This window comes from Colwellia sp. 5_MG-2023 (assembly GCF_030547795.1).
GTDB lineage: Bacteria > Pseudomonadota > Gammaproteobacteria > Enterobacterales > Alteromonadaceae > Colwellia.
Map to the genome: position 1 here is coordinate 1 of NZ_JAUOPW010000001.1, position 57,671 is coordinate 57,671.

The window sequence follows — 57,671 nt, forward strand, 5'->3', positions numbered from 1 at the left end:
AAAAACAAACAATTGAGGAAATATAAAAAAAGACGTAAATACGTCTTTTTGGAGAAATTCTACAGCCTCAACGCCTCGTTAAGAGGCAATAAAATTGTTGGCAAAATTAGCGACGAAGGAGCAAAAGCCAACTGTTTTTTGTCCTTTTAAACGACTTGTTAAGCCTCGCTTACTAAACTCTCTAACTTATTGTACAGGTTAACAAATTCGTCATCATTTCCAGTTGGATTAAAGGTTGATAATAATTCTTCAAAACTTAAAGATTCAAAGTGTTTATTAGCTATCTTTTTGCCGCCTAAAGCAACTCGCATATCATTTTCTTTTGCCTTTGCTTTGACATCACACCAATCGGTAAATGAAATGCCACAACCTGGAGCTAACCTCTCTAAAGCTTGAGGGGGCATATAGTTTTCAATTTCTCTCTTACGCGTAACCGAGAAGTTTTCGCCTTCAATAAAACCATATTCAATCAGTTTTTCTGAATTAGGAGAGGTTTCTTGTTCAGATTCTTTATCAGAATCTAAGTAAATATAAAACGGCTTATTTAAAGTTGTTAAAAGATCTAGGGACACCCAATGCTTGATACTCCCACACCCACCGACAGGGATTGGAACAATGCCTAAATTCTCAAATTGTTCATTCGTAATTCCATTTTCATGATATAACTGAGAAACATGTGCAAACGCTTTGCAATCATCAACACCTTCAACTAAAAGTAAACACTTTGCATTATCAAACATAGAAACAAACTGGTTATCCACAGTAACCCCTAGGTCATCTGCAATCTCCTTATAATTTGTAACGTTTGAATTAAGCATGTAAGTTCCTTGTTCTCTAAATACATGGTGAAGGTCGCTACGTTGTGTTTTAGATACTAATACTGGTGAATGTGTCGTAAGAAAAACTTGGTAGCCAGCCTTTGATATGTCACTTAACTTTTCAAACAAGTTTTCTTGTGCAGACGGATGTAGAAAGGTTTCAGGTTCTTCAAAGGCAAAAATTATATTCTGATGATCCTCATGTTTTTCTTCAGCTAAGTATTCAAAATAAGACATCATTGTTATTCGCCTAAATCCATCACCTCTTGCTGAAAGGGGAACAGCACCTTCTGCACTATCACTTTCGAAACCTGTAGAAATTAGTTTACTCCAGTCAAAATCAATTTTTGCCTTTACCTGCTCACTTTCAGGTACTACAGAGTTTATTTTATCTGTAATTCCAGTTAAAACATTCTGTAGCTGGGTTATTACTGTTTGCTCTAAAATATTTGTATCAACTTGCTCCTGAATAACTTTAAATGCCATGTCTTTAAAATATTTTTGAATGGCGCTATCACTTTCAGATAGTGGAGAGTCCGCAAGAAAATATTCAAATTGAGGAAGGCATTTTTTAATAACCTGTTCAGTTTTCTTAAGCCTATTCTGCCCTGACGTGGGAAGTTTTTCTTGGATATATTCGAATTCAAAGGCTCTATCGCTATAGATAGATTTAAGTCGTTGACGTTTTTCAGCGTTATTGTGATCTTCACCCGAAACAGGGTTTGTCATTAAGCCGGGTTCTGCTTCAAGATCATTATCGCGACAGAGCTTTATAAGCTTTGCTTCTGTCAGTGAGAAGAAATCTAAATCCTTATAAGACTTCCTAGTTACACTATACTCTGGCGTTATTTTCCCAGTTTTTGCTCCATCCCACCTTTTGGTGATATGAAGTAAGCCATCAGAGTTAATCAGTTCCTCTTGTTCAAACGTAGTTTGAACATTTTCATCTATTATTATTTGAGTATCATTTGTCGAAAAAAATAACTCTATTTCTGTGAATTGAACAGTTCGATTATTTAAGTTTTCAGAAATATATTGTTTGTTGTTTAGAAACAGATCTAACGCTTTAAGTATTGTTGACTTACCTGCATCATTTTTACCCACAATTACATTAAAGTCTTTTGCGGGAATTTCAATTCTATCCGAAATACCTTTAAAACCAGATATAGCAACTTTTTCTAATCTAATCATTCTCAATCCTTGAATTATTTACTGAACCCTAAAAGAGGCCTAACGAGTTTGTAGAATAACTCATTTATTATAAATTTCCCCATAAAATAGAGGTACTAAATGCATTACCTATATCGCGTTAACACTCTACAGCCTGATACAAGAGCTAAAAAACTCGTCGTTTTGACTGAGTTAGTTATTCTACAGCCTCAACGCCCAAATAATGGGCAAAAAATAGTTGGTTAAAATAGGCGACGCAGGAGAAAAAACGAACTGTTTTTTGTCCTGATTAATTTGCTTGTTAGCTGCCAGTTACACTTTTCTCTGAAGATACAAAGAACAGCATAAATACACCAAGCATGATAGCGATGTCCGCTACATTAAAGATACCTGTTCTTAACGAGCCTATACCTATATTTAAAAAATCAACGACAGCACCATTGTTTACAACACGATCATAGAAATTGCTTAACCCACCTGAAAAGATTAAAGAAAGTGCAATTAATGATGATAAGTTTTGTTTAGAGTTCTGAATTAAATATGCGAGTAAGCCAAACAAAAAAGCACCAACTAAAACAACGAAAATCCAGAAACGAGCACTATCAGATAAAGTGTTACCCAACCCAAGAAAAGCACCTATATTTTCGGTATAACCAATTCTTAAAATATCATTAAGATAACTCGTCATTTGACCTTTTGGGAGATATTCTGAAGCTAATACTTTAGTGCCTTGGTCACAACCAACGCATGACAATGTAACGACTAAAATAGTTAAAATTCTTTTCCAAACATTCATATTACGACTAAACCCTTTTTGGCTGCTAACGCCTCATTCAGAGGCGAATAATTGTTGGCTAAAATCGCGACGCAGGAGCAAAAGCCAACTGTAATTTGTCCTGCTGAAATGACTTGTTATGTTTCTTTGACGGCGATGGTATTAGGGATTATTTGAGGTAAATCATCAATTTTTGGATTGAAATTATTGTTAAAAATATAATCCAAACCTTTATCTCCTTGACCGAAAGCCCATAAAAATAGCTCTGCACCCAGTGCTGAAGGTTGGCACATAATTCCATCATACTGTGCAGATTTAACAATTTTACTCATGTGATCTTTGCCACCATACTGAAAATCATTGTCAATTAGTCCATCATTCTGTAAGCCAAAAAACGTGTGTCTTAATAGGACTTCTGCTTTATCATATTCTTCTTGGTTGTATCCCATAGCTTGAGCATAAAAAGGAAATGGCAAAAAAATCTCCATTTTGCTTCGATCTTCCATTCCAAATTTATAACCTTTATTTTTGAACAACTCTTTGACTGTTGAATAAATCAAAAAGTGCGTTCTTAACTGGTAAGTTGATAATTCATCAACCATTTTTGCTATTCGAGCACCCCGGTCATCTCTGCCTAATTCAGTTCTTGCTGAGGCAAGCACACCTCCAAAATACTCAACAGCGACATCATTATCATTATATGAGCCGTCATTAATAATAGTCTTTAAAACTTTAGGTGGAACGCTACCAGGCTTATCTCTATCATCACCCAGTTTATCATCTGCTTTTTTAAATATTTTCCCAATATTTTCAAACCGCTTCTCAGTGAAGTCTTTTAATCCTCCACCTAAATAATCAGCAGTTGGCCCTAAAAGTTTTTGAATTCCATCTTTACCAATGTAAGCCGCAATGGCTCCAATACCTACGGTTGTAATTGGCTCTGGCACTGAACTCTCCTTGAAACATAACAGTATATTATCCATAATTCACGATAGTAACGGATTATGAAATAAAAAAATAACAAAACAATAATAATTAAATTATTGCTTGTCAAAGCTTTATAGTAAAACAGGTGGTTTTATTTTAAACATTAAGTTTGTAGAAACTAAGCACTGCGTCATACTCAGCTATTTTGTGCTGAGTATGACGCAGTGCTTAAAAAATTAAATAATAAAAATCAATAAATTAGAAATTTACCTATGTAAAAAGTGAGCATATTCGTGCTCACTTTCTACACAAAAAATTGCGTTTTTTGGGAAAATACATTATAACTGTATGTATACACAGTCCAGCAAAGTGTTTTTTTTATGATTATCAAATCTCCTTTTTTACAGTCTCTTCGAGATGTAATTCGAGTTAAACGCTATAGCTTACAAACAGAAAAAAGTTATTTATATTGGGTTAAATTTTTCATTCTGTTTAATGAAAAACGTCACCCCAAAGAGTTGGGTGTAGTAGAAATAAACCACTTTTTTAACTCATTTAGCGGTTAATCGCAGTGTTAGTACAGCTACACAAAATCAAGCTTTATGCGCGTTAGTTTTCATGTATGAGCACATGTTAGATCAACAATGTGATGGTTTAATTTTGTCATACACTAAACGTCCTAAAAATATTCCAACGGTGCTTTCTCCAAATGAAGTAGCTGCTATTATTGCTAACTTAAAAATGCCCTATCAATTAATCATTTCTATTTTGTAAAATGATAAAGGACATATATAGACGCTTCCTTGATGTCAAGCCGAGCTTAAGTGGAACAGAAGAAAATCTCTTATGCCTTACATGGCTGAACAGTGCTATTTTCAATCTACTGTTTATGATGACAGGCTCTGTGCTTGCTTAAAGCAAACTGTACTGACATATATTCGAGCTATGGTTTGTTATCCATGCTCCAGATGAGTTGCGAACTAGAAATACCTTTAAACATTGAACACTCAAACGCGCTTTATGCACTTATCCTATCGCAGGCTTTGCTCTAGTTGGCTAGTGCCTTTTAATTTCATCTTGTAAACAACAGTCTTGAAAAGTTAAACCTTAAAAATGAGGTACTATCTAGCTGCCTAAACAGTCACACAGGCTCATGGCCTTAGTCCCAGGCAGGCTAGCTAGATAGTAAAACGGGGAATAATTCATGCCACAACCCTAACCACTTGAGGTGTGTAATAGCATTGTTTTTGTAATAATGTCCACATGATACGTGCTAATTTGTGAGCTGTTGCTACAGCGGTACAATTGAACGTTTTTCTTGCTCTTAATTGGGTGATCCATAAGCTTAAAGAATTTAACTCGGACACCCATCTTAATTTATATCAGCGGTGAAAAAACTCAAAGACACTAAGATGGGAAGACACTAAGATGGGTGTCCCAGTAACAACCAATCTCATCAGTCACTCAAATTTGAACAACACTCGCATTTCAACTAATGCTTTATAAGCGAGTGTCCCCGTTAAATTAGTAGGATTTTTAGTGCTGCTTTTGTCACGTATGGTGGTTAGATTAAAAGGTCGGTGATATTCAAGAATGAAAACACTATTCATTTATCACTGCCCCCTTTCTCATGTTAATAACTACGTGAATTAACACCGAATATCAAGCTGTTACAACTCGCTCATTGCCTGTGCTAAATCGGCAATAATATCAGCAGGCTCTTCAATTCCTATTGAAATCCTAATTAACCCATCGGTAACACCAATTAATTCTCGACGTGCCTTTGGTACACCTGAATGAGTCATCGCTGCAGGATGCTGCGCTAAGCTTTCAGTTCCTCCTAAACTAACCGCAAGTTTAACTAATTTTAGTTTATTCAATACGTTAAATGCAGATTTTTCACCACCTTTAATTTCAAAAGAAAACGTTGAGCCCGCGCCCGTACATTGTTTTTTATAGATTTGATATTGTGGATCACCTTCGGTTAATAATCCTGGGTAATCAATTCGTGTTACTTGTTTATGCGTATTTAAATAATCAACCACTTGTTTTGCACCAATGGCTGATGCTTGCATACGAATTTTTAATGTTTCTAAAGAACGTAATATCAACCAAGCTGTATGTGAATCCATGGTTGTGCCGATGCAATTTCTGATTTTTCTGATTTTGGCGATCAAATCTTTATTACCTGAACAACTACCACCAATAAGATCGGAATGACCGCCAACATACTTGGTTAACGAATAGAGACATAAATCAGCACCATGCTTTAACGGTTGTTGCCATAATGGTCCTAGCATAGTGTTATCTACTGCCAATATCGGTCTAACGAGTTGTTTTTCAGATATTTCATCAATAAGATGACGACACTTAATTAAATCAACAAGGTTGTTTGTTGGGTTATCAGGAGTTTCAAGCATAACCACAGAAATGTTCCCCATTTCACTGGCGGTCTTTAATGCTTCTTCCAGCCCTTTAGTGCCTTCACTCGATATAAAACCGACCGCTTTAATATTCATTTGCGTTAACATACCGTTAATCAAGGTATCTGTGCCACCATAAATAGGTTCAGAATAAACAATGACATCGCCAGGTTTAGAAAGTGCTAACAGCGTTGTTGAGATAGCTGACATACCACTACCGGTTACTATACAGTCTTGTGCATTATCCCAGATGGCAATACGATTTTCTGCAATTTCAATGGTTGGATTATTGAATCGTGAATAGACTAAGCCGGCTTTTTCGCCTTCCTCAAGTTGGATACGCCCAGAAGACACATCAAATAGATGCTTACCTTGCTCTGCTGATTCAAAGACAAACGTTGATGTTTGAAAATTAGGACATTTAATTGCACCTTCCGATAGCTTTGGATCATATCCATAGCCCATCATTAACGATTCAGGTTGCAGTTTATGCTCACCTATTGCGGTTTTTTTGTAATTAGTTGGCATGTTTAATTCTCAGTTAACTAAAGTCTATTGTCGGTACTGGTATTTCGGTACTGGTATTATAGAGAGCGTTTATCTCTATTCTATCTATTGATTTATCATTTAAAATATCTACATTAATACTTATAATTATTGGTATTTATGACCTTTAAGAAGGATATGTATATTCATTTATACCCCACCCTTCTATTAATTGAAGTCAATATTAATTTTACTGAGTAAGTTTACATATCACTACTTAAAATCCATCAACAGTAATGTCAATTTCATCGTTCAGCCTGCTTTATAAAGTTTTTTCTATCGGCAGCTGTTGCGCTCTCATTACACTCACCATGTATAGTGTAAATTGACTTGTTAAGTGTACGATTCAGTTCAAAAAATCCTTTTCGGCAGTAACCATTTTCTTCAAGTTTTTCAACTAAACGAGTTCAAGTTCATTGGTCATTTGACTGTCTCGTTTGTTACTTTTATTCGAGCTTTTTGATTTTTGTTTATTAGGTCGCTCGCCGCCTTTATCTCCCCTTTTGCCTTTTCCCTTTTCTTTGACTTGCTTGTGTGATTTACCCTCGTTGCTATCGTCTTGTGGCGTAGTCTTGTATACAAAAATTAATGAAAAAGAAAACATTTTTGTATCATCTACAATATTACTTCTAAACACTTCTGTTATCTTATTGTCATATTTACTACTGCAACCAGATAAAATAAATAAAGTTATTAAAAAAACGACAATCGAATTTTTTAATGAAGTAGCATGTAGAAAGTTAGCGTGAATAAAGGTCATATAATGTAATCATAATAAAAAGAAGAGTAGATAAATATAATACTCCTTATTTAGTAAAGAAACGTAAAGCGGGTTATTTAATTAAACAACTAGCCAATTAACACTAACTAGCATGTCGGCTATATCAATACCTTAATACCTGAACAGTCAAAAAGAGAAAACTTGATTCTAAGGTAAAGTGAGCTTAGTTTAATGTTATCTTATTTTTGTGCATCGAATAACTGACAGAATTCTTCAAAAGGTAACGCTTTATTAAAAAAGTACCCTTGATATTGATAACAGCCGAGTTTTTTCAAACAATTTAATTCTTCTAGGGTTTCAACGCCTTCGGCTAAAACAGCCATATTAAGCGCCTTCCCCAAACTGATAATCATATTAACAATCGCTAGGCTTTCATCACTTTCTTCTATGCTGGACACGAAAGATCGATCTATTTTTAATATACTTGCGGGTATAAGCTTTAAGTAAGTTAAAGACGAATAACCCGTGCCAAAATCATCAATACCGCACGCGATTCCTTTGGCTTTTAAAGATGCAATCAGTTCAATGGAATCAGTAATATTTTCTATTAATAAGCTCTCTGTTAATTCCAAAGCTAAACGATTAGCTGAAATATTGTTTTGCTCAATAGCCGTCATGATTTTACTTTGAAAATTGTTTTCTATTAATTGTTTAGCGCTGACATTAATAGAGATTGCACCAAAACTATGAGGTACCCCACGTTGTTCTAGTTTTTTAATATCACGACATGCTTGTTCAAGCACCCATTGACCAATATATAAAATTAAATCACTTTCTTCAGCGATAGGAATATAGATAGCAGGGGATTCAATACCATGTTCTGGGTGATTCCAACGTAATAATGCTTCTGCCCCAATAATTTCATTATGATGGTTAAATTGGGGCTGGTAATACAATTCAAACTCTTTTGCTATTAATCCTTTTTTCATATCGTCGACATAAGCAAGTCGTTTGTTTATTTTGTCTGACATTGCAGGTTGATATTGCTTGCCTTGCAAATTCTTTTCACGTTTTGCTTCATACATAGCAATATCAGCAAATTTAATTAGGCTACTAGCAGTACTCTTTTGTAATGGAAAAAACACATAGCCAATACTACAATTAAGCTTATATGAATTATCTTTAATAATGAAAGGTTCATCTATCACTTGATTAATTTCTTTAATAAATAAATTAGCTACCTTTTGATAATTTTGATCTAGCCCCTGCAAAATAATGACGAACTCATCCCCACCAAAACGTCCAACATGAACATTTTCATTACTTAAAGAATTAAGTCTATTTGCTAAGGTTAGTAGTATGAGGTCGCCAATACTATGCCCCATAGCATCATTAATAGGCTTAAACTTATTTAAATCAATAAATATAGTACAACCATACTCTGCTTTGATACTGGTCTGCTCAATAGCATTTTTAAGTAGTTTCTTAATATGTTGTCGATTGAATAAGCCAGTTAAGCCATCATGTTGTGATTGAAAAGCAAGTTTTTCTTCAATAAGCTGTCTAGAGTGTATTTCTTTCACCAAAGAATCATGTATTAAGGACGCATAACAACTTGTCGCTAATTTATTTAAAATAGGAGATAACGCCTTTTGAACATCCATAGCAAGAATATAATGCGTTTCAAAAACTAAAAAACCATGTCCAGGTACGATAAAACCATATAATTGATGGCCATTATCGTATTCCATTGCTATCGTCTCTTGCTGCTTATTTAATTGTTTAACAAAGTTTGATAATTTCAAGCAGTCTTGCCATGGTTTACCTGAATTGATTTTTGGGATACTTAATAAATTACGATAATCACTTTCTGCTATTGTTTCTATTTTCCTCGGAACGCCATTTTCATCGCAATAAACATAAAAGTGAGTACTGGTTAAATTTAAACGACTAAAGCACACTTTTAAAAATACTTTTACCATGGCTTTTAAGTCAAGTTTATTGCCAATAGCCATGGCGAGTTCATGTTGCAACGAAATAAGTGATAAGGCTTTATTCATAAATTACCTATTTATTAGCTATTTATTACCAGGTACTAATGACAATTGATCGGTTAAGAAGACTAAGCGCACCACTTTGACCGTTAGCAATTTCGCCAATGGAGAGCACACCAAATAATTCAGAAGATTTATTGTGTTTACTAATGACTTGTAGCTCCTGATTATACCTATCTTCCATATATAACACTCTACTTACACAGTCGAACATCATTGATGCTTGTTGGCTAACATTGATGTTTGAAAAAACTTCAATTGCGGCTTCTTCAGCTGCATTAATTAAGTTATCTTCACTGCCATGAAGTAAATATACCATAGAGTTAATAGCTATTTTACCAACACATTGTAAGTGACCATTAATCGCTAAAACAGGATCGCGAACAATTAAATTATTATTGATATCTTCAATACCTAATGGAAAGTGTTTGGTAATATCGTGAAAGTTACCGCTATCAAACTTGTAATGACTATTAATTTCTATGGCTTGGGCATAAACGTCAAATGCTGCTTGATAATTTAAGCTTAGTACTGTTTGTTCGTGTACCTCCGAGGCTAAAAAAGGCCCTTCCAATATTTGCCAACCATGAGCAATACTTGTCGTTATTTTAGAAGGTAAGGAAACGAGCAATACTGAATTACTATAGATACCGTTATTGGTAATAACACTTGGCCGTTGAACGAAATCTAAATAGCCCGCTCCACCTCCAGCAATAGAAATAGTATGATCGAGACAATCAAAAAGGCAATCAATGAAATCTTCGATATTAGTCATTAAGCCATCATAAAACATTAAGAAATCATCTTGATGATTAAGATTTTCATTTTTTTCTAATACTCTATTGATCTGTTCTTCTAATTCATCTTCATCACTGACTTGATCTAAGTCAGAAAAAAGTGACGTTTGATAAACCTCTTTAAAACCTATAATTAAAGCTCCTTGTTTATACAAAGCAGTTTGGTGAGTAATCATAGGATACATTCCGCCAAAAACGGGTAACGAACAACCTTTTAACAATAACGTCAGTGCTTTTTCGTTGTATTCATTTTGGCTACAAATTAGCAGCATTAAGCTTTTTGCTCCTTTACCCTGAGCTAGCTGTAAACCTTTATTTAAATCATCAAGTGCTACACTTTCAATATACAAAGTGAATAATTCTTTATTCATATACTGGTATCCATCTGCATCTACCCATTTTTTTGTTATCAAAAATGCTTTTATTATATAAAAGTAGCGCTAATGCATAAAATTGTCTAGCTAATAGTAATCTCAAAACCTAGCCCCCCTTTTTTATTTCGCCTTAAAATAACCGACTTCAGAGCGTGTATTTTTTTTATCGAATCTAAAACTAGAAAAGCAATTAGTATATCAATACAATGGTGACTTTATTTAAGTAGAAGTTTTGGAGTATCAGTTGGTTAAGTTAAAAGGGATGAAGTCTACATTTTTATGTTTAATGGCAGTTACAGGCTTATTCTCATTATTAATTCACTTTCAAATACAGTGGCAAAGTCAATTAACGTTAATCAATTATTTGGTTTATCCATTACTGATCGTTACTGCTATCTTTGCAACCCAATTTAATCGCAGTAGAATTGCTATTTTATGCGGCTTATGGCTAGTATTTTTAGTTACTACAAACTCCCCATCTATTAACACCAAACCTTTAATGCTAAATACACAATGGCTACTTTTATATGGCGCTAGTTTATTTATGCTATTGGCTTTAATAAAAGATCGCGCGCTTTTATCTGTTCATATCATCAGTAGGCTTATATTTATTGGTTTATGTGCCGCGATAACTTTTTATTGGCTACAGCTGAGCCAAAGTTTACATAGCTTAATACCACAAACGCCATTATGGACATCAGTTTTACCTTACGTTCCTATTATCATACCACTTGGCTTGTTAGGCCTTTTATTGGTATGGCGTAGTATTAGTAATCACGATTTAACACTCACAGCGCTACTGATTACCTTTATTGTTTGGTGTCTAAATCAGCTAAATATTATTGCTTTACCTTGGACGCTTATTGCCATAGTGATGTCTGCACTATATTTACTTGCCGTTAGCACTGACTCGTACTATTTAGCTTACCGCGATGATTTAACTGGATTACCTACTCGTCGTGCATTAAACCAACTCGCCTTATCACTGGGGCGTAAATACACAGTGGCTATGCTTGATATTGATCATTTTAAAAAATTTAATGATACCTACGGACATGACATTGGTGATGAAGTGCTAAAACTGGTAGCAACAAGAATGGCTGAAATGCGTAGTAGTGGTAAAATTTATCGCTATGGCGGCGAAGAATTTACTGTTGTTTTTCCAAGAAAAACAGCCGAGCAAGCTATTCCTGAGCTAGACAAACTACGTCAAAGTATTGCTAATTACGACATGGTGATTCGTAGCGATAAACGAACAGATAAAAAGAGTAGGAACACCAAAAAGAATAATAACAAAACGGTCAATGTTGCAGTATCAATTGGTGTAGCACAAAGAGAGCCAAAACAAAGTTTTGAGCAAGCATTAAAAAATGCTGATTTAGCACTATATCGTGCTAAAAAGAAAGGGCGAAATAATGTCAGTCAGTAGCATTATAACTTTTCTACTTAAGCTCGTGTAATACTAGCTTTAACATAAAGTTTTCAAACACTGTTATATTTTTCATATACGATGAAGCCTCAATGATATAATCGTGTAAATAAACACTAAATTAAAATGTTAATTGAGATCTTCATGAGTATAAAACAAAAACAGGTATTACTTTTCGATCTTGACGGCACATTGGTTGATAGCGCGCCCGATATTGCTCTGGCAGTTAATAGCACCCTAAAAGATCTAAATAAACCGGCATTTGATGAAAATACTATTCGTCAGTGGGTAGGTAATGGCGCTAAAGCATTAATAGAGCGTGCGTTATCTGGCTCAACCAATATTAATAAAGAACTCGATCGCACAGTAGTTGAAGATACTTTAGCTATTTTCTTAAGGCATTATCAACAATGTATATGTGTCAATTCTGTTTTATATTATGGTGTTAAAGAAGGTTTGCTTACTTTAAAAAAAGCGGGTTTTCGTTTAGGGATAATCACCAATAAACCTGAAAAGTTAATTCAGCCAATACTCTCAGGCTTAGGTATTGGTGATATGTTCGAAATATTGATTGGTGGCGACACCTTACCAGAAAAGAAACCTAACCCTGCACCACTTTTATTAGCCTTAAAGCAGCTTGATGTTACCGCAGACCAGTGCTTAATGATTGGTGATTCTAAAAATGATATTCTAGCCGCAAAAGCAGCTAACATAGACAGTGTTGGTTTTACTTATGGTTATAATTACGGTGAAGATATCGCACAATATAATCCACAATGGTGTTTTAATACTTTCCCTGAATTCACTTCAGCAGCTTTTGATTAAGCAATATAAGCTAAGTGTTAATTGCGTCATACTAATTAAAACTTAGATTCAAATAACAAACTGACTTACGCTAAGCGCCAAATCGCCAAATCGCCAAATCGCCAAATCAATTATAGATTAAAGATTCTTCGCTAACGCCACAGGATAATCTCGCTGCTGTGCTAACGCTATAGCTCGCTCTGTTACTTCAGTTTCAGAGCATTTCAAGCTAACAGGAAAGTAATGTTCTGTTAAATAGTTTATGCCTATTTTTGCTAATTTCTCATCTGCATACATTAATTGCTCAGCAATAAGTCCACAATCAATAAAATTCTTTAAGATCGCATCGGCGGCGTCTAAAGCTGAAGAGGCTTTCACTATTTCAGCACGAGCGTAATGTTGACCATAAAAAGATACATCTGCAGTCCGTAAATTAGCATCTTCGCCTGGAATTTGTTGTGCCCCAAAAAGTGGTTTTGCCGCCACAGTCGCTGAACTAAATTCTGGCAGAAACTGCGCCATATGTTCAATTGAACCTAGCGTTCTGTTTTGAATTAATTGCTCAGGCCACTGTTTATCAATTTTTTCTATAAAGCGTTTGGCTAATTTAGGCTGAGCACTATTAACCGAGCTAGCCACTAAACCTTGATCAAAAAGTGTGATGTCTTGCGTCATGCCATGTAATTGAAAATATCCGTCTGGGTAAGGCGTTAATTGTGCCATACCTTGCGGCGTTCCCCGCTCACCATAAAAGACAATTTCAGGCCATATACCATGACATTGCGGCCAATGTGCAACATAAGCGGCTTTAAATTCAACCATGCGCTTACGTTTGGCACTTACCATGTCATCAATTTCACCGGTTTTGAAACCGCAGGCATTAATGACATAATCATAATTTTTATGCTGAACAATATCACTGCCATGTTGCTTTGTTGATACCTGCCAACCTGGTTTATCTGTTTGTTGAGTGAGCCCAACAACTTGATTATTTGTTTGCAGGTGACACGTAGGTAAACGCTCTATAGCTAAACTAACAATGGCTGCAAAACGAAATGCGGACAAGCCATATTCTTGTACTAACAACACCGGAAACTTAAGCTTGTTTAAATCAACGTTTTGCGCAAATGAAATTAACCAATCACTCGCATCTGCCGCTTTTTCTGGTATTGCTTTTCGCTGTAATACCTCAAGCTCAGCACGAGAATAAAAGCGAAAATAATCCGCTGGTTTACCCAATACTTGATTACGATTGTCTTTATTAACTAATTCTTGATATTTAGCACGCAATTTTTCTAAACGGGGTAATAAGTCTTCTGGCTCACCATTGTCTGTTTTAGGTAACGCAATCACCGTGGGGCGAATATTGACACTGTGAGGGTAAACTTTAACCGTATCAATTGATTGCTGCAATAAAACCAAACACTGCTCATCACTGATTTCACGATATAGGTTGCCACCCGCATGTAAATGACAAATAGGAGGGCCGTTAACCAAACTCGGTCCTTTTTCTATCAAGGTAGTATCTAAACCTAATTCAGCAAAACGTAATGCAATAGTCGATCCTGCAACGCCGCCGCCAATAATGGCAATTTTAATTTTAGAGTTGGATAAAGGTTGCTGAGTAATTAAAGGTTTATGCATATTTTCGGGTAATGTTATATCAAGTGAGTTAATTCAACTTGAACTTGCAGCTTTATCGATAAATTAACTTATCGTTTAATAAGTAACCTGAGTTCGGTTTAATAAATTAAAAACATCTTAAACCGAGTTCAGGATAAGTAATATCAACGTGATAAATAATATTTTACTACCTTTATAGCAAAGTTAAGGTCTTTGCAAAGGATCTACTAAATTAGGCGAGATTATACAGTAATGTTGTTAAGGGTGGTACTTATCACGTTTGTTTAATCACTACCCTACCGCTCTTTAATCCTATGTCTAATAAGTCATATTATTACGACAGATAAAAATAAAGCTCAAGTAGGTAGATCAACTTACCTATAAACAATACAATCTATTAATAAAGAGTCATTAGCTAAAAAGATTAAGCTAATTGGTCTGGCTAACAAGAACGACTAGCGTCATTGTTAAAGACCTAAAATGTAAGCCTCTCTTCATAGTAAATATGCTCAAATAGTATTGTTAATCTCGATTACTTTAATTACCTTAAAATATTTATACCTGCAAAAAATTAGGAAAACAATGAAATACAATAACGTAACTAAAAATTATAAAATCCGAAGTTTGCTTACCTGTCTCTGGCTTTTTGTTTATAGCAGCTGTTCCTTTGCTAATGAACAAGTAACTATTAATGCCAATGAAAAACTAACTGAAATAATTAATGAAAGGTGGGATTATTCTTTAAAGGAGAATCCATTATCAGCGACTCGTTCTGGATTAAGTGAATATAATCATTTACTTCCTCGTGTATCACCAAAAGATAACAATAATCGCCTTGTCGCAGAACAGGAATTTCTTAGCCGATTATCGAGCATAGACATTGAACAACTTACTGAAGAAAATCGAATCAACCATCAGTTATTAAAATGGGTGATTGAAGATGCCATTAGTCGTTATCAGTTAAACTTATCTCGTATCCCATTAAATACTTTTAGTAGCTTTTTTCTATCGGTTCTTAGTATGGGTAATGGCTTAGTAATGAGTAATGCTAAAGACTATCAAGACTATATTGCTCGATTAAATGAAATTCCAAGATATTTCCATGAAAACATCGATAATATGCGCACCGGCATTGAAACCAATTTTACCCTACCAAAAATAGTTATTGAAGGCATCCTTCCTACTGTTAAAGCGCAAATTTATAAAGATCCGACGAAAAGCAGTTTATATAAACCGTTTTTAAAGATGAATAATACGCTTTCAGAAGAAACAAAAACACAACTTAGAGCAAGCGCCAAACAAGCAATCGCAAAATCGGCGATACCGGCGTTTGAAACATTTGCTGAATTTTTTGGTGGTGAATACTTAAAAGCAGCGCCTGAAAACCTTGGCGCAGAACAAATGAATAATGGCAAAGCCTATTATGCTCACCAAATTAAAACCTACACCACATTAACAGACATTACGGCACAAGAAATACATCAAATAGGGCTTAACGAAGTAAAGCGTATTCGTGAAGAAATGGACCAAATCATCAAGGACCTTAACTTCAAAGGCTCTTTTGAAGAGTTTACTCAATTTCTTCGAACTGATCCGCAATTCTATGCTAAATCTGCGAAAGACTTATTAAAAGAAGCTTCTTATGTTGCCAAACGTATTGATTATGTGATGCCTGAGTTCTTTGGGAAACTACCACGTTTACCCTACGGCGTAGTACCGGTACCTAAAGAGATAGCGCCCAATTATACAACTGCTTCATATAATGGTGCAGTAGTTGGTGGTAATCGTGGCGGCGCATACTGGTTAAATACTTATCAACTGGATCAACGCCCTTTATACGAACTTACCGCACTTACATTACATGAAGCGGTACCAGGTCATCATCATCAGTCAGCTATTTCAAGTGAACTAAAAAATGTACCTAAATTTCGTTTAGGGCTTTATTTTAGTGCATATGGTGAAGGTTGGGGATTATATTCAGAAAAGTTAGGTGTTGAAATGGGCGTTTACGACACACCCTATGATCATTTTGGCCGCTTAAGTTACGAAATGTGGCGAGCCTGTCGTTTGGTTATTGATACAGGCATACATTCTCAAGGTTGGAGTAGACAGCAAGGTATCGATTTTCTTGCCAGTAACACTTCGTTATCTGAAGCGAATGTAAGAGCTGAAGTAGATCGCTATATATCGTGGCCTGGACAAGCACTTTCATATAAATTAGGCGAGATTGCTATTTGGAAGCTTAGAAATAAAGCAGAAACAGCACTAGGCGAAAAATTTAACCTTCCTGATTTTCATGATGCTTTACTAGGTAATGGTGCATTACCACTAACCATGGTTGAAGCTGAAATTAACCGATTTATAGCAGCTAGTAAGTGAGTTGATTTCAAATTAAATAAGTTAAATTCTACTACGTTAACGTTGATAAAATTTAATTGGAAAAATTAGGTAGTAAAAATAAAATATCATAAACTGCTCAGCAAACGGTTGTGCAGTTTATGCGTGATAACGATTAAAAAACACACTTATTGATTATCTTAAAATGCCCTGAAAACCTTGTTGTTACATAAAGTTTACTCGTTGCAGAGTCCTTTTTAAATGTAGCATTCAACTTCGATAACTAACGCTTAATATTTCATAAGCTTTACGAATTTCAATAAAATCTTCTGGACAGCCTCCTTTATCTGGGTGGCTCATAGTGACTTTGCTTTTGTAAGCCTGACGAATATCCAGCCAATTTACATCTTTCTCTAGGCCTAATATAGTCAACGCTGCATCAACTTTATCCACAGCACGATACTTTTGCCAAAAGCTTACAAAGAGTGCATCAATATCGTCAGCAGTGATGTTATTCAAATTAGACCAGTCTAAATAATAGTAAGCTAGATCACTATCTCGTGTGGTTAAGCTATGTTCATTTGCTGCGTTTTTAGCAATAAGACAAATTTCTAATGGAAAAATAGTGAGTAAGAAACCTTCCGTTTGAATATCACGTTGAATTTGATATAAGGCGTTCATAACAAAAAAGTTCTTCTGAAAAAGAATAACTTGAGGGTCTTCTTCTTTACCAATAAGGGAAATAAGATCATCTTTACAAAGGTTAACTAAATCAATTAATGAGCATGCACTATGTTGTTTTTTTAAATACTCCAAAATAGGAATAATCAAAGGATTGGTCATTAATTTAGCTTCCTTTAAATGAGTTTCTGAAATGCAAAACCATTGCACTATGTTTGATAGCAATTTGTTAATAAACACGATTGAATAAATGTCAGATTACTTTACACTTTTAATTTTTCCCTTCATCTAAGAAAGTAATTAACTGATAAATAAAAGTTTTAATTTTTGGTATATAACCTGCTTAAATTATGGAGGAACATTAAAAATTACTAAAGGATAATAAAATGAATATAAACTTTTTTAAAGCAACTATTGTTACCTTAGCATTAACTGTAAGTAGTTTTGCAAATTCATCTCTAATTACTCATGAATTTAATGATGGAGACTCTTTAGCTGCTTGGTCTGTAGATCGTACAGCGCCTGATGGATTTGAAATTATAAATAATGAACTTGTTATGTCATTAACAGGGCCAGTTCACCCTACAAATACTTTTTATGATACGCACGGCATGAATCTTGATATTGGTCAATCAAACTATGTATCTATTGATGTTTTCATTGATAAGGATTGGATTAACGCTGAGCGATATGGTGGTGTGTGGGCTGAATCTTTTAACGCAGCTGATGTCACTACAGGTTGGCCTATTGTTGAATTTAGTGGGATAAGCGGAGTACAAGCTTGGGATAATGGTGGTTGGCAAGCATTTACAACTAACTTTATTACTGGCGAATTTAATAACTTTAAACTTCAAGTAACTTCTAATGGTGTAGAATACTCATTAAACGATACTGTTTTTTATACTGATACTGTTGTAGATACCCAATATTTTGGCAAAGTATTTTTGAATGCTAAATATGAAGGAAATGATTTTTCAGTAAGATATGACAACTTAGTTTATGGAACGGTTAACGTTCCAGAGCCTTCAACCTTTGCTATTTTCGCATTAGGTATTTTGGGCTTAGCGTCACGTAAATTTAACAAGCAATAAGCTGATCGGTTATACACGCTTACATTCAAGTAAATGAATAGACTAAAAAGCACCATTTTTTGGTGCTTTTTATTTACTTTAATTTAACGAGTTCATTATGCCTGTATGAATTACGTACTAAAAACAACGCAACAGGACCTTTTTATAAGACTATTATTGTAAAGATGCTAACACTTTTTGATAAAAATACTGCTTATCATTATTACTTGTTTGAGTAAAATGAATAATGAATGCGTTCAATGTTTTAATAAGCTCTTCATCCGTAATATTTTTGTTTTCTTTCATTATTGTTAAGCATCGTGTTAAATAGATTTCAGCTTTGTCACTGTCGCCTGTTAATAAATAGAACCGTGCTAAACCAATTAAAGGACCTCTTAGCTCAGGGTGGTGCTCACCTAAGACCTCAATCTTAAAGTTAAGCCCTTCTTGATATAAGCTTAGTGCTTTATCCAACTGATTACTATCGAGATAAAGATTAGCAAGTTCCTGTGATGCAGTTAACGTGGTTGGGTGCTTTATACCTAATTTGGAGGTTAATTTTTTTACCGTATCTTCAATTAAAGGTCGTGCTTCGTCATAGCTTGCATTCAAGCGTAATAAACGTGAAAATTTCATTTGCGTTTGTAAGGTTTCAATATGGCTTTGACCTAGAATATCTTGTCTTAATTGCAATGTTTTTCTAAATAACCGTTCAGCCTCTGCTACTTTACCTAAACCACGGTAACTATCAGCAAGGTTATGCATTGATCTTAATACCGTAATATGACGTTCTCCAAAGACCACTGATGCATGCTGAATATGTGCTTTAATCATAGGCACTGCTAATTGATATTGCCCCATAGCTTCATATAATGAACCTAAGCTACTGGAACATACTAATGTTAATGGATCATATTCACCTAAAAGAACTCGACTATTTTCAATACACAAGTTGTACATCTTTTTAGCTTCTTCGTAGTCTCCTAGCCAGTAAGCTATCGTGCCCAATTGATTTAATGAACGAATGCTATCTTTATTTTTATTACCAAAAAGGTTTTTTCGTTTTTCATAAACTTGTGTATATATTATTTTTGCTTTCTCTAGCGATCCCGTATCCTGATAAAAACCACCTAAATTACTTAAATAACCAAGGTATATACTACTTTTTTCACCATACAGCTCTTTACTTAGCGTGATAGACTCTTTAATTAATGGTAATTGAATGTTGAATTCAAATTTATTACCATAAAAACGAATGTACTGATTTAAAAAATTTAAATACTCTTTAGTTTGCTTTAATTGAGTGTCGTTATAGAATATTGACGCTGTAGTTAAATGCTTTTCTGCTGCGTCGAGTAACCCTAAATCTATATAAATACCAGCAATGACTGTTTGAATAGTCGCGTCAATTTCAGGGTGTTTTTTTAAAGCATTATCAGCAGTAATATTTTCACTGGCTTTTACCAGAATATCTTTAACTAATACTTCTTTACCCTTTGCTTTTTGGGGTTGGATTTCCTTAAACATATTAGTTAAAAATGTGGCTATTGCATCAGCTTTTTTACTTTGATATAAAGCGACATCACGTTCATAACCAACCTGCCTTGATTGATACCACGTTAAAAGACTAAAACCAATCATGACTAAGACAAACAGAGTAATGAAATTATTTTTTCTGCTTTCGTGCCGCTTAGATTTGGAAATAAACTCGATTTCATTAGCATTTAGATGAATACCAGAGCGTTTACTTAATTCAATATCGTCTAAAATCTTTTGCTTTGAATTGAGTAACGTGTCAGTAGACTTATTACTTTCTAACCAATATAAACAATCATCCGCCAATTGTTCACGCTTATAAATTGCTTCACTATTTTCATTAACCCATTTGCTAATTCTATGCCAATGCTTTAATAAGGCTTCATGAGCAATAGTGATAAATTGTACTTCACTATTTATTTTTTCATTTTTAGCTTTTGAAGGAAAGTAACGCTGCTCCCCTGTTGATGTCTGAAGTATTGTTACGAAAAGATGCGCATCAAGAAAGCTTTGAATAAATTGTTTTTCGGCGGGATCAACAAAAATAGCTATTGGTGCTTTTCGTGCCGTAATACTCTGTTTATTACGGTAGTCTATTTTGACTAAAGCGTGCATTATACTATCCCAGCATTTTTGCGCAGATGGTGATAAAAGATTAAAGGTGATTTCTGCTTGCTGAGCTATCGCCCCTTCCATTCCCCCCATATCATGATAAACGCTAAGCAGTAATTTGTTATCTTTACTACGTTGCTGGTATAGCAAGTCAAGTGTGTACTCTAACAGTGGTAAAGCATCGTGGTTTTTAACCGCTGCGGCCAGTAATATCTCATCCAATTGTTCGCCGCTTATTTCATCTTTTTCAAATGTTAAGCCTGCAGCTATGGCTGGATTACGTATCATCCTTGTAATTTCAATGGGGCTGGCGGCTTGTAAGTCGTATTGACGCCCATTATCTTTTAAATCAGGAAAACCATTAACGTCGATACATTCTGCATAAAAATCATTTCGTAACATGGCAATGCATAATAAATTTTCGCATTGTGCTAACTGCTTTATACAAAGAACCAGGTTTTCTTTCAAACGCGTATCTAAATTATCATCCAGTAAAAATTGTTCAAACTGATCAATAACCAATAATTGGTAATTTTTTACTTTATTTGGACCGTCAATGTTTTCTGTTAATTCGCCAGTGTGTACTAGGCCGTTTTGAACGAGACTTTTTGTATATAATCCTGACGTTAGTTTGCGTGGTGTTTGTTCTACTTCCTTTATAAAGTTCGTCAATTCAATATCAGGCTTTAATAGAGATAATGTACTTAAAGCATTGATAATTGTAGCCGTAGGTGATTCATGAATACTTTGGTTGGGCGTTATAATATGATGTTGTTTTACGCGCAATTGAGCAAAGCCAGTTTCGCTGTTCAAATAAGGTAATACCCCTGCTCGAATCAATGACGATTTACCACTACCACTTTTCCCCAATAATAATAAAAAATGACAACGGCGTTCAATACAATGCTTTAAACTTTGAATAACTTCCGCAATCGCTTTTGTTCTGCCAAAGTAGATAGGCGTATGACTTTCATCAAACGTATTCAAACCCATATATGGTGAACCATGGGTCCATTGTGTAAGACTCTGCCGTGGAGCAAAGTGTGATGTTTCATTTTTAAAAACAACATCACTAATAATTCGATAACCGCGTCGATATATAGTTTCAATATATATCGGCTGCTTAGCATTACAACCTAACTTTTTTCTTAGACCCGCAATACATTTTTGGACAGGAGCATCGCCATAGAAAGTACCTGACCAACAAGCGATTAACAACTGTTCTGCGCTAATAGTTTGACCCGCGTTTTGACATAGATAAATGAGTACATCCATCATTTTAGGCTCAATGGTAAAACTATTATCTTTACTTATGAGTTGATTTGAACCGCTATCTACGGCCCATTCACCTAAGGTAAAAGAGTATTGTTTATCGGTTGCATTTAACTGATCTTTGCTTGCCATTCTAGTACCAGTAACTTAATAAGCCTTATCTATTGATATAAAGCTTATAGTATCAACAACGTCTTTACCATAAACATTACATAAAAAATAAAAACCAAAAACAACACCCTAAACCATTGATAATAAATAAATTTAATTAAAACCATCATGGTAAGGAAATCGTAAGGTTCTCTATATTCGCTTTATTGCAATATGGTAAGGAAGTCGTAAGTACTTTTACATAATAATTAGTAATAATAGTTCAGATGCAGGGGGAAGTATAAATTAACAAAGAACAAATCCATAAAGGAGAAAGGCAATGAAAACTATATTTGGTCTACTATTAATATCTGTTTTTTTATTGGTGGGTACAGTAACTAATGCTAACAACTTTAATATAAAAGTTAACACAAACGTTAATAATAAAAACTTGATTGATGTTTGGAATAATGACTTTTCTCAAAAAGCTTTTTTTAATGAGAAAAATAATACCACCTACTTAACTATTTATAATCAGCAAAATGAACGCGTCGCTGAACACCTTATACCAAGAGCAAAAAAACTGAAGAATATTACTTGGTCTACAAACAACAAATACCTAACCTTTACCGAAAATGATCAAAATTTATGGGTGTATAGCATTGAACACAATGCGAGTAAATTAATTGAAAACAACGTTATTAATACCAAAGAAAATAAATTTAGTGTGCAATGGTCGCCAAATAGTGAATGGATTCAATATTTATCGCATGTAAACTCTCGAAATAAAGCAAAAATCTATTCATTAAAACGCCATCGCTCTTTTATCTTACCTATAAATTCAAGCCAAATATCATCTATAAACTGGCAAGATTATGACAATAAACTCATCATCAATTCCCCGTTTATGGAGCCAGAAAAACCTGAACAGATGATTATTTATGGAATTAAGTTGGTATTACAAGCTGACTCTCAGGTTGCACGCTTACACTAATTTATCAAACCAGTATCTATTTAGATATCATCCATACGATTAGCAGCATGTATAATTTGTTGAGATTTTGCCGATTGGAGTTCAATTAAATTTTCAAGGTGCGTTTTCACTGTTTCACTTGGCATTAGTGCCTTGATAACGTTTAACCACTCGTTTAGCTGAACTCTTATTTGTGTCGTTACATCGAGTACAGTAGTAATGTTAACATCCGAATTTTCTTTAAAACTGATAATGCTTTCTGAGACCTTATGTTCAATATCTTCATCAATCCACGTACTAAGAACACCAATAGCTTCATCACTAATTAACTTTTGAATATCAAGAATATTTTCTGCTTGCTTTTCAATAATGTAATGAAGAAAAATACGTGTTCGTTCATCCTTTGTGTTTTCTAAAAAATGGGTATATAAGCCATTTAATTCTTGGTTTATTTCCACTACGTGCTGATAAATGTCTTTTAATTGATGATATCTCATTATGTTTCCTTAAATTTATAATAAATGGTATCGCTTTTGATAGTCATGGTTGAATTTACAATACCATGTTAACTATTGAAGTAACTATCAATCTCAATATTAAAAAAATATGTCACAACACTTACTTTAAGAGTTAAGCAATTTTTGTAAAATAGGGCTTGTGGTTGTATACAGTGTCGCAACACGTTTTGTAGTATCCATTGACTGCTTAATAGCAAAAGCGGCTAATGCTGATTCATGAAAGCCACTTAAAATTAAATTTCTTTTACCTGGATAATAATTTATATCGCCGACAGCATATATACCCGTAATAGACGTTTGAAACTTTTCCGTATCTACACAAATTTGATGACGGTTCATTTCAAGATTCCAGTCAGCTATGGGACCAATTTTGGGTGATAAACCAAACATAACAAGTAAAGAATCAACATCAACGGTTCTTTTTATACCTGAAGATTGAATTATAAGCTTACTTAGTGAGTCTCCCTCTTTTTTATAATCAACCACTTGTCCACATAAAAATTGCATTTCATAATTTGTGCATAACTGCTCCATTTTATTAATACTCGCTTCTGAGGCTCTAAAATTAGTACTTCGATGAATCATCAAAACACTTTGTGCTATAGGTTGTAATGTCAGTGCCCAATCAAATGCACTATCACCACCACCTAATACCACAACATTTTTATCTTTAAAGGCATTTTTATCTTGTACTCTATAAAAAAGTTGGCGATCTTCAAATGCCTCAATCCCCTTAACTTTTAAACGAACAGGTTCGAACGCACCACTGCCTGCGGCAATAATTACTGCTCTACATTCGATTAAAACATCTCTATCCGTTTTAACAAAAAACAAATCATCTCTTTCTTTATGTATCTCTATGACCTTTTGAGATAACAAATATTCTGGATTAAATGGTGAGGCTTGCTTTTCTAACGCCTCAATTATCGACTGCGCGGAAGCGACAGGAATAGCGGGAATATCATAAATAGGTTTGTCTGGGTAAAGTTGTGAACACTGGCCTCCTATTTCAGGAACGCTATCAACAACAATAGCTTTCAGACCTTGTAAACCTAATTCAAATATTTGAAATATTCCTACAGGGCCGGCACCAATAATAACAACATCTGTCTTTAAGTTTTCCATATTGAGTATTCCTAATATCTACGAATCTTTCAAGTTAAACTAAGCAAGAACAAGGCGGTAAATTTTTCTTTAAGCTATCTCTAAATTATTTAATAAAAGCAGTGTCATTAGTTCCATAAACTATATCATGAAGCCCATTATTGTATAACCCTAGTATCTTCATTGTTTATAGCGAAAAATACTCAGTATTTTGATAAAACGTTTGTAAAACAAAAGTCTTAAGGAAGTGGTTTTTCTTTAAAATATAATAACTTAGTAAAGAGAACTATTGACGTTTCAAAGCATTCGCCCCTAGTTATTTTAATGTTAGGGTTGATAGCTTTAGCTTCACCTAAATTTAAAAACAGTACGTTAATCTGTTTACTCGTTTACATTCATGATTTTACTCATACTATTAGCCTAGAATTTGTAACACCGTCTGCCCTTTTGGTGTAAAAAGCCACACTAATACAGCTAAATTTACAAATACCGTCAGCCAAAAAATTCTTCTAAATTCTTTCTTTTGAGATTTATGCCTTAATACTTGCTGTGCTATAGCGGCGCCTGGCCAACCACCAATCAAGGCAAGCATATGTAAAGAGCTTTCTGGTGTTCGCCAAACCTTGCGCTTTGCTTTTGACTTATCTGATGCATAAACTAAAAAGGTAATAGCACTAGCGCCTATATATAGGAATATAAGCTTCTGAGGAAAGTATTCGAACAGATAAAATATTATAATCGAGGTAATAAAAACAACCGACAAATAAATTGAAAAACGATTCATTTTTTTAGCTGCCTTTATCTTTAATTTTTCACCCGAAAATGTCGCTTGATCTGCACAAATTCGGCCTTGCCTATCTTTTGATAAAGAAAAGGTAATAACATCATTTATTTGAGGTGTTCGATGTCGATTGATTAACGCCTTCTTATGAATAAAAACCTGTTCACCACCATTAGGCGCGATAAAACCAAAAGCCTTGTCTTCATTCCATTTAATTAACTTACCTTTTGAGCGCATGCTCAACTCCTTATTAATCACTACACTATGCGATAATTTACCAGCGTTTGATAATTAATAAAGAGCTTTTCATTTTAAAAAAGGTCTTCGAAAATTGGTTTTTATAAGTTATAGCTTAAAAAGGCGATTAAAGTTGTCGGTTGATAATTTAGCAATAGTTTCAACCGATTGACCACGGATACTTGCTAAGTGTTTAGCGACTTCTACTACATACGCTGGTTGATTCTCTTTACCTCGATGTGGCACAGGGGCAAGGTATGGTGAATCTGTTTCAATCAAAAATCTATCATCAGGCACAAGTTTAGCAACTTCTCTTAGTTCATTCGCATTTTTAAATGTAACAATACCGGAGAATGAAATATAAAAACCTAGTTCAATTGCTTGCTTAGCCATATCCCAAGACTCTGTAAAACAATGTAAAATACCGCCAACCTCTGCTGCATTTTCAGAGCGTAATAAATCTAAGGTATCTTGCTGAGCAGCACGTGTGTGAATAATTAAAGGTTTATTCAGCTCTTTAGCAACAATGATATGTTTTTTAAACGAGTCTAGTTGTACCGCTTTAGTTTCTGGCGCGTAGTGATAGTCTAACCCTGTTTCACCCACCGCAATAACAGCAGGATCGCTGGCTAAGGTGCGTAACTCATCAATATTGACTTCATCTTCTTGATTTAATGGGTGCATACCACACGTAAGCATTACATTATCAAAGCCTTTAGTTTGTTCAGCCATGGCAGGAAAATCTTTCAAAGTAATACTAACACACAAAAGCTTATCTACTTTTACATCTTTTGCTGCCTGTACTACATTCGCTAAACTGTCACCATGAAGCGATAAATTTAAACGGTCTAAATGGCAATGTGAATCTATAAACAATGGAAAACTCCAATAATACTAAATTGATTAGGTTGGTGTAACTTACTAAAAAAAAAGCCCTAAGAATAACTAAAGGGCTTAGTAACAAATTGATAAAATTATGCTATTACATGGTTAATGTTGCTTCTGACGAACTTAACTGTCGTGCAATTGCTTTTTCAATTTGAAAACGTACTTTGTCAGGATCATCCCTAAAACTTACCCCAATTCCTGCAGGTGTTCCGTTTTGTGCTCCTGTTGGTGTTAACCAGCACACTTCACCGGTAATTAATGAAGGCTCTAAAGAGTCAGGTAATAATATATTTAGCTCAACCTCGGCACCTAAATCATAAGGCTCTACAGTACGAACAAACAAACCACCTTCTTTTAAAAAGGGCATATAAGAAATATATAAATCGTGTTCTGATTGAAATTCAATATTAATTGGGATCAAAATCGATATCCTACTCGTTAACTTTCGCTTGCTCAAGCACGTCACTTATCGCCATGATAAGTTTTTCATAAACAAACTGTTTGTTTGCTTGAGTATATGATTTTATTACTTTACACCCATTTATGATGACTTTGTAGAGGTTATTCAAAACTTCAGGGTCTAATGTTAATTTATTCGAAGGCTCGGTCGTAAGAATGAACTGATCACGATATAAATTGACAGTAATTTGCTCTAACCAACGCAAACCATGTTCATTACTTTGTAGCTGTGCAAGTAATTGAGGTTCTACTTGCTGCCCATCAAGAAAATTTACATAACATGTTTTGAACTGTTGAAAAGCATCATTAATAACCGTATTTGTTAACTCAGGTAACTGAGTTAAATTGATAAATGGACTGTTCAGTTCAGTATTAGCGTCAATACTAACTCCTTGCTCTGACATACTTTGCAGTAAAGCTTGCCCCACTTTCGGTCTAATATTAATAACTCTACATCGACTAATAATGGTTGGTAGCAGCATTTCAATGTCATTCGTTAATAAAATAATAACGCTATTATCACTGGGCTCTTCAAGAGTTTTTAACAAGGCATTTGCGGCAGCTTGAGTCATTGTTTGTGCATGTTCAATTAAAACCGTTTTAAATTTCCCCAAATGAGCTGTTTGTTGTAAAAAGCGATTAGCATTACGAACGTCATCTACCCCTAAATTACTTTTTTCTGCAATAAGCGCTAGGTGATCGGGGTATGTTTTGCTTTTTAATAATAAACATGACTTACATTGGCCACAACTAACTAACACCTCGGTTTGATTAACCGTTTGCGGTTGCTTACAGCTTAGTAAGTGCAATAACCACTGCGCAAATTCAAGTTTACCTGATCCGGTAACACCATTAATTAAAATAGCATGAGGCAAAATATTACGACGGAACTGATTGCTAAATATTTGTTGGTGAGAAAGTAGCCATGGTTTCATATTAAAATTGCTTTTCTTGCTGCTGACTAAGCAAAACATCAATGATGTTGATTACATCTGATAATACTTTTTCTTTTGATTGAGCCGCATCAATCACTTCAAATTTTTCTGGTGACTGCTCTGCTTGCTTTAAATAACCATTGCGAGCACGAATTAAAAAGTCAGCCTTTTCATCTTCTAAGCGGTCAAGCCCTTCTCCACGACTCTGCACTCTTTTCAAGCCTTCAGCAGGGTCTAAGTCTAAAATAATATTCATATCAGGGCTAAAACCATTTAATGCTAAATCATTTATTTTGGTAATAGTATCAATATCAATGCCTCTCGCATAATGCTGAAAGCTAAAGGTAGCCGCATCGAATCGATCAGAGATAACAACTTTGCCTGCCGATAACGCCGGTATTATTTTTTCTTGAATATGCTGTGCGCGACCAGCACCAAATAGCATTAATTCGGTCATGAAAGACATTTCAGGTGTTTTAGGATCTAAAATAACGTCTCTAATTTTTTCACCTATCGGTGTTCCTCCCGGCTCTCTGGTAAGTAAAACATCAACACCCTTTGAAATGAGGTATTTTTCAATGCTTTGTATAACGGTAGTTTTACCTGCGCCATTACTACCATCAAAAACAACCATAAAACCTTTTTTCATATAATTTCTCTATGTTTCAACTAAAATATTCAAGGAGTATATTCAAAATGAATAGTTCCTATTGAATACGTATCTTGTTGACTTTAATTGGTTACAGTAACCTTTATTCGCTGTATTTTCTCAAATTCACCGAGTAAATACAAACAACGGGTAGCTATACTAACACTCAACAATTTAATAAATTATGAACTTAGCTACCTAGTGCTCGGTAACATTCCTTTAAGCAGTAAGCCAAAAATATCTGCTCCGGTGATAATGCGTTTACTTTCGCCCCAAATAAGTAAAACATCATAATCTATAACGCCATCAAAGTTTTTATCGGTCGATCTATTAATTTTCATTTGCAGCATTGCTTCATTTAATGGGGTTGTTTCATCGGTGATAACAACAGGACGATGACAATAGTTATAAGGGTCAAAGTTATCTGTTTGATATAATGCAGCCCTTGATAAACCGTCGGCATCTAATATTAATAATGGATAACCTTCTAAATTAGTTAGAATGACCCAACTATGATTTGTTTCGTTAACTTGCATCAGAAAAGGATCATCTGGGCTTTGTTTTATTGGCGGTATCATGGGTAAATCTAACTTAGTTGGTAAAGCGATGATTGACTTAGGATCAATAATTTCACCTTCTTCTGTTACATGTATTTCATCTAAAGCAAAAAAGTTTAATGCACCGATTCCTTCTACTTGATTAAGATCGGCTTCTTCGGCTGTAATATGTTGACGTATGATATTTCTAAGTTCGCTTTCTTCTAAGTAGGTTATACCTTCTTTTCCTAACCAAGCATCAAGAATCAGTGCAGTAGGTTTAGCAACAGGATAAAAAACAAACTGATAAAAACGAATAACTGGCGCTAAAATACTGCCCATTTTTAAAGCATTACGTGAAAAGTATGCTTGTGGAGTAATTTCACCAATAATGGTAATCGCGATAGTTGAAAATAAAAAAGCACTAACGCCGGTTAACACTGAATCTGACAACATAGTTAATAAAACATTAATACCAACATTACCCCATAAAATGGTAGATAAAAGAAAATTGGAATCATCTCTAAGCTTTAAAACTTTTTCAGCAGCTTTGTTACCTTTTTTAACTTCAACTTCTAAATGAAGCCGACTGATAGAGAAAAATGCAAGGTTTAAGCCTGAAAAAACAGCTGAATGTGTGATACAAATTGCGATAGCACACCAAGTAATAATGTCAGTTGACATATCAGATCCCTAAAATTAATTTTAAAGCATGTATTAATGCGAAATATTAACTGAACCTGCTTAGATCACAACTAATCATTTGCTATTTACTGCTTTATATTGCTTATAATGTTGTATATTTACTTCATCATTATGTTATACAGCAATGAATAATACTGACCTATTTATAATAAATGATTTTTACTTGTTTCTTTAATATAAGTTGCGGATACGATGGCGATTCTTTCTCTTGGTATTACCATTTTCATTTAAAATACGATAATGAAGACTATTAAAGATGACTTGGCGTTTTATTTTTTAAATTACGATCTAATGAGTGAGCTATGAAGAACAATAATTGGTGGGGGGAATTTACTTTTGCCCTACAAGAGCAGAAGTGTTGGAGCGTAGGTGAGCGAGCAATTGTCCTTAGGCGTGAAGCCGCTGAATGGAATACCTGGAATATTGAAAGCGAAGAGGAAGATAACGATATTGTCGTGTCTGACGGTGCGTGTGTTAATGTAGACAATTTGACAATCACCGGTCGATTTTTAGAAAAAAACACCTCAGAAAAAATAAAGGTATCTCCTTTATTAGCAGACCGCACCGTTATTGCTCGCCCTTCATCCCCGTTAACACTTCTTGCAGGAGAAAAAATTCAATTATTTATTAGTACGCCTATTTGGTTTTACGCTGAAACATTTCCAAACGGAAAATGTTTGGTAGATTTACCTTTTTGGCGACCATCAGACTCATGGTTTGGCAGCTCTACTATTGATGGACAACTATGCTATGCAAAATATACTTCGGCAAAAACTAAAATTGAAGAGCTAGAGCTCCATCCACATAAAGCGACAACGCCCATTATGGTTATTAATAGCCACAATAAAGAATTAACAATTAATAGAATTAATGTGCCGGTAAATCATTTGAATTTGTACCATGATGATAAAAACCGACTGTGGACATCTCGAATCACCATTGAAATAGCAGACGACTCAGCGGATATTGAATTAATTATTGATAAAAATGTTTCTGCTGAATTCGAACCTCTTACGTTTATCAGTAGTCCACGAATATCTTCAGAGCATGGAAGATTAATCCGCAGAATTAGTAACTTATTTGGGTAAACAGTTTATGGAAGTCATTAGCGAATTTTTTAATATGTTTGAATCATCTCATTGGTACGCCTTAATACAGGCATTAATTTTATTTGTTGTCGGTTACTTTGTTGCTAAAGCATTAAGTAGTGCAGCTGAAAAACTTGCCGCAAAAAAAATGACAACACATGGTCTTTTTTTATTAAAAAGAACCATTTTTTATACTGTATTAATATTGTTCCTATTGTCTGCTTTAAAACATATTGGTATCGATCTAACAATCTTACTTGGCGCAGCAGGAATTTTCACTGTTGCTGTTGGTTTTGCCTCACAAACATCTGCTTCAAATTTGATAAGTGGCTTGTTTTTAATGATAGAAAGACCTTTCTCTATTGGTGACGTTATTAAGGTCGATGGTTATACCGGTGAAGTTATTTCTATTGATTTATTATCAGTAAAATTAAGAACATTTGATAACTTGTTTGTTCGAATACCTAATGAGAGTATGATTAAAAGTGCCGTCACAACCTTGACTAAGTTTCCTATAAGAAGAGCTGACTTAAAATTAGGAATTGCCTATAAAGAAGACATTGAAAGAGTTAGACGTGTTTTATTAAACATTGCTGAAAAAAATGTTATTTGTTTAGAAGAGCCTGCACCTTTATTTATTTTAACTGGTTTTGGAGAATCATCTGTTGATATTCAATTTTCAGTTTGGTCAAAAAGAGAAAACTACCTCACACTTAAAAATGAAATGTATCAAAATATTAAAAAAACGTTTGATGAACAAGGTATTGAAATACCCTTTCCTCACGTTAGCTTATACGCTGGTATGCAAAGCAAACCTTTCGATATTGTTTTAGCACCCCCAAAAAAAGGCGCTGAAGATAGCGTAAACAAAGAATAATCGTTAATTAACCATTTGAATAACGGCTAAAATAAGTATTTAAACCGTTCGATTATTCGCTAACTAGTTTCATAAAGCACTTGATGAACTTGTCATACAAGAAAAGATATAAACATTTTTTGTAATGAAAGTTAGCATGGTGATATTGCATTTACTGTTATGCTATGTGCTTCTTTAATAATTAAAATGTTTATTGAATCGTTAAAATGCAATACATAGTTCAAAGCGCAATACAAAGCGTAGCTCCAAAAGTACGACAAAAAACATTGCAAAAAATTAGCAAGCTTAATCTAGTGAAAAAAACTACGTCTTTGTTTTTTGCACTATGCTTAATTTCGCCCTACGCCTTATCAAATACGCTTTTAGTTGAACTCCCAGATAAACTACCTCGTGAAGTTGTGCAAAATATCCATGCCTATTTAGGCAAATTACCCAAAGAGAGTAATGAGCGAGCTGCATTTATATTTACTGCGAAAAAAAAGGTTACCAATGCACTCAATGCTTTAGGGTATTACCGTGCAGTAGTAACCAATGTAATTAATAAAGCTACCGACAAAGATGTTTGGACACTAACTTTTAATATCGTGTTAAATGAACCAACACGAATAAAAAAATTACAGCTTAATATTGTTGGTGATGCAAATAAAGATTCCGCTTTTTCAGCAATAGTTAACAATATTCCGATACTAACCGGGGATGTGCTGCATCATGGAAAATACGAAAAATTTAAAGAAGACTTAACCTCGCTTGGATTAGAGCGTGGCTATTTCGATATTAAATTTACTAAGTCGACTATCGCAATACATCAAGATTTACAAACAGCGGATATTATTCTTAATTTAGATAGTGGTGTCCGTTATCAGTTTGGTGAAGTAAAGTTTACCCCATTCGAGCTAAACTCTGATGTTTTAGCGCCATTAATTCCTTTTAAGAAAGAAGATTATTACCAACAAGATTTATTGCAAAATTTACAAAATGAACTCGATGAAACTCAATATTTTAGTAATGTAATTGTTTGGCCTAATACCGAAAAAATTATTGATCATACTTTACCTATTGATATTTCATTAGAGCCAGCAACACGACATCAATTCGATTTAGGCCTAGGTTATTCAACAGATACCAAAGAAAACTTTTCTTTGGTATGGAAAACTCCCTTGGTTAACCGTTATGGACATCGACAAGAAACGAAGTTGTCTTATTCAAAAATAAATCCGACAGGATATTTTATTTACGGTATTCCTTTATCGCACCCTAATAATGATGTTTTACAATTAAAAGCCTTACTAGAAGAAAATGATTTCGCAGACTTAACAAGTAAATTCCTTTCTTTCCAAGTGGGTCGTGTTTACCTAAAAGATAGCATGTTGCGCCAGCCTTACCTTAGACACCTTTCTGAAGACTGGAGTACCGATGGTATAGATGATGATGCTAAATATTATATTCCTGGTTTTACTTGGTCTGATAAAGAATGGCAAGGCTCAGTTTTAGATCCAAGTACTGGTTTCCGCCAATATTATAATATAGAGGGAAGCTATGATAAGTTGGACTCTAAAACTTCATTTTTGCGCTTTAATGCACGTTGGAAATATATTTCATCGATAGCACCAAAACATCGTATTGTGACCCGAGCTGAAATTGGCTATGCCATTGTTAAAGATGATATAGAAGCAGAGCTTTCACCGTCACTGCGTTTTTATGCTGGTGGCGATCAAAGTATTAGAGGTTTCGGTTATCAATCGGTTGGCCCTAAAATAACGCTTACCCAAGGAGATAACACTGAAGAAGAGATCGTTGTTGGCGGAACGAATATGGTTGTTGCTAGTGTAGAGTATCAATACTACTTTACCCCCGAATGGCGAGGTGCACTGTTCACCGATGGCGGTAGTGTGAATAATAAAGACAAATTAGACTTTGTTTATTCTATTGGAACGGGCATTCATTATATTTCTCCTATTGGCCCCATCCGATTTGCCCTAGGTTATCCATTAAGTGAAGATGAGTCGTCATGGCGCATTCACTTTAGCATTGGCGCAGAACTATGATTTATAAACGTGTTAGCTTCTACTTGACTACAATATTTACGGGAATACTCTGTTTATTCGCCATATTACTTTCAACACCTTGGGGAACTCAACTAACCCTTTATTTTGTTGGCGATATTTCTCCTATACAAGTTAAATATCGCAGCGGTGCATTTTTAAAAGATTTACAGTTAAGCCACTTAGCCATTAACAATGAGCAAATGGAGGTTAATGCAACAGACATACGTTTAACATTAAATTTACGCTGTCTTTGGAAAAAACAAGTATGCATTGATGAACTGAGTCTTGCGTCTGTGCAAGTACTTTTAAATGAAAATAGCGCCACGTCGTCAGATCAACTTATGGCAGAAATTATTATTCCGCCTATTTTCACCTTACCTTTTTCCGTTAAAGTGAAACAGTTCTATTTAGCAAGTGCTCAAATAAAAAATCCAAACCTACAGGTAAAGTTAACTGATTTCTCGAGTATTTTAGAAATCAATGACGCGGCGCTAACAATAGAAAAATTCAGTCTGGCTGCTGCACATATAACCTTAGTTAGATCAGATACTGTTCCAGCTAATACCACTAAAACAGCTTGGCCTTTGGCTTCGTTACCAAAGGTATATTTACCTTTCAAATTTAATGTAAAGTCATTTACCGTTAAAGAGCTTATTGTTAATGAGTTAATAACTACTGGTGATGAGGAAACGTTAGTACATATAGAAGATGCAGTAGCACGCTTATCTTGGTTTAAAACAAAACTCACTATTGACACACTGTCATCAAACATTCAAAAAATGGGATCTTTTTCTTTAAAAGGTAAGCTTGATTTTGTTCCACCTTATAATGTTGATATAACAGTGTTAGACACAATTAAGGACAACGAAATAGTACCTGAGTTAAATGATTCTAGACAACAAACGTTACTCCAAGGAAACCTATCTCATTTAGCTATAACAGTAAGTAGCGAAGGAACATTAGCATTAACCGCTGATGCAAAAATAGATCTAACCGATGCTAACTTACCTTATGAATTAACCACCCAGGTAACGCAATATACGTTACCTAGTGATATTACCCAAGTCATTACCCCTGCAATGTTTGTATTGCAAAGCCAAGGTGATCTTAATCAACAGACAATCGAATTTAACAGTGAATTCAGTGGGTTTGGTTATCAAAATGTCGCCGTTGAATTAAGTGCAAACTTGCAGAAAGATCTGCTTAAGATAAATACTTTTTATCTAAAAGATTTCAACGCAGATAATGAACTAAATTTAGTAGGCGAATTACAGTTAGGAGACAAATTATCTTGGGATATCAACCTTGATACCTCAGGCTTTACTTTGCCCAATATCGACAAACGTTTATCCGGACGTGTACAGGGTAATATTGCCAGTAAAGGTTTTTGGCATGGTGATGAATGGGCATTAAGTTTAGTAAATTCCAAGCTTACAGGACAAATTAATAATATAAAGCTTTTGGCTGAAGCTAACATTGAACTTAACCATCAAGGTAAATTAGCACCAAGTAAGGTGTTTATTGATTATGGTGATATAGCACTTAACCTTAACGGCTATAGCGATGAAAATTGGCACGTTAATGGACGAGTAAATGTTGACAATGCCAACTTATGGTTAAAAGATATTGAAAGTAGCTTACGTTCAACAATTGATATTTCGGGACCTATTCAAGATCCTGAAATAACTTTACAAGGTGAGATTGAAAAACTCGTTATGGCAAACTTTTCAAGTGATGCCATTCATTTTAATGCCGCCTATCGCCCTTTGAATAATCATGAACATAAAGTGGCGTTTACCAGTATGCTAATGAACCTAAATCAACACACAATTAAAGAGGTGAGCTTTTCAAGTAATGGTGACTTAGCACAACAACAAATTAATTTAGCCTGGCTTGGCGATTCATCACTTAATTTATCACTCGACAGTCAATATTCCCCTACAGATGAGCAATTAACGATACAAGCAGCTAATACTACTTTTTCTTTAGGTGAACAAGTGTTCAAATCAAGTCAGCCTATTCATCTGCTTTATAATAATAAACTAAATACACTAGCCATTAATCAGCATTGTTGGTTAGGAAGTTTATCGCAATTATGTTTAAACGATAATACTGTTTTAAATTTGACTAAGGGAGATTTGACGGTAGCACTTCAGTTAGATACCGCACTGTTAAAACCTTTTATACCTGAAGAATTTCGCTTTGATAATACCATAAATGGCAATATTTCTATTGGCTGGCAACCAGATGCTACCCCATCTATTGATGCACAATTACTGATCAACGCCGGATTACTACAAATAAATAAAGAAAATGAATTACATAAGTTGCTCGAATGGGAACAAGGCCAATTAAATTTACAAATGAACGACAACAGTATAAAAGGAAACATGACCTTGTCGACCGCTGTTGATAATACTGAATTATTAAATGCAAGTACGTCCATTTCGTTAACTGATAACAGTATTAAAGATAGCCATATTACCATTAATAATTTTAACCTTTCGCCAATACAAGTTTTTGTTCCCGAGCTCTCTTCATTAGACGGAATATTAAATACCAATATCACGGTTAATGGGATGTTAGATAAACCCATTATAAATGGCGAAATGAAATTAACCGATGGAAAAATAAAAGTTGCAAGCAATATGAATACGCTAGAAAACATTAATATGGCTTTTGACTTCAAAGGACAACAAGCCATTGTTTCAGGTGGTGTTGATGTTAATAAAGTAACTGCAAACCTTACCGGTGATGCTGATTGGCAAAATGAATTACAAGGTAACTTTAATCTTGCTGGCGAAGCCATAAGTTTTTCTGTTCCCCCAGATCTAGCATTAACCATTTCCCCTCACCTTAATGCACAAATAAATGCCTCAGAGCTTAAGTTATCGGGTCGCATAGAAGTGCTTAAAGGAAAGTTAGCCATCAACAAGTTGCCTCAAGGCAGCGTTAGCTTAAGCAAAGATGTCATCATTGTTAATGATGATGGTGAGCAAGTCACCCTTGAGAAACCTTTTAATATTTTAACAAACGTTCGTGTTGCTATCGCTGACGCTTTCCAAATTGAAGGGCAAGGGTTTGTTGGACGCCTCGGTGGTGAATTACAAGTAAGTCAGCAACCGCAACAACCTTTACAGTTATTTGGTAGTTTAAAAATTCCAGAAGGTCGTTATCGAGCTTATGGACAAGACTTATCAATCACAAAAGGGAATATATCTTTTAATGGCCCAGCCAACACTCCCTATGTTTCAATGCAAGCGACACGTAGTATTGAAAAAGAAGACATCATTGTTGGCATTGATGCTAAAGGTTTAGCGAATAGTTTACATATTACACTGTTTTCAAAACCTACTATGCAGCAATCAGAAGCCTTATCATATTTAGTTAGAGGCCGAGGCTTAGATGCTAAAACGAATAATAGTAATGCTGCAATAGGTGTGGCCTTAGGAACGGCAATAACAAACTTTTCGGGAGTACTAACTCAAATAGAAAAGCTCCCCTTGCTCAATAAACTTGAAATTGACGGAGACGATGAACAAGCTTCTATTGCCGGATATTTAGGTGATCAAGTTTATGTGAAATACGGCGTAGGCGTAACTGAACCAATTAAAGAGCTGACGGTTAGGTTTTATATCTATAGTCGTTTATGGGTTGAAGCTGTTTCTGGTTTAGAAAACTCGGCGAATATTTACTATTCATTTGATATAAAGTAAATCGGATGTCGTTAACTGACGGGAGTACCCCACAAAAAATGACATTAATAAGCATATTCTTGCCAATTGACGTCTGTTAAATGCATTTTTGATGAACGGACAGGTAATTATCCTTCGAGTAAACTATGCCATAAGCAACGTAATAAGCAATATAGTAAAGAAAAGCTGTTACAGGCTCAAAATTACGCTTATTTTTTTGCGCTTACTGTTTTGCTTTTAGCTGTTTCAAATAATCTCTAACGGCACTGTTATGCTCCGCTAGCGTTCGGCTAAAAACATGTTTTCCATTCCCTTCGCTAACAAAGTAGTAATAATCACTCTCTTGGGGATTAAGTGCTGCTTTAATAGCTGATAACCCCGGCATTGCTATAGGACTTGGTGGTAAACCATTTATACGATAAGTGTTATAAGCTGTTTTCTCTCTTAAATGCGCCTTAGTAATGTCTCCCTTATAACGTTCACCTAAGCCATAAATAACCGTAGGATCGGTTTGTAATCGCATTTTTTTCGCTAACCGATTCATAAAGACCGAGGCGATCAAAGGCTGTTCGGGTATATGACTGGTCTCTTTTTCAATAATTGATGCCATAATTAAGGCTTCATATGGCGATTCATAAGGTAAACCGACTGCACGCGCTTGCCAAAGCTTGCTTAAGGTGTTTTGCATCGACGCATGAGCACGTTTTAAAATCTGAAGATCTTCTGTACCTTTAGTAAAAGCATAAGTTTCAGGGAGAAACCACCCTTCAGGATTAGCTTGTTCTATATTTAATCGTTGCGATATTTGTTCAATACTTAATGACTCTACAGTATGCATTAACTCTGAATGATTACCTAATTGAGTCAATAGCTCTTTAAACGTTGTGCCTTCAACAATAGTGAATTTAAATTGATGCTCGTTTGCACTAGTGATTAATGTCAGAATATTTTGCAAACTTGAGTTAGGCAAAATTTGATAAGTGCCAACTTTTATAATGGTTTTGTGAGGTTGTAAACGTGCGTAGACTCTAAGCCAAAAACGATTATCTATCCAACCTTTGCTCTCTAATGCCTTTGAAAATGAAGCAACAGAACTACCTTGTTCAATAGTAATTAATTGATGCTGTGTAATTGGTAAAGGCTTATTCATTTCTTTTTCTAATAAAAGAAAAAAGCCAAGAATAAATATAATCGCGCTACCAATACAAACATAAAGTATTTTTTTCATTAAAAACCTATTAATAATTTATTGCTCACGGTTAATACCATTACGGATAGTTAGTGCTATTGCTAAGGGTAAGTCTAATGATAATACCTGCCCGTTATAATTATTCACAGGCATGACGCCCATAACACAATTACACACAAATATTGCCTGTGCTTGAGCAACCTCCTCTAGAGAAATAGCTTTAATAATGGTTTCAGGGTAATGGCGCAATATAGTTTGACGCATAATACCATTTACACCACTTTGACTAACGTCTGGCGTATATAATGTGTCATTTAAGAAAATAAATAGATTAGCACTAGTTGCTTCTATCACGTCATTATTTATATTTGTCACCACCAAGTCATCCACATTACTCAAAGATAACTCTTGCCTTAATAAAACTTGTTCGAGACGGTTTAAATGCTTCAAACCACCTAACATAGGATTAATACCTATTTGTTGCTTACTGAGCCCTAAATTAATGCCGCTATGAATCAAATTATCATAATGTATCGGATAATCATGGATCATAATGATCAGATCATGATGATTGTTTGATGAGCGCGCATAACCTCGCCCACCACTACTTGCTGCAATAATAACTTTGAGCACAGCTAATGGATAGTTTTTTGCTATAGCAGCTAATTGTTGTGTTAATTCGTCTGATGAAGGAGATGAGAACCCCAGTTTTTCACAACCAGAAGTTAAACGTTCTACATGCTGTGTTAAGTATTCTACTTTACCATGAATGACTTTTGCCGTAGTAAACAGGCCATCCCCATAAGCAAGACCACGACTTTCAATATCAATATAATTTTGTTGTATTCCATTAACTAAACATAATTTCATTGTCGGTTCACTATATAGATAAAACAGGTTAAAACTAAATTAAAAAAGCCTGAGAACTTACACATATATGCTAAGTATTCAGGCTTAATAAATTGATTTCAAGCTTTAGTTACAAGTCACTTCAATTATTATATTTTTTTAAATATTAATGACCCGTTTGTACCACCAAAACCAAATGAATTACACAAAACATAATCTAAATTAATATCACGAGCTGAGTCGCGAATATAATCTAAATCACAACCTTCACCTGGATTATCTAAATTAATTGTTGGAGGAACACAAGAGCTCGCTAATGCTTGAATACTAAAGATACTTTCAACAGCACCAGCAGCACCTAATAAATGCCCAGTCATCGATTTAGTTGATCCCATTAATACATTATATGCATCGGCACCAAAAATTGATTTTACGGCATTAGTTTCAGCGATATCACCTGCAGGCGTTGAAGTACCATGCGCATTAATATAACCAATTTGATTAGCATTTATTTTAGCGTCATTTAAGGCATTTTCCATCGCACGTGCTGCACCAGCACCATCTGCTGGAGGTGATGTCATATGATAAGCATCACCACTCATACCAAAACCAACTAACTCAGCATAAATTTTTGCGCCACGTGCTTTGGCATGTTCATATTCTTCAACAACAACAACACCGGCACCATCACCTAAAACAAAACCATCACGATCTTTATCCCAAGGACGTGAAGCCGATTGAGGGTCATCATTACGTCTAGATAAAGCACGTGCTGCACCAAAACCGCCCATTCCTAATGTGGTAGATGCTTTTTCAGCACCACCAGCCACCATAACATCAGCATCACCGTATGCAATCATGCGAGCTGCATGACCAATATTGTGCACGCCACTAGTACAGGCTGTAGTAATAGAAATATTAGGTCCTTGCAAACCAAACATGATAGATAAATTACCTGAAATCATGTTAATGATTGTAGAAGGCACAAAAAACGGCGAAAGTCTTTTCGGACTACCTGTTTTTACCATTTTTTCATGATTTTGTTCTATTAGGCCTAACCCGCCAATACCAGAGCCAATAGCCACACCGATACGAGGTGAGTTTTGTTCATTAACTTCAATGCCAGAATCTTGGATTGCTTGAACGCCTGCGGCAACACCATATTGAATAAAAAGATCCATTTTTTTGGCTTCTTTTTTTTCCATATAGTTTTGCGCATCAAAATCGTTAACTAAACCTGCAAACTTAGTTGAATACTCAGTTGTATCGAAATGATCAATATTACGAATACCACTTTTACCAAGTAATAAGTTTTCCCAGGTTTGTTCAGGGGTATTGCCTAGTGGGCTAAGCATACCAAGACCGGTAACAACAACACGTCTCATTGTGTTCTACCTCTTAATTATGAAATAGGAGATACAAAAAAAGCGGTCACTTAAATGATAAGTATACCGCCTTTTTTTCAATTACATTTTTACAATTAACTAGTAATAACTAGTTAGCAATTACTGATTAGCGTTAACGTAATCGATTGCCGCTTGAACAGTAGTGATTTTTTCAGCTTCTTCGTCAGGAATTTCAGTATCAAATTCTTCTTCCAACGCCATAACTAATTCTACTGTGTCTAATGAATCAGCACCTAAATCATCAACGAAAGATGAATCAGTTTTAACTTCTGCTTCACTAACACCTAGTTGTTCAATAGTGATTTTTTTAACGCGTTCTTCGATAGTACTCATTTTTTTTCCTTTACTTACTGAAAGTGTAATTTATCAAATTGCGTGTAGTGTATTCGCCAAAGCCCTGCCATGCAAGCCTATAGCTTTATTTTTTTAGGTGGTCGAACCTGTTTACTACACTAAAATAGTGATACGAAACAATGTAGCCCTTTATATTTAAGGGTTACACCATATACATACCACCGTTAACATGAATCGTTTCGCCAGTGATATATGCGGCTGTATCTGACGCTAAAAAGGCGACAGTGCTCGCAATTTCTTCAGGTTTACCTAAACGATTAGCTGGAACTTGTGAGAAAATCCCCTCTTTTTGTTCATCAGTTAACGTTTGTGTCATATCTGTATCGATAAAACCTGGCGCAATAGTATTAACTGTTATGCCACGAGAAGCAACCTCACGTGCCAAAGACTTAGTAAAACCTAATAAACCCGCTTTAGCTGTTGCGTAGTTTACTTGCCCTGCATTACCCATTGAGCCCACTACAGAGCCAATATTAATGATTCGGCCATTACGTTTTTTCATCATAGGACGAATCGCGGCTTTACTTACCTTAAACACAGAAGTTAAGTTAGTATCAATTATATCTTGCCATTCATCATCTTTCATACGCATAAATAGATTATCGCGCGTGATACCGGCATTATTAACTAAAATATCAATACTACCATGTGCGTCTTTAATCGCTGAAAATAGTTCGGTAATAGAATCATCACTCGTCACATTTAATACGAGGCCATTGCCCTCACCTAAATATTCTGAAATTCTTTCTGCGCCATGTTCTGACGTCGCTGTTCCTACAACCGTAGCCCCTAACGCTTGTAATTGTGTCGCTATTGCTTTGCCAATACCACGACTAGCACCTGTAACAAGGGCTATTTTACCTGTTAATGAAAACATAATATTTCCTATTTGTTTTTTATTTTTATTAAATCTATTTAGCTTGCGTCAATTCTTTTGCTTTAACTAATGAGTCTTCTGTATTAAAAGAAACGCAGTTAATCGATTTATTGATACGTTTAACCAATCCTTGTAATACTTTTCCTGGACCTACTTCAATCATTTGAGTAACGCCCATCTCGCCAATTTTTGTTACTGTTTCACTCCAGCGTACAGGACTATGTAGCTGTTTAACTAAAGCGAACTTAATAGCTTCACCACTTGTTTCAATAGCAACATCAACGTTATTAACAACATTAATTGATGGTGTTTTAAAGATAATACCTTCAAGATCGGCAGCTAACTTAACCGCAGCATCAGCCATTAGTGCACAATGAGATGGTACACTTACTGGTAGAGGTAAAACGCGTTTAGCACCTGCTACTTTACACAGTTCACCCGCACGTTCAACAGCATCTTTATGACCCGCGATAACAACTTGACCAGGTGAATTAAAATTAACAGCTGCGACAACTTCTTTAACTTCATGTGAGTCTTGTGCTTGTGCACAAGCATCAATAATCGCTTGATCATCTAATCCAATCACTGCAGCCATTGCACCAACACCCGCCGGAACACAAGTTTGCATATATTCGCCACGTTTTTCGACTAACTTAACACCATCAGTTAACGAAATAACATCTGCACATACTAAAGCTGAGTATTCGCCTAAGCTGTGACCTGCTAAAACAGCAGGTAAAATATCAGATTCGGCTTGCCAAACACGCCACAACGCAACACTCGCAGTTAATAAGGCAGGTTGTGTGAAATTTGTTTGATTAAGTTGTTCTGCTGGTCCTTGCGCAACTAATTGCCACAAGTCATAACCTAGTGCGTCAGATGCTTCTTTAAAAGTATTTTGAACAATATCATTGTCACTAAAGTCACTTAACATAGCAACGGCTTGAGAGCCTTGCCCTGGGAATACGAAGGCTAATTCACCTTGTAAGGATATATTTTGCATTTTTATTTGTTACTCTTATGTTTATAAACAATATAGACAATATAATAAAATATTATTGAGGAGACAGACCTTGCTCTAAAGAGCATTTAATTTTCTCAGGTACTTGACGCTCAACTTCTTTAACAGCTTCCATTATAGCGGAGAAAAAAGCGCCTGAATTTGCATTGCCATGGCTTTTTACAACGATACCGCGCAATCCTATCAAACTTGCACCGTTATACTGGTCGGGGTTCATTGACTTAAATAATTTTTTTAAACTAGGTTTAACAATAAAAGCTAACATTTTTACTAAAATGTTCTGTTGGAAGAGTGTTTTTGATCTTTTATACACTAAACGAGCAACACCTTCACAGGTTTTTAGTGCTACATTACCAACAAAGCCATCACAAACAATAACGTCAGCTTTATTAGAGAAAATATCTCCTCCCTCAATAAAACCAATATAATTGATATCTTTATTGTCAGATAATTCAAGTGCAGCTTGCTTAATATGGTCACTGCCTTTAATTGATTCTTCCCCCATATTGAGTAATGCTATACGAGGTTTATCAATACCATCAACTTGCTGGGCCATAACAGAACCCATAATTCCAAATTGGTAGAGTACATGTGAATCACAAAAAACATTCGCACCTAAATCAAGCATAAATACGTGTTTGTCATCATCATGTGTAGGTAAAGAAGAAATTAAGGCTGGACGTTCAACACCAGGTAATGTTTTTAAAACAAAATGTGCCATGGAAAATAAAGCACCTGTATTACCTGCACTAACACATGCTTGGGCTTTACCATCATGAACAAGATCTAATGCTTTACGCATAGATGAATCTTTTTTTGTTCGAAGAGCAAAGGCTGGTTTTTCATCCATTTCAACAACTTCTGAGGTCGGGAAAATAGATAACTGTTGATGTTGAGCTAATGCTTCTTTGGAAATATTTAATCGTGCAAGTTCTGATGTAATGATCTGTTCATCACCACAAAGAATTAGATGCAAGTTAGGCAGATGATTAATTGCCATTATTGCTGAAGGAATTGTTATAGAGGGGCCTTTATCGCCCCCCATAACATCTAACGCTAAGGTTAGTATTTCTTGACTATTCAAGCGAAAATTAATTAGCTATAAATAGGGTATTAAAGTAAATTCGCTTAGTTAGCGATTACTTTAACGCCTTTGTAAAAGCCATCAGCTGTTACATGGTGACGACGATGTGTTTCACCTGATACTGGATCTACTGATAAATTCTCTGCTGTTAAAGCATCATGTGAACGGCGCATGCCACGTCTTGAACGAGACTTTTTGCTTTTTTGAACTGCCATGAGTTACTCCTAAATCGGGTTATTAGTTAAATTGCTAAATGCGTTTAACTATTTAAATTGTTTTAATACGTCAAATGGGTTCGGCTTCTCAAGCTCTTCCGGCAATTCACCCCAAACCGTATCAGCATCAGCTGAACAGTCTTCAATGTTATGCCTTGGAATAAATGGAATAGAAAGTAAAAACTCTTCTTCCACTAACTCTCGTAAGTTTACTTCACCATCTTCATTTAATTCTATTACATCATAATATGATGGAATATTTTCAGCTGCTTCTTCATTTTTTGCTGGACTAAAAATAAAATCTACTTTTAATTCCATATCAAAAAGCTCATTACACCGCTGACAAGTTAATGCAACTAATGCCGATGCTGTGCCTGACATTACTGTCAAACCACGTTCATCCACATCAAACTTAACACTAACTTGAGCATACTCACTGCGCATTTCGCTGACAGCAAGAAGCCTAGTCATTTCCGACACGTTAAATATACCTTCACACACAAGCCTGCGCTGTGCACTTCGGGATGGACTAATTGTAATCGGAAGCTTAAGATTCTGCATAAGTCGCGCATAATAAAGCTCCAAGAGGCAACTGTCAAAAGAAAATTAGCTTATTTTGTTTAAAAACGATAGATTGACCCAATAATAACAGTAATATGATAATTATTGTTTAATTGTTCATCAAAATTGATCAATTCCCACATTTTTAAGGATCTTCATGAAAACCTTAGTTTTAGGCTCTACCTCCCCTTTTCGTAAAAGTATTTTAGAAAAACTCAACTTAGCTTTTGAATGTGCTAAACCTGATGTGGATGAAACAGCTTTAGCCAATGAAGCACCTCAAGCGTTAGTTGAGCGTTTAGCAATTGCAAAAGCAAAAGCCGTAGCAAGTGAATTTTCTAATGCACTTATTATAGGCTCAGATCAAGTCGCAGTTTGTGACGGTGAAATTTTAGGTAAACCTCATACCTTTGAAAATGGTATAAAGCAGCTGACTAAGTTTAGTAATAAAAGTGTCACCTTTTATACTGGTTTATGTGTCTATGATAGTGCAAGTAATACTAGTACTTCATTAGTTGAACCTTTTATAGTGCATTTTAATGAATTGTCGCGCTCAGAAATAGAAAGCTATTTAAAAGCAGAACAACCTTACAATTGTGCAGGTAGTTTTAAAAGTGAAGGTCTAGGTATTTGTTTATTCAAAAAACTTGAAGGTGATGATCCTAATACGCTTATTGGTTTACCGTTAATTAAATTAGTTAGCTTACTTAAAGAGCATGGCTTAGATACCTTAGCGCAACAAAACCTAACGTGCTAACAACCGCTAGCAAATGCTTAATAAAAGCCGTAACCGGACGCTGTGTAAGCGTCTGGTCAATATCACTCTTTATAGACAATAAATAACCTGAACTATTGTTCTACTATTACATTTATTTTAGACTTTAGACTATTGAATAATTATTATTCAATAGTGATTTTGTTATTATATTCTTGATTTCACATAATCGCCTTGACTGTTAATCCTTTAATATAGGAAAACAGTTGGCATTTGTTCTTTCGTCGCTTATTGTGAACAATTATATTTACCCTATTAATAGGATAAGTAGATCGACTAATAAAAGTCATTGTATTGAAAGTCCAAAGGAATAAAAATGTTAAAAAAATATGTATTTTTACTATCTACGTTACTCTTGTCTTCAAACGCGATAGCTCAATGGGAGCTAGTGAATGATAAATCAACCATTAACTATGTTTCAACTAAAGCATCAAAAGTAGGAGAGGTAAATAGCTTTAAAAAGCTTAATGGTACGCTCAAAGATACAGGAGAATTATCTTTAGCTATTGACTTAAGTAGTGTTGAAACCAATATTGCTATTCGTAATGAACGTGTTAAAACTATGCTTTTTGACGTTGCTTCATTTTCAAACGCAAATATTAGCGCGAATTTAGATCCAAAGTTATTCAGCGAGCTCACTGTTGGTGAGTCATACCAAAGTACAATTAGTTTCAATTTATCTTTACATGGCGTATCACAACAAATAACAACAGATATACAAGTAGTTAAATTAGCTAAGAATGACATATTAGCCTTTTCATTAAGCCCAATCATTATTAATGCTAATAAGTATAATTTAGTCGCTGGTATTGAAAAGTTGCGTGAAGTTGCCAATCTTCCGTCAATCAGCCCTGTTGTTCCAGTGTCATTCAGTTTAGTATTTAAACAGCAATAAATTTAAAACTACAAATCTCTTCACGATTTTACAGCGATAATAAGGATACATATGAGCCAAATTAAAGGATTTGCTTTATCAATTATTCTGGTTATCGCTTTATTTTTAATTTCTGCAATATCTGCTGGTATTGTTGCTGATCTTATCGGCGTTTGGAAAAAGCCTATAATAGGTGCTTTTGCTGCTTTTTGTGTTGTTATGTGTGGTTATATAACAGCACCAAGTTACAAAAGAGAAGCTGCCCTTATTTGGTTCATTGTAGGCGCTATTGCAGCTTGGTTCTTATCAGGAGATTCTTTTTATCCAGAAGATCATGAACATGAATATCAGCTTACAATCATTCCTATTATCGCAACGTATCTCAGTGGTATATTTGCTCTATTGATATGCTTGGTTTGGCATAAACAGCGCGATAATCAATAAGTAGTATTTGAGAACTTTACAGATGCTGTCATTTAAACGTATTTTAAATAACCAAGTAACTCAACAACTAGACTAGCAACGCCTTTAACTCACTTAACGAGTCAACGATAAATTTAGGTGAATACTTTTCAAGTGTTGGCTTATCATGAACACCAAAACTTACTCCAATACTATCAATGCCTGCATTTTTTGCCATTTTTAAATCATAGCTTGTATCACCAATCATTAACGCTTCATGTGAAGATATACCTAATTCAGATAAAATACTAAGCAGCATTGTAGGATCCGGTTTTGATGGCATTTCATCAGCACAACGAGTTGTATGAAACAGATTCGTTGTGTTACTCAAACTTAAGACGCTTGCTAAACCTGCTCTACCTTTTCCTGTTGCAACAGCTAGTAACTTATTGTGCTGTTTTAAAGTAACAAGTAATTCCATCGCATCATTAAATAAAGGCGATGGTGTAGTATTAACTTCAAGGTATTGATATTTGTACTGTACTGACATGGCTTCTATTTGTTCAGCTGTTATGTCAGTAAATAACCGGTCGAATACTACAGGCAAGCTTAACCCAATAATGTCTTTTACTTCATTATTGGTTGGTGTAACTAAACCAACAGTGTCGGCGGCTGATTGCATTGACGATACAATACGATCAACCGAATTCATCAATGTGCCATCCCAGTCAAAAATAATTAACTTATAATTTTTCATAAATACGTTCTAATTTAGTTGTTTGTTATTCTCTAACTAATTTAGTCAGTAATTTTTCCAAACTTGGCTCAAGCGGCGCTTCTATTGTTATACGCTCTTCTGTTTTTGGGTGAGTAAATTCAATGCTCGCGGCATGTAAAAACAAACGTTTTAAACCTTTGCTTTTCATCTCAGCATCAAAACCTTCATGACCATACTTTGCATCCATAGCGATAGAATGACCACTCACTTGACAATGCACACGAATTTGATGGGTTCTACCGGTTACAGGAAAAGCACGAACTAAGGTTGCACCGCGATAACGTTCTAATACTTTATATCGTGTTTCTGACTCTTTACCATTGATATTATCGGTAATTACTACGCGCTCTCCGGATTTAAGATCATTCTTTCTTAATCCCTCAGTAACACGGGTTAATTTAGTTGGCCAATGACCTTTCACCAAAGCATGATAAAATTTCTGAACATTTTTACTGCGTAGTTGTTCATGTAAGTGACGTAATGCCGAACGTTTTTTAGCAACCACCAAACAACCTGACGTATCTCTATCAAGTCGATGTACTAACTCTAACATACGAGCATCAGGGCGAAGAGAACGAAGCGCTTCAATTAAGCCAAAACTTAAACCACTACCGCCATGAACAGCCATTCCTGACGGTTTATTAATAACAATTAATCGGTCGTCTTCAAATAATATTTGTTTTTCAAGGTTAGCAACAATACTTAGACCTGTAGATACAGCATCTGCTTTTTCTGATACACGAATTGGCGCAATTCGCACAACATCATCAACCAATAACTTATAAACCGGTTTAATACGTTTTTTATTTACACGTATTTCACCTTTACGCATTAAACGATATAAATGACTTTTAGGAACACCTTTTAAGGTTCTTAATAAAAAATTATCAATACGCTGACCGGCATCTTCACCATCAATAGTTATATATTGTACTTGTGGTTTATCGTCAGTTTGATTTTCATCACCCTTTGATTTTTTTATCTCTGCTTTTTGTACTAGTGGTTTTTGTGACATGGCTTGCGTTTAATTAACTTAGATTCTTAATGACACGCAGTTTAACATACTTTTTTTACTGCATTTTGACATTTAATCTGTTTTTTTATTGGCTTATCATACTTTATAAGGGATAATGACGAGGTTAATACTTAACAACGTTATTTACTGGGTAAATTTCTAAATAAAAACTTACCTACACAGTGAATAAAAAAGTATTATATTTGAAGCTTTACAGAGAGATGTAAGAGGCAAACTGCGGCCACATTAGTATGCATAACCGATAAAAAGGTAATTGACACATTAATAGTACGGCCTATTGTACAATTAACGCGTGTAACTTGTTAATCATGACATAAACAGTTTTATCACTAAAAGATACTAGTCCAGCTCCATAAAGCAATTTATTTAAATTAACTTATTTTGCAAAAAAGTTTTAATTTAATAATTAAATGCGCAACAAAGAAGTGTAAAACATCACTAAGCAAATTTTTATTATTTAATTGCAAATATAAGTGCGCACAGCACATTCGCTGAGCACATAAAGAAACAAGAACGCTATGATACTTGAATAAGTCAGGTCATAGCCAATAGAAACAATCAAAATTTATAACAGCTTATCGTGGTTTGATGACACGTTAGGATTGACACCCGTGAGGTTGACAAAATGCTGTTACATCACTACAGATTGCACTACTTTGTGTACTAAGCACTAGTGTGCTGTGACTTAAAATTGAGTCACACAAACTATGAAACGTATGTTAATAAACGCTACCCAATCGGAAGAATTGCGTGTAGCACTCGTTGATGGACAAAAACTTTACGATTTAGATATCGAAAGTCCTGGCCATGAACAAAAAAAATCAAATATTTATAAAGCAAAAATCACACGTATTGAACCTTCTTTAGAAGCCGCTTTTGTTGACTATGGTGCTGATCGCCATGGTTTCTTACCAATGAAAGAAATCGCGCGTGAATACTTCCCTAAAGGTTATACATTCCAAGGTCGTCCAAGCATCAAAGATGTATTACACGAAGGCCAAGAAGTAATTGTTCAAATCGACAAAGAAGAACGTGGTCAAAAAGGCGCTGCGTTAACTACTTTTATCAGCTTAGCCGGTAGTTATTTAGTATTAATGCCAAATAATCCTCGTGCTGGTGGTATTTCACGTCGTATTGAAGGTGATGAACGTACTGATTTAAAAACCTCACTAAGTAAACTTGACCTACCTAAAGGCATGGGACTTATTGTTCGTACTGCCGGTGTTGGTAAAGCTTATGAAGAATTAGAATGGGATTTAAGCGTTTTATTACATCATTGGAAAGCAATCAGTGATGCAGCTGAAAGTCGTAAAGCACCTTTTTTAATTCATCAAGAAACCAACCTTATTTTACGCGCTATTCGCGATTATTTACGCCGTGACATTGGCGAAGTTTTAATTGATCGCCCAAAAACATTCGAAAGTGTTAAAAAGCATATTGAAATAGTACGCCCTGATTTCTTGAGTAAAATTAAGCTTTATACCAGTGATGTTCCTCTATTCACGCATTATCAAATTGAAACGCAAATTGAAACGGCATTTCAACGTGAAGTACGCTTACCTTCAGGCGGTTCAATCGTAATTGATCCAACAGAAGCTATGACTTCTATCGATATTAACTCTGCTCGCGCAACTAAAGGCAGCGATATCGAAGAAACAGCATTTAATACCAACTTAGAAGCAGCAGAAGAAATAGCCCGTCAATTACGTTTACGTGATTTAGGTGGTTTAGTTGTTATCGATTTTATCGATATGACCCCTGTTCGCCATCAACGTGAAGTTGAAAACCGTATGCGTGACTCTGTTCGTCAAGACAGAGCACGTATTCAATTAGGCCGAATTTCTCGTTTTGGTTTATTAGAAATGTCGCGTCAACGCTTGCGCCCTTCTATTGGTGAAACTAGCCAAGGTGTATGTCCTCGTTGTAGTGGTACTGGCCAAGTGCGTGGCGTTGAATCACTTGCTTTGTCTGTACTTCGTTTAATGGAAGAAGAAGCCATTAAAGAAAATACACTACACGTTCAAGCACAAGTACCTGTGCCTGTTGCTACTTACTTACTTAATGAAAAGCGCCGTTCAGTAATGCATATTGAAAAGCATCATGGCGTACGTGTTTTAATCATCCCTAACCCTCATATGGATACACCACAATATGAAGTATTACGTGTTAAAAATGATGAAACAGTTAGTGAAGCTAGTTATGACATTTCGATTAAACAAGCAGAGCTTGAAGAAGCGAAAATGCCTAAGTTTGATAAAGTAGCGGTTAAACGTGATGAACCATTAATTCAAGCGATGGGCCAAGGAATGACAGCACCTAATGTTGCTCCTGTTGCGGAACCAGCGAAAGCACCAGTATCGAATAAAGCGGCTATTTCTGAAAGTAAACCTACAGGCTTTTTTACTTGGTTAAAAGGTTTGTTTACCTCAGAAGAAGTAGTTAAAGAAGAGAAAAAAACGGAAAGTAAACCTAAGCCTGAGAACAATAATCAACAACGTAATCGTCAAGGTCAACGCCGTGGTAATAACCGTAATGGTAACCGTGGTAACAACCGTAATGATGAACGTACTAATGATCGCAACCAAAATCGTAATGCAAAAGTAAATGATAAGTCTACTAATGCACGTAATGAACGCGATGATACGAAGAAAAATACACCTAATAAAGCTAAAGCGCATAATAAAAAACCTGAACATGATAAAAATAAACCAGTAAAAGAAGAAGTTGTTGCTGAGCGCCGTCAACGCAGAACTAACCGTAAAAAAGTACGTGTAAATAAGGCAAAGGTAGAGCAAGCCACGACTTCAGCTCAAGTTGCAGTACCTGAACAAAAAGAAGCGGTTAATAAACCCAAAAAACCAGCTAAAAATACGACTACAGAAACAGTTAGCACTACGGTTACTACTGAAAAAGCAGCTGAAACTGATAAACAAGTGACACCGGTAACAACAGAAGAAACGAAAGGAAACAATGAAGAGCGTTCTCGTAATAGACGTTCTCCAAGACACTTACGTTCTAATGGTCAACGTAGACGCCGTGACAAGAAACCAGAGGATGAAGTAGTACAAGGTTCAGCTGAAAATGCACCAGCTACCGATACACCAGCGGAAAATAATGAAGCAATTGAAGCGCGTTACCCGAAAGGTGAAACACCTGTAGCAAAAGCAACAGCAGAAACTGTTAGTGAAGCTACTACAACTGAAAAGCCAAAAGCTACAGTCAAAAAAGAAAGTAATACCGCTAAAAAAGTTGAGACTGAAGCACCAACGCCTGAAGTTACTTCTGAACCTGTTATTGCTGAATCGACTGCTGAATCGACTACTGCCGAGCCAGTTATTTCTGAGCCTGCTAATGCTGAGCCGGTTGTTTCTGATGCTACACCAGCTATTACTGAAGAAAAACACCAAGATTTACCATTAACTGAGGTTAAAGTTGAATCAAGCGTTAACAACGAAACTGCACCAACTAAAGCAGCAACAGCTAACGATAGCGATAGCGATAGCGAAAAACCTGTTGATACTTCAACTGAGGTAGTAGAGCCAGTTAAAAAGGCTGTTCAACCTCAAAAACCTATCGTCAATGAGGTTATCGTTGACACTGTTTCAGTAGATGAAACAACTGATAAGGTTGCTGATAATGGTGTTACTAATAATAGTAATGATGTGCAGGTAGAAACTACTGATAAAGTTGAAGCTGAGCAAGAAGCACCAAAAGCAGAGACTAAAGTTAAATCGAAAAAAGTTGAGGCTAAGGTTACCAAAAAAGCCCCAAATAAAGACAAGAAATTAGCAAGACAAGTGAAAAAAGCTAACCGCTTATCTGGTCGTGCTTCTTCACCAATGACAAAAACTGAAACGATAACAACTATTCACGAGATTCCAACTAGCTTTATGGCTAATGAAGACCGTGTAGCACATAAAGTTTCAGGACGTACAGCAATTTCTGCCGATGTAACAAGTAGAAGCTCTGCACCAGCGACAAAACCAACGTTATAAGCTTTAAAAGCTTATAAGCAAAAAGCCAGTTGTTATTATTAACAACTGGCTTTTTTAATTCTAAAATTTAGCTTGTTTTGAAATCAGTTTACATAGCTAGGGCTTATGATGAAAAAGTGAAAAACGTTAGTTAACCTGAGCTCGGCTTAATATATTCTTCTCTAACAGCTACTTTTACTTGCTTCATCGTTAAATTGACTTGTAATAGATTAGCTATTGACGCGAAATTTTCCTTGAAGAAAAAACAACTATCAAGCTAGAGCATAAGTTAAATTTTATTAGTCTTTATTTCAATGAATTAAAAACACCTTAAACCGAGCTCAGGTGAGTTAATCACAATGCTGTTTGATCACTTCAGCTAACCGCTCAACTGCTGAAGCTAGCTCTTCTTCACTCGCGTTAGTAAAGTTTAATCGTAAAGCGGGAGTCACGCATGTTCTATCATTATAAAATACAGAGCTTGGTACTACAGCTACACCATGCTCCAATGCCGACTTAGCTAAAGCATCTACATCACATTTAGGTAATGATAGCCATATAAACATCCCTCCATCAACTTCATTTACTTGACAAAGCGGCACTAAATGCAATGAGATATTTTTAAATAATGCCTTGTAACGCCTATAATAAAGTTGTCTTAACTCTTCTAAATGTTGTTCAAATCCATCATGTTGTAACAAGTCTAGTAATACTGCTTGCATTGGAATACTTGAGTGTAAGTCAGATGCTTGTTTAACAATATTCAAAGTATTAATCCAGTCAGCTCGACCAGTAACCAAACCTAATCTAATGCCTGGTGTTGCTATTTTCGAGTATGAGCGCAGTACCAATGAATTATCAGGACAAAAGCTTGATACTAAGGGTAAAGCTTCTCCCTTAAAACGAAGCTCTCTATAAGGTACATCTTCAATAAATGCCACCTTATATTTATTACACAACGCTGCAACTTTTTGGCGTACAGCTAAAGACCAACATACACCCGTTGGATTATGAAAGTCAGGTACTGCATAAAAAAGAGTAACATCATTAGTTGAGAAACAAATTTCTAATTCGTCTAAATCGGGTCCGTCAAAGCTTTGTGAAACACTTTTAATGTTAGCTTGAGTCAAACCAAATACTTGAATAGCCCCTAAATAACTCGGCGCTTCCATCACTATGATGTCGCCAGGATTAATAAATGCTCGTGCGATAAGATCTAACCCTTGCTGTGAGCCCGTACAAACAATTCCATCATGTGATTGAGGTAATTGATAACGTTCCTTTAAATATGTCAATAATGGAGCATAACCTGCCGTATTACCATATTGAAACAACTCAGTTCTATTAGGTAAATTAACTAATGCATTTGTCATTAGTGCCAATGGAAATTTATCATTTGCGGGTAAGCCTCCAGCCAAAGATATAACACCTGGCGCACTGGCAGCAGCTAAGATTTCACGGATATAAGAAGGTTGAATATTTTGTAACGATTTTGCTAGTTTCATGGTAAGTACAGTTTTTTATTAATGACTTGTAGAATACGATAACTTGAGATTTTTTACTTGTCCGTTTATGCTGTTATGTATGTCCATTTATGCTATAAATTTCAAAGATAATGCAAACTAACCAACAAATTTCACGCATTAACGACGTATTATATTTTATCCATCAAGATATAAGTCAAACATTACTCGCAAAAGATCTTGCCGCAATTGCCGCTTATTCAGAGCAACACTTTCATCGACTATTCAAAACGATTGTCGGAGAACCTGTACATCATTATATTCGCCGAATTAGAATTGAATTTGCAGCTAACCAGTTAATGTTTGACGCAACAACTTCTGTGTTAAACATCGCCATAAAATCTGGATTTTCATCCGTATCATCATTTAGCCGTGCTTTTAAAACAATATTTGCAATGTCACCAGGTGAATGGCGTAATAAAGATCGTCAACATCAAGATAAACCCTTTTTAGCTGATAAAGAAGTTGCTAAGTACTATCAACAACTTAATACAATGACTGTACCTAAATGTGAATTAATAAACCTTCCCCAGAGACATGTCGCTTATGTCCGTCATCAAGGGTATGATCGTTCTATAGCTAATGCTTGGCAAAAACTAAATGCATGGGCCAGCATTCAACAACGCGACTTTTCACAACAATACGGTTTGCATCATTCAAATCCTGCCTGGGTAGCCCTTGATAAGTGTCGTTATGTTGCATGTTTAGGTATTGATCGACCTATTCAACGCAGAGGATTAATCAATAGTATGACAATACCTGGAGGCTTACATGCTGTATTTAAGTTACAAGGAAAATATGGCGAGCTATTACCACAATTAAGTAATATTTTAGAATATTGGCTGCCCTCTTCAGGATTTAAAATGTTATCAACACCTGCTTACGTTCATTATCGGAAAAATCACTTTTTAACTGAAGATGAACGGTTTGACTTAGATTTTTGTTTACCTATATATTTAGGTGATAACGAGGGTTAAAAGTTATCACAACGAATAATAACATTTACAAACTAGCTTGCTGCTAACCATAAAGCAACAAGGATCATTAAAGTACCCGATAGCCGATTCAAATACTTTACATTATTTTGTTCCGTGAATACCTTACCTATGGTTTTTCCTCCTGCTGCATATAACATCATGCAGGTAAACTCTGAGACTAATATGATGGTAATTAACACTGATAATTGAGGAGCAAGCGCATATTGCGTATTAATAAAAGGCGGTAATAAAGAAATCATAAATGCCCAACCTTTAGGGTTAGCTATTGCCGTTATAAACCCTTGATAGAATAAGCTCCCCTTATTGGTATTGACGGTTGAACTATTATTAATTGAAATTGCTAATTTACCTTTTGAGCGCCACATATTTATACCGATATAAAACAAATACCCCGCACCAATAAATTTTAAAATATCAAATATCTGTGGTAATTCAAGCATAATGGCTGACACACCAATAACTGATGATACAGCCACAATGGCTACGCCAATTAACTCACCCCACATCATCCATAACGTTTTTCTAATACCAATAGACATACCCAGCACCATAGCTAAAGTCATACACATACCGGGTGTAATTGAGACAATAAAAAAGGTCGGAATAAATAAGCTAACTAAAGTAAAGTCTAACAAGCAGCACGCTCAACATAATAATGACAATAATAACGACTTTATCAATAAACCTTACCTTTCACAATTAGCTTATTTACAATAATTACTAATTAAAAATCAACGTCTTATTACTTGAAGAATTACTTACTTTTAGATTTGCAAATAAATTGTAAATTATTTCTGTTTCAACGCTTATCTCCCTGCTAGAATAGCGGCAATTTTATTTGTCATCATGTAACGTACTACAATTTCGTTTACATGATTTTTTCGGAAATACTTAGTAATGCGTACCAGTCAATACTTACTGTCTACTTTAAAAGAAACTCCTGCTAGTGCAGAAGTAATAAGCCACCAATTAATGCTACGCGCTGGGCTGGTAAGAAATCTTGCCTCAGGTCTATACACATGGTTACCAACAGGTTTACGTGTATTAAAAAAAGTTGAAAATATTGTTCGTGAAGAAATGCAACGCACGAATGCTAATGAAATATTAATGCCTATGGTTCAGCCTGCTGATTTATGGGAAGAATCGGGTCGTTGGGATGATTATGGCCCAGAATTATTACGATTAAATGATCGTCATAAACGTCCTTTCGTTTTAGGCCCAACTCATGAAGAAGTGATAACGAAGTTAGTCGCTAATGTAGTAAGTAGTTATAAACAACTACCACTTTCATTATTTCAAATTCAAACCAAATTTCGCGATGAAATTAGACCTAGATTCGGTGTAATGCGTAGTCGTGAATTTTTAATGAAAGATGCCTATTCATTTCATTTAGAGGACGATTGTTTAGAAAAAACATATAAAACAATGTTTGATGCATATTGTCGTATATTTGATCGCTTAGGACTAAACTATCGCCCCGTTTTAGCTGATAGTGGTTCAATTGGTGGTGACGCAAGCCATGAATTCCATGTGTTAGCAGAATCAGGTGAAGATGATATCGCTTTCAGTGATGTTAGCGACTTTGCTGCGAATGTTGAAAAAGCTGAAGCTTTAGCACCAACTGAGCAACGAGCAGAGCCTACGCAAGATTTAACTAAAGTTGCTACACCCAATGTGGCCAGTATCGAAGATGTTACTGACTTTTTAAAAGTAGATATCAAAAATACAGTTAAAACATTGCTTGTTTGTGGTGTTGAGAATGAAGATGGTACAACACCTATTATTGCCCTTGTCTTACGTGGTGATCATCAACTCAATGAAATTAAAGCAGAAAACTTACCACAAGTAGCAACACCATTAGCATTTGCAACCGATGATCAAATAATGTCTGCTGCAAATTGTAAAGCAGGCTCTATAGGCCCTGTTGGGCTAGATGTTAAAGTGATTGTCGATAGAACTGCGGCACAATTAAGTGACTTTATTTGTGGTGCTAATGAAAATGATATGCACTTTACCGGTGTAAACTGGGAAAGAGATTGTTCAGACATTGAAATTGCAGACTTACGTAATGTTGTTGAAGGTGATCCAAGCCCTTGTGGCCAAGGAAAAATAATTATCAAACGTGGTATTGAAGTTGGTCATATTTTCCAATTAGGCACCAAATACGCTAAAGCAATGAACTGTACCGTATTAAATGAAGGTGGAA

At 35.3% G+C, this 57,671-nt stretch carries 49 protein-coding genes (1 of these 49 running past the window's edge); 17 read left to right on the plus strand and 32 right to left on the minus strand.

The window, feature by feature from the left end; translation table 11 throughout:
• Window positions 1–158 precede the first annotated feature (158 nt).
• The 3 genes from Q4496_RS00005 to Q4496_RS00015 all read right to left on the minus strand — a co-directional run bounded on the left by Q4496_RS00005 (window position 159) and on the right by Q4496_RS00015 (window position 3,710).
• Complete coding sequence (locus Q4496_RS00005) at window positions 159–2,009, minus strand: AAA family ATPase (protein ID WP_303609707.1); 1,851 nt, start codon at window positions 2,007–2,009, stop codon at window positions 159–161.
• Window positions 2,010–2,289: 280 nt separating this feature from the next.
• Window positions 2,290–2,784 carry a signal peptidase II gene (lspA, locus tag Q4496_RS00010; protein WP_303609708.1) on the minus strand — a complete coding sequence of 165 codons (495 nt, stop codon included), beginning with the start codon at window positions 2,782–2,784 and terminating at the stop codon, window positions 2,290–2,292.
• A 116-nt stretch (window positions 2,785–2,900) separates the two neighbouring features.
• A complete protein-coding gene (locus Q4496_RS00015; RefSeq protein WP_303609709.1) occupies window positions 2,901–3,710 on the minus strand; it encodes a hypothetical protein in 810 nt (269 codons plus the stop codon).
• Between the two features lie 360 nt (window positions 3,711–4,070).
• Between Q4496_RS00015 and Q4496_RS00020 the strand changes: the two genes are divergently transcribed.
• The gene (locus Q4496_RS00020; RefSeq protein ID WP_303609710.1) at window positions 4,071–4,256 is read left to right on the plus strand and encodes a phage integrase N-terminal SAM-like domain-containing protein; all 186 of its coding nucleotides are present in this window, start codon (window positions 4,071–4,073) and stop codon (window positions 4,254–4,256) included.
• A gap of 64 nt (window positions 4,257–4,320) precedes the next feature.
• Window positions 4,321–4,464 (plus strand): hypothetical protein, encoded by a 144-nt coding sequence (locus tag Q4496_RS00025; RefSeq protein WP_303609711.1) that lies wholly within the window; start codon window positions 4,321–4,323, stop codon window positions 4,462–4,464.
• A gap of 686 nt (window positions 4,465–5,150) precedes the next feature.
• Here the strand turns inward: Q4496_RS00025 and Q4496_RS00030 are convergent.
• The 5 genes from Q4496_RS00030 to Q4496_RS00050 all read right to left on the minus strand — a co-directional run bounded on the left by Q4496_RS00030 (window position 5,151) and on the right by Q4496_RS00050 (window position 10,602).
• Window positions 5,151–5,300, minus strand: a complete 150-nt coding sequence (locus Q4496_RS00030) for a hypothetical protein (RefSeq protein ID WP_303609712.1) — start codon at window positions 5,298–5,300, stop codon at window positions 5,151–5,153.
• 60 nt (window positions 5,301–5,360) lie between these two features.
• Entirely contained in the window at window positions 5,361–6,641 is a 1,281-nt protein-coding gene (locus tag Q4496_RS00035) for a cystathionine gamma-synthase family protein (protein WP_303609713.1), read from the minus strand.
• A 415-nt stretch (window positions 6,642–7,056) separates the two neighbouring features.
• On the minus strand, window positions 7,057–7,419 hold the full coding sequence (locus Q4496_RS00040) for a hypothetical protein (protein ID WP_303609714.1): 363 nt from the start codon (window positions 7,417–7,419) through the stop codon (window positions 7,057–7,059).
• 200 nt (window positions 7,420–7,619) lie between these two features.
• Complete coding sequence (locus Q4496_RS00045; protein WP_303609715.1) at window positions 7,620–9,440, minus strand: bifunctional diguanylate cyclase/phosphodiesterase; 1,821 nt, start codon at window positions 9,438–9,440, stop codon at window positions 7,620–7,622.
• Window positions 9,441–9,465: 25 nt separating this feature from the next.
• The gene (locus Q4496_RS00050) at window positions 9,466–10,602 is read right to left on the minus strand and encodes an FIST signal transduction protein (RefSeq protein ID WP_303609716.1); all 1,137 of its coding nucleotides are present in this window, start codon (window positions 10,600–10,602) and stop codon (window positions 9,466–9,468) included.
• Window positions 10,603–10,867: 265 nt separating this feature from the next.
• Here Q4496_RS00050 and Q4496_RS00055 point away from each other — a divergent pair, with 265 nt between their 5' ends.
• Together Q4496_RS00055 and Q4496_RS00060 are read left to right on the plus strand one after the other, a co-directional pair.
• Window positions 10,868–12,034 (plus strand): diguanylate cyclase, encoded by a 1,167-nt coding sequence (locus Q4496_RS00055; protein WP_303609717.1) that lies wholly within the window; start codon window positions 10,868–10,870, stop codon window positions 12,032–12,034.
• Window positions 12,035–12,178: 144 nt separating this feature from the next.
• Window positions 12,179–12,859, plus strand: coding sequence for a phosphoglycolate phosphatase (locus Q4496_RS00060; RefSeq protein ID WP_215972495.1), 681 nt, complete (start codon window positions 12,179–12,181; stop codon window positions 12,857–12,859).
• Between the two features lie 117 nt (window positions 12,860–12,976).
• Here Q4496_RS00060 and Q4496_RS00065 read toward each other — a convergent pair whose 3' ends face one another.
• Window positions 12,977–14,482: an FAD-dependent oxidoreductase gene (locus Q4496_RS00065; RefSeq protein WP_215972494.1), complete on the minus strand. Its 1,506-nt coding sequence runs from the start codon at window positions 14,480–14,482 to the stop codon at window positions 12,977–12,979.
• A gap of 561 nt (window positions 14,483–15,043) precedes the next feature.
• Between Q4496_RS00065 and Q4496_RS00070 the strand changes: the two genes are divergently transcribed.
• Window positions 15,044–16,840, plus strand: a complete 1,797-nt coding sequence (locus Q4496_RS00070; protein ID WP_215972493.1) for a DUF885 family protein — start codon at window positions 15,044–15,046, stop codon at window positions 16,838–16,840.
• A 228-nt stretch (window positions 16,841–17,068) separates the two neighbouring features.
• Here the strand turns inward: Q4496_RS00070 and Q4496_RS00075 are convergent, their stop codons facing one another.
• Complete coding sequence (locus Q4496_RS00075; protein ID WP_215972492.1) at window positions 17,069–17,641, minus strand: DNA-J related domain-containing protein; 573 nt, start codon at window positions 17,639–17,641, stop codon at window positions 17,069–17,071.
• A gap of 224 nt (window positions 17,642–17,865) precedes the next feature.
• On the opposite strand from Q4496_RS00075, the gene Q4496_RS00080 reads away from it, so the two are divergent.
• On the plus strand, window positions 17,866–18,570 hold the full coding sequence (locus Q4496_RS00080) for a PEP-CTERM sorting domain-containing protein (RefSeq protein ID WP_252727424.1): 705 nt from the start codon (window positions 17,866–17,868) through the stop codon (window positions 18,568–18,570).
• A gap of 153 nt (window positions 18,571–18,723) precedes the next feature.
• Here the strand turns inward: Q4496_RS00080 and Q4496_RS00085 are convergent, their stop codons facing one another.
• Window positions 18,724–22,101: a tetratricopeptide repeat protein gene (locus tag Q4496_RS00085; RefSeq protein ID WP_303609718.1), complete on the minus strand. Its 3,378-nt coding sequence runs from the start codon at window positions 22,099–22,101 to the stop codon at window positions 18,724–18,726.
• A gap of 298 nt (window positions 22,102–22,399) precedes the next feature.
• Here Q4496_RS00085 and Q4496_RS00090 point away from each other — a divergent pair, with 298 nt between their 5' ends.
• Window positions 22,400–23,053, plus strand: coding sequence for a hypothetical protein (locus Q4496_RS00090; RefSeq protein WP_215972490.1), 654 nt, complete (start codon window positions 22,400–22,402; stop codon window positions 23,051–23,053).
• Between the two features lie 20 nt (window positions 23,054–23,073).
• Here the strand turns inward: Q4496_RS00090 and Q4496_RS00095 are convergent, their stop codons facing one another.
• The 8 genes from Q4496_RS00095 to Q4496_RS00130 form a co-directional block, all read right to left on the minus strand.
• The gene (locus tag Q4496_RS00095) at window positions 23,074–23,529 is read right to left on the minus strand and encodes a hypothetical protein (RefSeq protein ID WP_303609719.1); all 456 of its coding nucleotides are present in this window, start codon (window positions 23,527–23,529) and stop codon (window positions 23,074–23,076) included.
• Between the two features lie 126 nt (window positions 23,530–23,655).
• Window positions 23,656–24,675: an NAD(P)/FAD-dependent oxidoreductase gene (locus tag Q4496_RS00100; RefSeq protein WP_303609720.1), complete on the minus strand. Its 1,020-nt coding sequence runs from the start codon at window positions 24,673–24,675 to the stop codon at window positions 23,656–23,658.
• A gap of 394 nt (window positions 24,676–25,069) precedes the next feature.
• Window positions 25,070–25,672: a DUF1294 domain-containing protein gene (locus Q4496_RS00105; protein ID WP_303609721.1), complete on the minus strand. Its 603-nt coding sequence runs from the start codon at window positions 25,670–25,672 to the stop codon at window positions 25,070–25,072.
• 108 nt (window positions 25,673–25,780) lie between these two features.
• Entirely contained in the window at window positions 25,781–26,548 is a 768-nt protein-coding gene (locus tag Q4496_RS00110; RefSeq protein ID WP_303609722.1) for a TatD family hydrolase, read from the minus strand.
• 106 nt (window positions 26,549–26,654) lie between these two features.
• The gene (locus Q4496_RS00115; RefSeq protein WP_215972486.1) at window positions 26,655–26,981 is read right to left on the minus strand and encodes a PilZ domain-containing protein; all 327 of its coding nucleotides are present in this window, start codon (window positions 26,979–26,981) and stop codon (window positions 26,655–26,657) included.
• Between the two features lie 10 nt (window positions 26,982–26,991).
• On the minus strand, window positions 26,992–27,954 hold the full coding sequence (locus tag Q4496_RS00120; protein WP_215972485.1) for a DNA polymerase III subunit: 963 nt from the start codon (window positions 27,952–27,954) through the stop codon (window positions 26,992–26,994).
• A 1-nt stretch (window position 27,955) separates the two neighbouring features.
• Window positions 27,956–28,603, minus strand: coding sequence for a dTMP kinase (gene tmk / locus Q4496_RS00125; RefSeq protein WP_303609723.1), 648 nt, complete (start codon window positions 28,601–28,603; stop codon window positions 27,956–27,958).
• Window positions 28,604–28,797: 194 nt separating this feature from the next.
• Complete coding sequence (locus Q4496_RS00130; protein WP_215972483.1) at window positions 28,798–29,823, minus strand: DUF21 domain-containing protein; 1,026 nt, start codon at window positions 29,821–29,823, stop codon at window positions 28,798–28,800.
• Window positions 29,824–30,146: 323 nt separating this feature from the next.
• On the opposite strand from Q4496_RS00130, the gene Q4496_RS00135 reads away from it, so the two are divergent.
• The 4 genes from Q4496_RS00135 (at window position 30,147) to Q4496_RS00150 (ending at window position 37,570) form a co-directional block, all read left to right on the plus strand.
• Window positions 30,147–30,932 carry a hypothetical protein gene (locus Q4496_RS00135; RefSeq protein ID WP_215972482.1) on the plus strand — a complete coding sequence of 262 codons (786 nt, stop codon included), beginning with the start codon at window positions 30,147–30,149 and terminating at the stop codon, window positions 30,930–30,932.
• Between the two features lie 7 nt (window positions 30,933–30,939).
• A complete protein-coding gene (locus Q4496_RS00140; RefSeq protein ID WP_215972481.1) occupies window positions 30,940–31,809 on the plus strand; it encodes a mechanosensitive ion channel family protein in 870 nt (289 codons plus the stop codon).
• A 293-nt stretch (window positions 31,810–32,102) separates the two neighbouring features.
• On the plus strand, window positions 32,103–33,854 hold the full coding sequence (locus tag Q4496_RS00145; protein WP_303609724.1) for an autotransporter assembly complex family protein: 1,752 nt from the start codon (window positions 32,103–32,105) through the stop codon (window positions 33,852–33,854).
• Window positions 33,851–37,570 (plus strand): translocation/assembly module TamB domain-containing protein, encoded by a 3,720-nt coding sequence (locus Q4496_RS00150; RefSeq protein WP_303609725.1) that lies wholly within the window; start codon window positions 33,851–33,853, stop codon window positions 37,568–37,570. The genes Q4496_RS00145 and Q4496_RS00150 overlap by 4 nt, the downstream gene beginning before the upstream one ends.
• A 202-nt stretch (window positions 37,571–37,772) precedes the next feature.
• Here the strand turns inward: Q4496_RS00150 and mltG are convergent, their stop codons facing one another.
• The 9 genes from mltG to yceD all read right to left on the minus strand — a co-directional run bounded on the left by mltG (window position 37,773) and on the right by yceD (window position 45,105).
• Window positions 37,773–38,777 carry an endolytic transglycosylase MltG gene (gene mltG, locus Q4496_RS00155; protein ID WP_303609726.1) on the minus strand — a complete coding sequence of 335 codons (1,005 nt, stop codon included), beginning with the start codon at window positions 38,775–38,777 and terminating at the stop codon, window positions 37,773–37,775.
• 18 nt (window positions 38,778–38,795) lie between these two features.
• Window positions 38,796–39,608, minus strand: a complete 813-nt coding sequence (gene pabC / locus Q4496_RS00160; RefSeq protein WP_303609727.1) for an aminodeoxychorismate lyase — start codon at window positions 39,606–39,608, stop codon at window positions 38,796–38,798.
• 128 nt (window positions 39,609–39,736) lie between these two features.
• Window positions 39,737–40,972 (minus strand): beta-ketoacyl-ACP synthase II, encoded by a 1,236-nt coding sequence (gene fabF / locus Q4496_RS00165; RefSeq protein ID WP_303609728.1) that lies wholly within the window; start codon window positions 40,970–40,972, stop codon window positions 39,737–39,739.
• A 120-nt stretch (window positions 40,973–41,092) separates the two neighbouring features.
• Window positions 41,093–41,326 (minus strand): acyl carrier protein, encoded by a 234-nt coding sequence (gene acpP / locus Q4496_RS00170; RefSeq protein WP_159820781.1) that lies wholly within the window; start codon window positions 41,324–41,326, stop codon window positions 41,093–41,095.
• A gap of 163 nt (window positions 41,327–41,489) precedes the next feature.
• Window positions 41,490–42,224: a 3-oxoacyl-ACP reductase FabG gene (gene fabG, locus Q4496_RS00175; RefSeq protein WP_215972475.1), complete on the minus strand. Its 735-nt coding sequence runs from the start codon at window positions 42,222–42,224 to the stop codon at window positions 41,490–41,492.
• A 34-nt stretch (window positions 42,225–42,258) separates the two neighbouring features.
• Window positions 42,259–43,227 (minus strand): ACP S-malonyltransferase, encoded by a 969-nt coding sequence (gene fabD, locus Q4496_RS00180; protein WP_303609729.1) that lies wholly within the window; start codon window positions 43,225–43,227, stop codon window positions 42,259–42,261.
• A 52-nt stretch (window positions 43,228–43,279) separates the two neighbouring features.
• Entirely contained in the window at window positions 43,280–44,329 is a 1,050-nt protein-coding gene (plsX, locus tag Q4496_RS00185) for a phosphate acyltransferase PlsX (RefSeq protein WP_289847526.1), read from the minus strand.
• A 44-nt stretch (window positions 44,330–44,373) separates the two neighbouring features.
• Entirely contained in the window at window positions 44,374–44,544 is a 171-nt protein-coding gene (gene rpmF, locus Q4496_RS00190; RefSeq protein ID WP_215972473.1) for a 50S ribosomal protein L32, read from the minus strand.
• Window positions 44,545–44,592: 48 nt separating this feature from the next.
• Window positions 44,593–45,105 (minus strand): 23S rRNA accumulation protein YceD, encoded by a 513-nt coding sequence (yceD, locus tag Q4496_RS00195; RefSeq protein WP_215972472.1) that lies wholly within the window; start codon window positions 45,103–45,105, stop codon window positions 44,593–44,595.
• Window positions 45,106–45,262: 157 nt separating this feature from the next.
• Between yceD and Q4496_RS00200 the strand changes: the two genes are divergently transcribed.
• The 3 genes from Q4496_RS00200 to Q4496_RS00210 all read left to right on the plus strand — a co-directional run bounded on the left by Q4496_RS00200 (window position 45,263) and on the right by Q4496_RS00210 (window position 47,198).
• A complete protein-coding gene (locus Q4496_RS00200; protein WP_303609730.1) occupies window positions 45,263–45,862 on the plus strand; it encodes a nucleoside triphosphate pyrophosphatase in 600 nt (199 codons plus the stop codon).
• 334 nt (window positions 45,863–46,196) lie between these two features.
• Window positions 46,197–46,775: a YceI family protein gene (locus Q4496_RS00205; protein ID WP_215972470.1), complete on the plus strand. Its 579-nt coding sequence runs from the start codon at window positions 46,197–46,199 to the stop codon at window positions 46,773–46,775.
• Between the two features lie 51 nt (window positions 46,776–46,826).
• On the plus strand, window positions 46,827–47,198 hold the full coding sequence (locus Q4496_RS00210; protein ID WP_215972469.1) for a hypothetical protein: 372 nt from the start codon (window positions 46,827–46,829) through the stop codon (window positions 47,196–47,198).
• Between the two features lie 67 nt (window positions 47,199–47,265).
• Here the strand turns inward: Q4496_RS00210 and Q4496_RS00215 are convergent, their stop codons facing one another.
• Together Q4496_RS00215 and rluC are read right to left on the minus strand one after the other, a co-directional pair.
• A complete protein-coding gene (locus Q4496_RS00215; RefSeq protein WP_303609731.1) occupies window positions 47,266–47,913 on the minus strand; it encodes an HAD family hydrolase in 648 nt (215 codons plus the stop codon).
• Between the two features lie 25 nt (window positions 47,914–47,938).
• The gene (gene rluC / locus Q4496_RS00220) at window positions 47,939–48,949 is read right to left on the minus strand and encodes a 23S rRNA pseudouridine(955/2504/2580) synthase RluC (RefSeq protein WP_303601682.1); all 1,011 of its coding nucleotides are present in this window, start codon (window positions 48,947–48,949) and stop codon (window positions 47,939–47,941) included.
• A 728-nt stretch (window positions 48,950–49,677) separates the two neighbouring features.
• Here rluC and rne point away from each other — a divergent pair.
• A complete protein-coding gene (gene rne, locus Q4496_RS00225; RefSeq protein WP_303609732.1) occupies window positions 49,678–52,965 on the plus strand; it encodes a ribonuclease E in 3,288 nt (1,095 codons plus the stop codon).
• Window positions 52,966–53,294: 329 nt separating this feature from the next.
• Here the strand turns inward: rne and Q4496_RS00230 are convergent, their stop codons facing one another.
• Entirely contained in the window at window positions 53,295–54,449 is a 1,155-nt protein-coding gene (locus Q4496_RS00230; protein WP_215972465.1) for a PLP-dependent aminotransferase family protein, read from the minus strand.
• Window positions 54,450–54,559: 110 nt separating this feature from the next.
• Between Q4496_RS00230 and Q4496_RS00235 the strand changes: the two genes are divergently transcribed.
• Window positions 54,560–55,444: a GyrI-like domain-containing protein gene (locus tag Q4496_RS00235; protein WP_252727423.1), complete on the plus strand. Its 885-nt coding sequence runs from the start codon at window positions 54,560–54,562 to the stop codon at window positions 55,442–55,444.
• 32 nt (window positions 55,445–55,476) lie between these two features.
• Here Q4496_RS00235 and Q4496_RS00240 read toward each other — a convergent pair whose 3' ends face one another.
• On the minus strand, window positions 55,477–56,100 hold the full coding sequence (locus Q4496_RS00240) for a LysE family translocator (protein WP_215972464.1): 624 nt from the start codon (window positions 56,098–56,100) through the stop codon (window positions 55,477–55,479).
• 262 nt (window positions 56,101–56,362) lie between these two features.
• Here Q4496_RS00240 and Q4496_RS00245 point away from each other — a divergent pair, with 262 nt between their 5' ends.
• A protein-coding gene (locus tag Q4496_RS00245) for a proline--tRNA ligase (protein ID WP_215972463.1) crosses the window boundary here: on the plus strand, window positions 56,363–57,671 show its 5' portion. Its footprint extends 401 nt past the window's final position; the window shows 1,309 of its 1,710 coding nt (coding positions 1–1,309); it begins with the start codon at window positions 56,363–56,365; the stop codon falls past the right edge of the window.

Coding starts and splice junctions, on each gene's coding strand:
- Q4496_RS00200 (WP_303609730.1), top strand. CDS start 45,263: ATGAAAACCTTAGTTTTAGGCTCTACCTCCCCTTTTCGTAAAAGTATT.
- Q4496_RS00135 (WP_215972482.1), top strand. CDS start 30,147: ATGAAGAACAATAATTGGTGGGGGGAATTTACTTTTGCCCTACAAGAG.
- rpmF (WP_215972473.1), bottom strand. CDS start 44,544: ATGGCAGTTCAAAAAAGCAAAAAGTCTCGTTCAAGACGTGGCATGCGC.
- Q4496_RS00085 (WP_303609718.1), bottom strand. CDS start 22,101: ATGGCAAGCAAAGATCAGTTAAATGCAACCGATAAACAATACTCTTTT.
- Q4496_RS00215 (WP_303609731.1), bottom strand. CDS start 47,913: ATGAAAAATTATAAGTTAATTATTTTTGACTGGGATGGCACATTGATG.
- Q4496_RS00040 (WP_303609714.1), bottom strand. CDS start 7,419: ATGACCTTTATTCACGCTAACTTTCTACATGCTACTTCATTAAAAAAT.
- Q4496_RS00100 (WP_303609720.1), bottom strand. CDS start 24,675: ATGGAAAACTTAAAGACAGATGTTGTTATTATTGGTGCCGGCCCTGTA.
- Q4496_RS00075 (WP_215972492.1), bottom strand. CDS start 17,641: ATGACCAATCCTTTGATTATTCCTATTTTGGAGTATTTAAAAAAACAA.
- Q4496_RS00070 (WP_215972493.1), top strand. CDS start 15,044: ATGAAATACAATAACGTAACTAAAAATTATAAAATCCGAAGTTTGCTT.
- Q4496_RS00025 (WP_303609711.1), top strand. CDS start 4,321: ATGTTAGATCAACAATGTGATGGTTTAATTTTGTCATACACTAAACGT.
- Q4496_RS00230 (WP_215972465.1), bottom strand. CDS start 54,449: ATGAAACTAGCAAAATCGTTACAAAATATTCAACCTTCTTATATCCGT.
- Q4496_RS00120 (WP_215972485.1), bottom strand. CDS start 27,954: ATGAAACCATGGCTACTTTCTCACCAACAAATATTTAGCAATCAGTTC.
- Q4496_RS00060 (WP_215972495.1), top strand. CDS start 12,179: ATGAGTATAAAACAAAAACAGGTATTACTTTTCGATCTTGACGGCACA.
- Q4496_RS00065 (WP_215972494.1), bottom strand. CDS start 14,482: ATGCATAAACCTTTAATTACTCAGCAACCTTTATCCAACTCTAAAATT.
- Q4496_RS00080 (WP_252727424.1), top strand. CDS start 17,866: ATGAATATAAACTTTTTTAAAGCAACTATTGTTACCTTAGCATTAACT.
- Q4496_RS00205 (WP_215972470.1), top strand. CDS start 46,197: ATGTTAAAAAAATATGTATTTTTACTATCTACGTTACTCTTGTCTTCA.
- Q4496_RS00150 (WP_303609725.1), top strand. CDS start 33,851: ATGATTTATAAACGTGTTAGCTTCTACTTGACTACAATATTTACGGGA.
- Q4496_RS00090 (WP_215972490.1), top strand. CDS start 22,400: ATGAAAACTATATTTGGTCTACTATTAATATCTGTTTTTTTATTGGTG.
- Q4496_RS00235 (WP_252727423.1), top strand. CDS start 54,560: ATGCAAACTAACCAACAAATTTCACGCATTAACGACGTATTATATTTT.
- Q4496_RS00005 (WP_303609707.1), bottom strand. CDS start 2,009: ATGATTAGATTAGAAAAAGTTGCTATATCTGGTTTTAAAGGTATTTCG.
- Q4496_RS00030 (WP_303609712.1), bottom strand. CDS start 5,300: ATGAATAGTGTTTTCATTCTTGAATATCACCGACCTTTTAATCTAACC.
- rluC (WP_303601682.1), bottom strand. CDS start 48,949: ATGTCACAAAAACCACTAGTACAAAAAGCAGAGATAAAAAAATCAAAG.
- Q4496_RS00035 (WP_303609713.1), bottom strand. CDS start 6,641: ATGCCAACTAATTACAAAAAAACCGCAATAGGTGAGCATAAACTGCAA.
- Q4496_RS00055 (WP_303609717.1), top strand. CDS start 10,868: ATGAAGTCTACATTTTTATGTTTAATGGCAGTTACAGGCTTATTCTCA.
- rne (WP_303609732.1), top strand. CDS start 49,678: ATGAAACGTATGTTAATAAACGCTACCCAATCGGAAGAATTGCGTGTA.
- Q4496_RS00045 (WP_303609715.1), bottom strand. CDS start 9,440: ATGAATAAAGCCTTATCACTTATTTCGTTGCAACATGAACTCGCCATG.
- fabF (WP_303609728.1), bottom strand. CDS start 40,972: ATGAGACGTGTTGTTGTTACCGGTCTTGGTATGCTTAGCCCACTAGGC.
- Q4496_RS00020 (WP_303609710.1), top strand. CDS start 4,071: ATGATTATCAAATCTCCTTTTTTACAGTCTCTTCGAGATGTAATTCGA.
- acpP (WP_159820781.1), bottom strand. CDS start 41,326: ATGAGTACTATCGAAGAACGCGTTAAAAAAATCACTATTGAACAACTA.
- Q4496_RS00095 (WP_303609719.1), bottom strand. CDS start 23,529: ATGAGATATCATCAATTAAAAGACATTTATCAGCACGTAGTGGAAATA.
- Q4496_RS00050 (WP_303609716.1), bottom strand. CDS start 10,602: ATGAATAAAGAATTATTCACTTTGTATATTGAAAGTGTAGCACTTGAT.
- Q4496_RS00130 (WP_215972483.1), bottom strand. CDS start 29,823: ATGTCAACTGACATTATTACTTGGTGTGCTATCGCAATTTGTATCACA.
- tmk (WP_303609723.1), bottom strand. CDS start 28,603: ATGAAAAAAGGTTTTATGGTTGTTTTTGATGGTAGTAATGGCGCAGGT.
- lspA (WP_303609708.1), bottom strand. CDS start 2,784: ATGAATGTTTGGAAAAGAATTTTAACTATTTTAGTCGTTACATTGTCA.
- Q4496_RS00210 (WP_215972469.1), top strand. CDS start 46,827: ATGAGCCAAATTAAAGGATTTGCTTTATCAATTATTCTGGTTATCGCT.
- mltG (WP_303609726.1), bottom strand. CDS start 38,777: ATGAAAAAAATACTTTATGTTTGTATTGGTAGCGCGATTATATTTATT.
- fabG (WP_215972475.1), bottom strand. CDS start 42,224: ATGTTTTCATTAACAGGTAAAATAGCCCTTGTTACAGGTGCTAGTCGT.
- Q4496_RS00140 (WP_215972481.1), top strand. CDS start 30,940: ATGGAAGTCATTAGCGAATTTTTTAATATGTTTGAATCATCTCATTGG.
- Q4496_RS00105 (WP_303609721.1), bottom strand. CDS start 25,672: ATGCGCTCAAAAGGTAAGTTAATTAAATGGAATGAAGACAAGGCTTTT.
- fabD (WP_303609729.1), bottom strand. CDS start 43,227: ATGCAAAATATATCCTTACAAGGTGAATTAGCCTTCGTATTCCCAGGG.
- yceD (WP_215972472.1), bottom strand. CDS start 45,105: ATGCAGAATCTTAAGCTTCCGATTACAATTAGTCCATCCCGAAGTGCA.
- pabC (WP_303609727.1), bottom strand. CDS start 39,608: ATGAAATTATGTTTAGTTAATGGAATACAACAAAATTATATTGATATT.